Source organism: Cellulosimicrobium composti, assembly GCF_010287905.1.
Taxonomy (GTDB): domain Bacteria; phylum Actinomycetota; class Actinomycetes; order Actinomycetales; family Cellulomonadaceae; genus Cellulosimicrobium; species Cellulosimicrobium composti.
In genome coordinates this window covers 115,040-162,322 of the sequence record NZ_JAAFAN010000001.1, presented here as the reverse complement: position 1 = coordinate 162,322, position 47,283 = coordinate 115,040, and the positions used below count along the sequence as shown (strand labels likewise).

Sequence of the window (47,283 nt, the reverse complement as noted above, 5' to 3'; positions counted from 1 at the left end):
GCGCACCGCGGCCCGCGGAACCGCCCGCTGCGCCGGAGCCACCGCGGCCTGCGCCCGCGCCGCGGGGCCCGCCGCGACGCGCGTCGCCCGACCCGTCCCGCGGGGCGCGCCCGCGCCCCCCGTCACCAGGCTGGCGTCCGTCTCTCGAGCTCATGCGTGTCCTTCGTCCGTCGGTCCGTGCGTGACGCCGGGCGCCACGTCGTGCAGCAGCGGGGCCGGCGCCGGTGCGCCGCCCTCGTCGTCGGCCGCGTCCTGGGAGGTGCCCGTCGGGGGCGCGGCGGGGCCGTCCCGGCGCACGGGTGCGCGCAGGTCGGCGAGCCCGTCCAGGCCCTCGAGGTCGTCCATGTCCGGCAGGTGCGGCGCGAGCGGGGGCAGCTCGTCGAGCGACGTGAAGCCCATGCGCTCGAGGAAGTAGCCCGTGGTGCCGAACAGGCCGGCGCCGGTGTGCGGGTCCTGACCGACCTCGGCCACGAGCCCGCGCGCCACGAGAGTGCGCACCACGCCGTCCACGTTGACCCCTCGCACCGCCGACACCTGGCCGCGGCTGACCGGTTGACGGTACGCGATGACGGCCAGAGTCTCCAACGCCGCCTGCGTGAGCCGCGCCGTCTGGCCGCCCTGGACGAACCGCCCGACGAGCTCGGCGTGCGCGGGCGCGGAGTACACGCGCCACCCGCCGCCCGCCTCGCGCAGCTCGAACCCGCGGGGACGGCCGCCGTCGTCGCCCCGGTACTCCGCGGCGAGGTCGTGCAGCGCGTCGAGCACCGCGTCGACCGGGACGGCGAGGGCCGCGGCGAGCTCGACCGCCGGGACGGGCTCGTCCGCGACCATGAGCACGGCCTCGAGCGCGGACGGCAGTCCGCCCGGCAGGTCGTGCACGTCGGGCACGGCGGCCTCGGGGCTCGCACCGGGCTCGGCACCGCCCGGCCCGGCGAGGGTCGGGGCGCCGGTCGGGGCGTCGGGCTGCGTCACGCGGGGACCTCCTGGTCGGTGGGCTCGAGGGCGCCCGGCGCGACGTCGTCGCCCTCGTCGAACTCGGTGCCGACGTCCGCGAGCGCCGGCTCGGGCGCGTCGTCGTCGCCCGACCACCGCACCGTGAGCTCGCCGAGCGGCGTCACCTGGTCGAACGCGACGAGCGCCTGGCGGAACAGCTCGAGCAGCGCGAGGAAGCGCGCGACGACCACCGCGGTCTCCCCCGCGTCCGCGACGAGGGCGCGGAACGTCGTCGTGCCGTGGCTGCGCACGCGGTCGACGACGATGCCCGCCTGCTCGCGCACGCTCACCGCGGGCGCGTGCAGGTGGTCGAGCGAGACGCCGGGCGGGGGCGCCTTCGGGGCGAGCGCGCGTGCGGCGAGCGCCGCGAGCTGGTCGGGACCCATGGTCCACACGAGCTCGGGCAGCAGCGCGGCGAGGTGCGGCTCGAGCTGCACGACGCGCGGGAAGCGGCGCCCCGCGCTCTCGAACCGCTCCGCGAGGACGCCCGAGACGTCCTTGTACGCGCGGTACTGGAGCAGCCGGGCGAACAGCAGGTCGCGCGCCTCCAGCAGCGCGAGGTCCTCGTCGTCCTCGACGCTGCCCGTGGGCAGCAGGCGCGCGGCCTTGAGGTCGAGGAGCGTCGCGGCGACGACGAGGAACTCGCTCGCCGTCCCGAGGTCCCACCCGGGGTGGTCCTCCCCCGCGGCCCTCGCCGCGGCCGCGGCGCGCTCCGCCTCGCGGATGTACGCGATGAAGTCGTCCGTCACGCGCGCGAGCGCGACCTCGGTGATGTCGAGCTTGTGCTTGGTGATGAGCGACAGCAGCAGGTCGAACGGGCCGCTGAAGTTGTCGAGCCGGACCTCGAACCCGGTCCGCGCGGGCGGCTCCGTGGGTGGCGGCGGCTCAGGCGGCGTCGCCACGGGCGACCAGCTCCCGCGCGAGCTGCCGGTACGCGACGGCGCCGGGGTGGGTCGGCGCGTAGACGGTGATGGGCTCGGCCGCGACGGACGCGTCCGGGAACTTCACGGTGCGCCCGATCACGGTCTGCAGCAGCTTGTCGCCGAACGCCTCGTGCACGCGCGCCACGACCTCGCGCGAGTGGAGCGTGCGCGAGTCGAACATCGTCGCGAGGATGCCGTCGACGTCGAGGCGCGGGTTGAGCCGGTCGCGCACCTTCTCGATCGTCTCGACGAGCAGCGCGACGCCGCGCAGAGCGAAGAACTCGCACTCGAGCGGGATGAGCACGCCGTGCGCGGCGGTCAGGGCGTTGACCGTGAGCAGGCCGAGCGACGGCTGGCAGTCGACGAGGATCACGTCGTAGTCGTCGACGACGGGACGCAGCACGCGCGACAGCACGGACTCGCGCGCGACCTCGCCGACGAGCTGGACCTCCGCGGCCGACAGGTCGATGTTGGCCGGCAGCAGGTCGAGGTTCTCCACGTCCGTGGGGACGAGGACGTCGTGGATGTCCGCCCCGCGCTCCATGAGCAGGTTGTAGACCGTGCGGTCGAGCTCGTGCGGGTTGACGCCGAGGCCGACGGACGCCGCCCCCTGCGGGTCGAAGTCGACGAGCAGCACCTTGCGGCCGTACTCGGCGAGCGCGGCGCCGAGGTTGATCGTCGTCGTCGTCTTGCCGACGCCGCCCTTCTGGTTGCACATCGCGATGATGCGGCCCGGGCCGTGCACCGCGAGCGGCGCGGGCTCGGGGAACTCGGGCAGCGGGCGGCCGACGACGTCCACGCGAGCCGGCGCGGCCTCGTGGCTCGCGCCGTTCGACGCGCTCCCGGGGGTCGCGCCGTCGCCCGGTCGGGGCGTCTCGGGGACGAGGGGACGGACGGCGTCGCCGTGCGAGCTGGGCGCGCCGCGCATCTCGGGCTGGGTCTCGGCCTGGCTGCTCACGTCCGCCACGGTATCGCAGGACCTCGTCGCCGCTCGTGCGCACGCGCCCGCGCGCCGCGTTCCCGCCCGGAGCCCTCCGGGTCGCCGTCAGGTCGCCGTCGGGCATGCGGCCGAGCTCCGTCGTCGCCCGCGACGGCGGCTCGCGACGGCTGCGGCCCGCGACGGCTGCGGCCGACCGCCGTCGTCAGCCCAGCGCGCGGGGGTGCGCGGCCGCGTAGACCTCGCGCAGGGTGTCCGGCGTGACGAGCGTGTAGATCTGGGTCGTCGTGACCGAGGCGTGGCCCAGCAGCTCCTGGACCACGCGCACGTCCGCCCCGCCCGCGAGCAGGTGCGTCGCGAACGAGTGCCGCAGCGTGTGCGGTGAGATCCGCTCCGGGTGCTCGATCCCCGCGCGCTCCGCCGCGGTGCGCAGCACCGCCCACGCGCTCTGCCGGGACAGCCGGGCCCCGCGCGTGTTGAGGAACACGGCGGGCGTGCCGCGGCCCTGCGCCGCGAGCCCGGGACGCCCGCGCACGAGGTAGGCGTCGAGCGCGCGGCGCGCGAACGACCCGACCGGCACGACGCGCTCCTTGCTGCCCTTGCCGAGCAGACGGACGGCACCGCCCTCGAGGTCGAGGTCGTCGACGTCGAGGCTCACGGCCTCGCTGATGCGCGCGCCGGTCGAGTACACGAGCTCGAGGAGCGCGCGGTCGCGCAGGGGCGCGGGACCGTCGCCGAGCCCGGCGGCGTCGAGGATGCGCGCGACCTCGTCCGTGGAGATCGCCTTCGGCAGGCGCCGGCCCTGGGCCGGGGGGCGCACGTCGGCCGAGACGTCGCCGTCGGCGAGGCCCTCGGCCGCGCAGAAGCGGTGCCAGCCGCGCACGGCGGCGACCGAGCGCGCGGTGGACGACGGCGACAGGCTCGCCCCGCCGTCGGCGCCCGTGCGCAGCGCGGCGACGTAGTCGGCGACGTCGTCCGGCTCGACGTCGCGCACGGCGTGGTTCCCGCGCGACGCGAGGAACGCGACGTAGCGCGCGAGGTCGCGACGGTAGGCCGCGACCGTGTTGGCGGACAGCCCGCGCTCGACCGCGAGGTGCGCGAGGTACTCGCGCGCGGCGCGGTCCAGCGCCTCGGGCACGTGCGCCTCGCCGCCGCTCATCGCCTCACTGCCCTCCCGGCACCACGGGGCTCACAGGGGCAGGAAGACGTCGACCGCCACGGCGACGAACAGCAGCGTGAGGTACGTGATCGACGCGTGGAAGACCTTCATCTCCCCCACCTTGCCGCCGTTGCCGTCCGCCTTGACGCGCGCGCGGCGCAGCATCGTCAGGCACGACGCGAGGAACCACGCGCCCAGCGCCGTCGCGACGACGCCGTACACCCACGTCATCTGGGCGAGCGGCCACAGCGCGAGCGACGACGCGATCATCGCGACGCTGTACACGACCATCTCGACCGCCACCCGGCGGTCGTCGGCGACGACGGGCAGCATCGGCACGCCCGCGTTGGCGTAGTCGCGCTTGAACTTCATCGACAGCGGCCAGTAGTGCGGCGGCGTCCAGAAGAAGATGACGAGGAACAGGGCGAGCGCCGCCCAGCTCAGGGAGCCCGTGACCGCCGACCAGCCGATGAGCACCGGCATGCAGCCCGCGATGCCGCCCCACACGATGTTCTGCGGCGTGCGGCGCTTGAGGATCATCGTGTAGCCGACGACGTAGATCGCGATCGCGGCGAACGTCAGCCACGCCGACACGACGTTGACGAGCAGCGCGAACCACACGAGGGACACGACGCCGAGGACGGTCGCGAACACGAGCGCGGCCCGCGGCGACACCTCGCCCGTGACGAGCGGGCGCCGCTTGGTGCGGTTCATGACCTGGTCGATGTCGCGGTCGAGGTAGCAGTTGTAGACGTTGGCCGACGCGGCGGCGAGCGTCCCGCCCACGAGCGTCGCGAGGATGAGCCCGAGGCCCGGCAGCCCGCCCTGCGCCAGGATCATCGTCGGCACCGTCGTGACGAGCAGGAGCTCGATGATGCGCGGCTTGGTCAGGGCGACGTAGGCACCCACCCGCTCGCGCAGGGCGACGGTCGCGCGCGCGGCCTCACGCGCGGGCGCGGCGCCGGTCGCGGGGGCGTCCTGGGGGGTCGGCACGGCGCTCGACGGGCTTCCGGTCCCGTCGATCGGTGCCTGGCTCGTGGTGTGCACGCGCTTCGGTGTTCCGTTCTGAGGTGGGGGCGAGCTGGGACGGACCGCCGGTCGTCCTCGCTCATCGTACGTCCCCACCTGCGCCGGGGCCGACCCGACCGGCCGGGCGATTGTGTGACATCCGACCGAAATCCAGCACGTGGGCACCCCCGGGCGAGAACGGCGACCCCGTATACGCTGGGTGTGCAGCCGTCCCTGCGTCGTTCCGCCCGTCGTGCCGTTGGGCGCCGGGCGACGCGACCGGCCCCGGCCCGACGCCGCTGCGGCGCGAGCCCGGGAATAGTTCAACGGTTGCTTCGAGTTGTCGCGAGGATCCGGGGCGCGCGCTCCGGACGGGAATGAGGTTCGGTGAACGCGTTGTCCCCTGCTCACACGCCCCTGGACTGGACGGACCTGGACGACCGGGCCGTCAAGACGATCAAGGCGCTCGCCGCCGACGCCGTGGAGAAGGTGGGCAACGGCCACCCGGGCACCGCGATCTCGCTGGCGCCGGCCGCCTACCTGCTGTTCCAGAAGGTCATGCGCCACGACCCGTCGGACGACCAGTGGGTCGGCCGCGACCGGTTCGTGCTCTCCGCGGGTCACTCGTCGCTGACGATCTACCTCCAGCTCTTCCTGGCCGGGTACGGCCTGGAGATGGAGGACATCGCGGCGCTGCGCACCTGGGGCTCCAAGACCCCGGGCCACCCCGAGTACAAGCACACCCGCGGCGTCGAGATCACGACCGGCCCGCTCGGCCAGGGCCTCGCGTCCGCGGTCGGCATGGCCTTCGCGGCCCGCCGCGAGCGCGGCCTGCTCGACCCGTCGACCGCCCCGGGCGAGTCGCCGTTCGACCACCACGTCTTCGTCATCGCGTCCGACGGCGACCTGCAGGAGGGCGTGACGAGCGAGGCGTCCTCGCTCGCCGGCCACCAGCAGCTCGGCAACCTCGTCGTCATCTGGGACGACAACAAGATCTCCATCGAGGACGACACGGACATCGCGTTCACCGAGGACGTCCTCGCGCGCTACGCGGCGTACGGCTGGCACACCCAGCGGGTCGACTGGACGAACGGCGGCACCGGGTACGCCGAGGACGTCGACGCGCTGCACGCCGCCGTCGAGGCCGCCAAGGCCGAGACCGGCAAGCCGTCGATCATCGCCCTGCGCACGATCATCGGCTACCCGTCGCCCACCAAGCAGAACACGGGCGGCATCCACGGCTCCGCGATGGGCGCCGAGGAGATCCGCGGCCTGAAGATCGAGCTCGGTCTCGACCCCGACGCGACCTTCGCGATCGACGACGACGTGCTCGCGTACACGCGCGCCGTCGGCGAGCGCCAGGGCGTGGCCCGCGCCGCGTGGGACACCGCGTTCGAGGCGTGGAGGACCGCCAACCCGTCCGGCGCCGAGCTCCTCTCGCGCCTCGAGAAGCGCGAGCTCCCCGCGGGCTGGGAGGACGCCCTCCCCACGTTCGAGCCGGGCAAGGCCGTCGCGACCCGCTCCGCGTCCGGCAAGGTGCTCACGGCCCTCAAGGACGTGCTGCCCGAGCTCTGGGGCGGCTCCGCCGACCTCGCGGGCTCCAACAACACGACGATGGACGGCGAGCCGTCGTTCGTGCCCGTCGAGCACGCCACGAAGAAGTTCCCCGGCCACGAGTACGGCCGCACGCTGCACTTCGGCATCCGCGAGCACGCGATGGGCGCGATCCTCAACGGGATCGTGCTGCACGGCGGCACGCGCGCCTACGGCGGCACGTTCCTGCAGTTCAGCGACTACATGCGCCCCGCGGTGCGCCTCGCGGCCCTCATGGAGATCCCGACGACGTTCGTGTGGACGCACGACTCGATCGGCCTCGGCGAGGACGGCCCGACCCACCAGCCGGTCGAGCACCTCGCGGCGCTGCGCGCCATCCCGGGTCTCGACGTCGTCCGACCGGCCGACGCCAACGAGACCGCGTGGGCCTGGCGCACGGTGCTCGAGAACACCGAGCGCCCCGCCGGCATCGTCCTCACGCGCCAGAACGTCCCGACGTTCCCGCGCGGGACCGACGGCTACGCCGACGCGTCCGGCACCGCGCGCGGCGGGTACGTGCTCCTCGACACGGAGGGCACGCCCGACGTCATCCTCATCGGCACGGGCTCCGAGGTGCAGCTCGCCGTCGAGGCGCGCGAGATCCTCGCCGCCGAGGGCGTGCAGGCGCGCGTCGTGTCCCTGCCGAGCCGCGAGTGGTTCGACGGGCAGGACGACGCCTACCGCGAGTCCGTCCTGCCGTCCGGCGTCCGTGCGCGCGTGTCCGTCGAGGCGGGCGTCGCGCAGGGCTGGCGCGAGCTCGTCGGCGACGCCGGCCGCACGGTGAGCCTCGAGCACTACGGTGCGTCGGCCGACTACCAGGTGCTGTACCGCGAGTTCGGCATCACGTCCGAGGCCGTCGCGGCGGCGGCGCGCGAGTCGATCGCGGCCGCCCGTGGCGGCGACGCCCCGGGCGCCGCGGCCTCCCCGTCGGAGGGCGGCACTGGCGACCAGCTCTGACCCTTCGTAGATTCCGAGGTGGGGCCGCGTGCGGCCCCACCTCGGGACGGTCCGGGTCGGGTCGCACGGCCCGGGCAGCACGTCCGCAGCGAGAGCACCACCGAGAGGAAGTCCGATGACGCAGTCCACCGCGGTCCCCGGCCCCATCGAGCAGCTCACGGGAGCGGGCGTGTCGATCTGGCTCGACGACCTCTCCCGAGAACGGCTGCGCTCGGGCAACCTCGCCGAGCTCGTCGCGACGCGCGGCGTCGTCGGCGTCACGACGAACCCCACGATCTTCGCCGCGGCCGTCGCGAAGGGCGACGCGTACGACGCGCAGCTCGCCGACCTCGCGGCCGCGGGCACCGACGACGCGGCCGTCGAGGCCGCCGTCGAGAGCATCACGACGGACGACGTGCGGGCCGCCGCCGACCTCCTGCGCCCCGTGTACGACGCCACGGACGGCGTCGACGGGCGCGTGTCGATCGAGGTGGACCCGCGCCTCGCGCACGACGCGGACGCGACCGTGGAGACCGCCGAGCGCCTGTGGCGCACGATCGACCGGCCCAACGTCTTCATCAAGATCCCCGCGACCGTCGAGGGCCTCGACGCGATCACGCGCACCCTCGCGCAGGGCATCAGCGTCAACGTCACGCTCATCTTCTCGCTCGCGCGCTACCGCGCGGTCATGGACGCCTTCGCCGCCGGCCTGGAGCAGGCCCGCGCGGCCGGGACCGACCTCGCGCCGATCGGATCCGTCGCGTCGTTCTTCGTCTCGCGCGTCGACACCGCGGTGGACGCGGCGCTGGAGAAGGTCGGCACGCCGGAGGCGCTCGACCTGCGCGGCCAGGCCGCGGTCGCCAACGCCCGGCTCGCGTTCGAGGCGTACGAGGAGTTCCGCCAGACCGACCGGTGGCGCTCGCTCGCCGCCGCCGGCGCGCACCCGCAGCGGCCTTTGTGGGCGTCCACGGGCGTGAAGAACCCGGAGTACCGCGACACCCTCTACGTCGACGAGCTCGTCACGGACGGCGTCGTGAACACCATGCCCGAGTCGACGCTCCAGGCGTTCGCGGACCACGGCGTCGTGACGGGCGACACCGTCACGGGCACCGCCGCCGCGTCCCGCCGCACGATCGAGACCGTCGAGTCGTTCGGCGTGTCGCTCGTCGAGGTCACCGACCGCCTCGAGGCCGAGGGCGTGCGCAAGTTCGAGGACAGCTGGACCGAGCTCCTCGACACGACGCGCGACAACCTGCGCCGGCTCGCCTCCTCCTGACCGACGGCGCGCGGCCGCCGACGCGGCCGCGCGTCCGACCTGCGGGAACGGCGGCGGACGCCCCGGCGGCGCCCCTATGATCCGCAGACGCCCCTGACCCTCTGCAGTCCTCCGACCCCTCCCCGAACGGAACGGTGCCCCCAGGTGAGACCGGCCAAGATCACGCCAGAGCACAACCCTCTGCGCGACCCCCTCGACCTGCGCCTGCCCCGGATCGCGGGCCCCTGCGGGCTCGTCATCTTCGGCGTCACGGGCGACCTCGCCCGCAAGAAGCTCATGCCCGCGGTGTACGACCTCGCCAACCGCGGTCTGCTCCCCCCGGGCTTCGCGCTGACGGGCTTCGCGCGCCGTGACTGGGAGGACCAGGACTTCGCCCAGGTCGTGCACGACGCGGTGAAGGAGCACGCGCGCACGCCGTTCCGCGAGGCGACGTGGCGCCAGCTCGCCGAGGGCATCCGCTTCGTCCAGGGCTCCTTCGACGACGACGAGGCGTTCGAGCGCCTGCGCGAGACGGTCGAGACCCTGGACGCCGAGCGCGGCACGGGCGGCAACCACGCGTTCTACCTGTCGGTCCCGCCGAGCGCGTTCCCCGTCGTGTGCCGCCAGCTCGCCGAGTCGGGGCTGTCCCGCTCGGCGGAGGACGCGTGGCGCCGCGTGGTCATCGAGAAGCCGTTCGGCCACGACCTCGCGAGCGCGCGGGAGCTCGACGCCGTCGTGTCGGAGGTCTTCCCGCCCGACTCGGTCTTCCGCATCGACCACTACCTCGGCAAGGAGACGGTCCAGAACCTCCTCGCCCTGCGCTTCGCGAACCAGATGTTCGAGCCCATCTGGAACGCGAACTACGTCGACCACGTGCAGATCACGATGGCCGAGGACATCGGCATCGGGGGCCGCGCCGGCTACTACGACGGCATCGGCGCCGCGCGCGACGTCATCCAGAACCACCTGCTCCAGCTCCTCGCGCTCGTCGCGATGGAGGAGCCCGTGTCGTTCGACGCGCCGTCGCTGCGCGCCGAGAAGATCAAGGCGCTCTCCGCCGTCCGGCTCCCCCGGGAGCTGTCGCGGCACACCGCGCGCGGGCAGTACGCCGCGGGCTGGCAGGGCGGCGAGGAGGTCATCGGCTTCCTCGACGAGGACGGCATCCCCGCGGACTCGAGGACCGAGACGTACGCGGCGATCCGCGTGGACATCGACAACCGCCGCTGGGCGGGCGTGCCGTTCTACCTGCGCACGGGCAAGCGCCTCGGGCGTCGCGTCACCGAGGTCGCGGTCGTGTTCAAGAAGGCTCCGCACCTGCCGTTCGAGACGTCGCAGGCGTCCGACCTCGGCAACAACGCGCTCGTCATCCGCGTCCAGCCCGACGAGGGCGTGACGATGCGCTTCGGCGCCAAGGTCCCGGGCACCGCGATGGAGGTCCGCGACGTCACGATGGACTTCGGGTACGGGCACGCGTTCACGGAGTCCTCCCCGGAGGCGTACGAGCGGCTCATCCTCGACGTGCTCCTCGGCGACCCGCCGCTGTTCCCCACCCGCGAGGAGGTCGAGCTCTCCTGGAAGATCCTCGACCCCATCACGGCGCACTGGGAGGCGAAGGGCGCGCCCGAGCCGTACCGCTCCGGCACGTGGGGACCGGAGTCCGCCGACGCGATGCTCGCGCGCGACGGCCGCTCGTGGCGGCGCCCGTGACCGCTCTCGGGGCGCCGCCCTCGCGGAGCGCGGCGCTCCTGCCCGACACCCCCCGACCCCGTCGTGCGCGCCGGCGCGGCACGACCCTCCGACCGGCGAGGACCCCGCGATGATCATCGACATGCCCGACACGACGACGAACGCGGTGAACAAGCGCCTCGTGCGCCTGCGGGACGAGGGCGGCGCGATCGCGCTCGGCCGCGTCCTGACGCTCGTCGTCATCGCCCGCGAGTCCGACGTCGAGACCTCGATCGAGGCGGCGAACGACGCGAGCCGCGAGCACCCGTGCCGCGTCATCGTCGTCGCGCCGTCCGGGCGGAGCACGACCCCGCACCTCGACGCCCAGATCCGCGTCGGCGGCGACGCCGGCGCGTCCGAGGTCGTCGTGCTGCGCACGGCGGGCCCGCTGCTCGAGCACGCCGACACGCTCGTCATGCCCCTGCTGCTGCCCGACGCCCCGATCGTCGTGTGGTGGCCGGGGCAGCCGCCCGCCTCGCCCGACGACGACCCGGTCGGCGCGATGGCGCAGCGGCGCATCACGGACTCCATCACCGCCAAGGACCCCGAGGCGACGCTCGCGCAGCTCGCGACGACGTACGGCCCGGGCGACTCGGACCTCGCGTGGGCGCGCGTCACGCTGTGGCGCGGCCTCATCGCCGCCGCGCTCGACCAGCCGCCGTACGAGCCGGTGACGAGCGTCGTCGTCGAGGGCCAGGCGAAGCACACGTCGCTCGACCTGCTCGCCGCGTGGCTCGGGTCGCGCCTGCGGTGCCCGGCGCAGGTCGTGCGACGGCGTGGCGCCGAGGCGATCACGCGCGTCACGCTCGAGCGCAAGAGCGGCCCGATCGTCCTCGACCGCCCCGACGGCCGCATCGTGACCATCAGCCAGCCCGGCAAGCCCGACCGCCGCGTCGCCCTCCCGATCCGCACCCTGAGCGAGGCCCTCATCGAGGAGCTGCGCCGCCTCGACCCGGACGAGATCTACGGCGAGGTGCTCACCAAGGGCCTGCAGAAGGTGGGCGCATGAGCGCCACGCAGCCCAAGGCCCACGCCGCCCACGCGCGCCTCGTCGTCGTGCACCCCGACGCGGGGGTCCTCGCCGAGGCGGTCGCGTCGCGCCTCGTGACGCGGCTCCTCGACGTGCAGTCGGTGCGCCGCCCGGTGCACGTCGTGCTCACGGGCGGCACCGTCGGCATCGCGAGCCTCGCCGCGCTGGCCCGCCACCCCGCGCGCGACGCGGTCGACTGGACCGGCGTGCACCTGTGGTGGGGCGACGAGCGGTTCCTCGCGTCGGGCGACGGCGAGCGCAACGAGACCCAGGCGCGGGACGCGCTGCTCGACCACCTGCCGCAGCTCCCGGCCGAGAACGTGCACCCGATGCCGTCGGCCGACGCCGCGGCCACGCCCGAGGAGTCCGCCGCGGCGTACGCCGCGACGCTCGCCGAGCACGCGCCCGCCGGCGCGGCCGTGCCCGAGTTCGACGTCCTCCTGCTCGGCATGGGGCCGGACGGCCACGTCGCGTCGCTCTTCCCCGGGCACCCCGGCCTCGACGTGCAGGGCGTGCCGACCGCGGGCGTCCACGGCTCCCCCAAGCCGCCGCCCGAGCGCGTGACGCTGACGTTCGAGGCGATCGCCCGGGCACGGCAGGTCTGGGTCGTCGCGGCCGGCGCCGAGAAGGCGCCCGCCGTCGCCGCCGCGCTCGGCGGGGCACCGGCCCGCGAGACGCCCGCCGCGGCGGTCGCCGGCACCGAGCGCACCCTGTGGCTCGTCGACGTGGCGGCCGCGGGCGACCGCGCGGAGGCTGATCCCGCATGACGACCGGCGCGCCCGACGACCTCGCCGGCCCGACCGACCCCGCAGCGACGTGGGACGCGGTCGACGCCTACTTCGGCCCGCTCGTGGGCGAGGACGACGTGCTCGCCGCCGCGTCGGAGCGCGCACGGGCGGCCGGTCTCCCCGAGATCCAGGTCTCGGCCGCGCAGGGCCGTCTCCTGCAGCTCCTCGCGCTCGCCACGGGCGCGCGACGCGTCCTGGAGGTCGGCACGCTCGGCGGGTACTCGACGATCTGGCTCGCCCGCGCGCTCCCGCCGGACGGCGGCACCCTCGTCACGTGCGAGATCGACCCGGCGCACGCGGCCGTGGCACGCGAGTCGCTCGCCGCGGCCGGGCTCTCCGCGGTCGTGGACGTCGTCGTGGGTCCCGCGGCGGACACGCTGCGCCGGCTCGTCGACGAGGGCACGGAGCCGTTCGACCTCGTGTTCGTGGACGCGGACAAGCCGTCGAACCCCGTGTACCTCGACCTCGCGGTCCGGCTCTCGCGGCCCGGCACGCTCGTCGTCGTGGACAACACCGTCCGCGGCGGGGCGGTCGCGGACCCGCGGAGCACCGACCCCAACGTCCTCGGGGTCCGGGAGATGGTCGCGCGCATCGTCGACCACCCGCGCCTCGACGCCACGGCCGTGCAGACCGTCGGCTCCAAGGGCTACGACGGGTTCGTCCTCGCGCGCGTGCGCGGCTGAGCCGCGACGGAACAGCGCGAGTCACGCCTTCCGGGTGCGGCGCGCCCCGGGACTGCCCTCGTCGGTGAGCGGCGGCCCCGTCGTCGGTGAGGGGCGGTCAGACGCCGCGACGGGCGCGCAGCGCGGCGAGCGCCTCGTCGAGGATGGCCACGCCGTCCTCGTCGCTGCGGCGCTCCTTCACGTACGCGAGGTGCGTCTTGTACGGCTCGTTGCGCAGCGGCGTCGGCGGGTTCTCGCGGTCCTGGCCGGCCGGGAAGCCGCACCGCGGGCAGTCCCAGGTCTCCGGAGCCTCGATGTCCGCCTCCGAGGAGAAGCTCGGCCGCGTCTCGTGACCGTTCGCGCACCAGTAGGACACCCAGAAGCGCGGCGCGATCTCGCCGCGCTCGGACTCCCCGAGCGGTCCCGCCCCGACGCGCGACCCGCGGATCGCGTTACCACCTGCCACGTGCTCTCCCCCGTCCGTGCCGTCGTCGGCACTCGCTCTGCCCGTACCGCGCTGGGTCGCGCGGCTGCCCCCCTGCGACTTCCTCGAGCCCTCCCGACGCCCCGTCAGGGCGTGCGGGTCAGCTCACCTTCTGGAGAAGACCCAGGAGCACGATGACGACCGCCCAGACGAGGGCGAAGGCCACGGTGATCCGGTTGAGGTTGCGCTCGGCGACGCCGGAGCTGCCCACCGAGCTCGAGATCCCGCCGCCGAACATGTCGGACAGACCGCCGCCCTTCCCCTTGTGCATGAGCACGAGCAGGGTGAGGAAGGCGCTGGTCAGCACCAGCAGGATCTGGAGGATGATGCGCAGCACGTCCACGAGTACGTCCTTGAGGCTCAGGGCCGGCCCGACCGTTGTCGAGCGCGACCGCACGGTTGTGGTGAGCGGGCGTGACCCGCTGCACAGGGGACAAGAGTAGGCGACGCGAGGCCGCCGCGGCCAACCCCGGCCGCCGGCGTCTCACGTCCGGCCCCGACGGCCCCGGGATCTGCTCCCCGGAGCCGTCGGGCGACGCGTCCGCGGAGGTCAGGCCCCGGTCGCGTGCGACTGGTAGCGCGCGATGCGGGCGAACTCCTCCGGGTCGAGGCTCGCGCCGCCGACGAGCGCGCCGTCGACGTCGGGCTGCGCCATGATCGCGGCGACGTTCGAGGACTTCACCGAGCCGCCGTAGAGGATGCGGGTCGCGTTCGCGAGGTCCGCGTCGTAGAGGTCGCCCAGGGCGCCGCGGATCGCGCCGCAGACCTCCTGCGCGTCCTCGGGCGTCGCGACCTCGCCCGTGCCGATGGCCCACACGGGCTCGTAGGCGATGACGAGCGTCGCGAGCTGCGCGGCGGGGAGACCCGCGAGCGCGCCCTCGACCTGCGCGAGCGTGTAGGGGATCTGCTCGCCCGCCTTGCGGACGTCCAGACCCTCGCCCACGCAGACGATCGGGGCGATGCCCTGACCCACGGCGGCGACGATCTTCTCGTTGACCAGCGCGTCCGTCTCGCCGTGGTACTGGCGGCGCTCGGAGTGGCCGATCGCGACGTAGCTCACGCCGAGCTTGGCGAGCATCGTCGCCGAGATCTCGCCGGTGTACGCGCCCTCGGCGTGCGCCGAGACGTCCTGCGCGCCGTACTTCAGCTCGAGCTTGTCCGCGTCCACGAGGGTCTGCACGGAGCGCAGGTCGGTGAACGGGGGCAGCACGGCCACCTCGACGGCCGCGTAGTCGTGCTTCGCGTCCTTGAGGGTCCACGCGAGCTTCTGCACGGTGTGGGTCGCCTGGTGGTGGTCCAGGTTCATCTTCCAGTTGCCCGCCATGAGCGGGGTGCGGGTGTTCGCCACGGTCCTTCTTCTCTCTGTGGGGCCCGCCCCGCCCCGCAGGAGCGGGGCGGAGCGGGAGGGGTACGGGAGGGGCGTCAGCCCTCGAGGACGGAGATCCCGGGCAGGTCCTTGCCCTCCAGGAACTCGAGGCTCGCGCCGCCGCCGGTCGAGATGTGGCTGAACCCGGCCTCGTCGAAGCCGAGGATGCGCACGGCCGCGGCCGAGTCGCCGCCGCCGACGATGGTGAACGCGCCGTTCGCCGTCGCGTCCACGAGGGCCTGCGCGACGGCGCGCGTGCCGCCCGAGAACGCGTCGAACTCGAACACGCCCGCCGGGCCGTTCCAGACGACGGTCTTCGCGTCCGCGATCTTGCTCGCGAAGAGCTGGGCCGACTCGGGGCCGATGTCGAGGCCGATCTTGTCCGCCGGGATGGCGTCCGCGGCGACGACCTCGTGCGGGGAGTCCGCGGCGAACGAGTCGGCGGCCACGACGTCCGTCGGCAGCACGATCTCGACGCCGTTCTTCTCGGCGTCGGCGAGGTAGCCCTTGACGGTGTCGATCTGGTCCTCCTCGAGGAGGGACTTGCCGACGCCGTAGCCCTTGGCCGCGAGGAACGTGAAGACCATGCCGCCGCCGATGAGCAGGCGGTCCGCCTTGGTGAGCAGGTTCGCGATGACGCCGAGCTTGTCGGACACCTTCGAGCCGCCGAGCACGACGACGTACGGGCGCTCCGGGTCCTCGGTCGCCTTGCGCAGCGAGTCGACCTCCTTGAGGACGAGCTCGCCGACCGCGGCGGGCAGCACCTGCGCGACGTCGTAGACCGACGCCTGCTTGCGGTGCACGACGCCGAAGCCGTCGGAGACGAACACGTCGGCGAGCTCCGCGAGGTCGTGCGCGAGCGCCTGACGCTCGGCGTCGTCCTTGGAGGTCTCGCGCGCGTCGAAGCGGATGTTCTCCAGCAGCGCGACCTCGCCCTCGCCGAGCGCGGCGACGGTCTCGCGCGCGGACTCGCCCACGACGTCCTGCGCGAGGTGCACGGGGACGCCGAGCAGCTCCCCGAGGCGCGCGGCGACGGGCGCGAGCGAGTACTTCGCGTCCGGCTCGCCCTTGGGGCGACCGAGGTGCGCGGTGACGACGACCTTCGCACCGGCGTCGGTGAGCTTCTTCAGCGTGGGCAGCGCGGCGCGGATGCGCCCGTCGTCCGTGATGGTCGTCCCGTCGAGCGGGACGTTGAAGTCGGAGCGGACCAGGACGCGCTTGCCGCGCAGGTCGCCCAGGGAGTCGATGGTCTTCATGCGGTCTCCTACGGTTCGGTCGCCGTCGTGCGGGCCCGTGCCGGGGGCCGGCCGTGCCCGCACATGAGGACGTCCGCGTGCGCGTCACCGGGCGGTGCCGGGACGCGCACGCGGACGCATGGTGCTACGCAGGGTCGGGCTGCGTCAGCGGGTGTCTCAGAGCTTGTCGCCGACGAGCTGCGTGAGCGCGACGAGGCTGTTCGAGTAGCCCCACTCGTTGTCGTACCAGGAGACGACCTTGACCTGGTCGCCGATCACCTTGGTGAGCTTCGAGTCGAAGATGCTCTGGTGCGGGTTCGTGACGATGTCGCTCGAGACGATCTCGTCGTCGACGTACTCGAGGATGCCCTTGAGCGGGCCCTCGGCGGCGGCCTTGAGCGCGGCGTTGACCTCCTCGACCGTGACCTCGCGCGAGGCGGTGAAGGTGAGGTCCGTCGCCGAGCCCGTGATGACCGGCACGCGGAGCGCGTAGCCGTCGAGCTTGCCCTTGAGCTCCGGGAGCACGAGCGACACGGCCTTGGCGGCACCCGTCGACGTCGGGACGATGTTCTGCGCGGCGGCGCGGGCGCGACGCAGGTCGCGGTGCGGGCCGTCCTGCAGGTTCTGGTCGCCCGTGTAGGCGTGGATCGTGGTCATGAGACCACGCTCGATGCCGATCGAGTCGTTGAGCGCCTTCGCCAGCGGCGCGAGGCAGTTCGTGGTGCACGACGCGTTCGAGATGATGTGGTGCGCGGCCGGGTCGTACTGGTCCGAGTTCACGCCCATGACGAACGTGGCGTCCTCGTTCTTGGCCGGGGCCGAGATGATGACCTTCTTGGCACCGGCGTCGATGTGCGCCTTGGCCTTGGTCGCGTCGGTGAAGAAGCCGGTCGACTCGATGACGATGTCGGCGCCCAGCTCGCCCCAGGGGAGGTTCGCGGGGTCGCGCTCGGCGAGGGCACGGATCTTGACGCCGTCGACGATGATGTTCTCGTCGTCGAAGTCCACGCTCTTGGGGAAGCGGCCCAGCACCGTGTCGTACTTGAGCAGGTGCGCGAGCGTCTTGTTGTCCGTGAGGTCGTTGACGCCCACGATCTCGATGTCGGCGCCCGACTCGACGATGGCGCGGTAGAAGTTCCGTCCGATACGACCGAAGCCGTTGATACCGACGCGGATGGTCACAATGCCCTCCTCAGGGCGCGCCGGTTGTCCCGACGCACACGGTTGATGCCGAACGATCACGTACGCCGTCGTACGCAGGTGGTGATGGCGTTCGTGCCCCGCTGCCCGGATCCCGGCACAGCACCCTCCGTGCCCGCGGGATCGTCACGGCGACAGCCGGGACCACCCACGCCCACGAGGGGTGTCAGCGAAGGAGCACGTCGTTGTCACCTGACGCATCCGAGCCTATACCAACACCACGCCAGCATGTGACCTGGATCCCACGCCTCGGGACCATCGTCCCGCCGGTGCGTGACGTCCAGGCATCGGAGCGGCACGGGGACGCGCCGGAACGGGTCGAGCGTGGCGCGTGCCGCTCGGGCGGGTGCGGGCGCGGGCCCCGACCGTCACAGGTCGAGCAGCTCGGGGCTCAGGCCCGCCTCCGTGTCGGGGATCCCGAGCTCGGCGGCGCGCTTGTCCGCCGTCGAGAGCAGTCGCCGGATGCGGCCGGCGACGGCGTCCTTGGTCAGCGGCGGGTCGGCGAGCTGGCCCAGCTCCTCGAGCGACGCCTGCTTGTGGGCGAGCCGCAGCTCGCCCGCCTGGCGGAGGTGGTCGGGCAGGTCGGGGCCGAGGATCTCGAACGCCCGCTCGACCCGCGCGCCCGCGGCGACCGCGGCGCGCGCCGAGCGGCGCAGGTTCGCGTCGTCGAAGTTGGCGAGCCGGTTCGCGGTCCCGCGGACCTCGCGCCGCGCGCGACGCTCCTCCCACACGAGCACCGCCTCGTGCGCGCCGAGCCGCGTGAGGAGCGCGCTGATCGCGTCCCCGTCGCGGATGACGACGCGGTCGACGCCGCGCACCTCGCGGGACTTCGCCGAGACGCCCAGGCGGCGCGCCGCGCCCACGAGCGCGAGCGCCGCCTCGGGGCCCGGGCACGTGATCTCGAGCGCGGACGAGCGTCCCGGCTCGGTGAGCGAGCCGTGCGCGAGGAACGCGCCGCGCCAGGCGGCCTCGGCCTCCTCGACGCCGCCCGAGACGACCTGCGGCGGCAGCCCGCGGACGGGCCGGCCACGCTGGTCGAGCAGACCCGTCTGGCGGGCGAGGGACTCGCCGTCGCGCACGACGCGCACGACGTACCGGCTGCTCTTGCGCAGCCCGCCGGCGGACACCACGATGAGCTCGCTCGTGTGCCCGTAGACGTCCGCGATGGTCTCGCGCAGGCGGCGCGCGGCGATCGCGGTGTCGAGCTCCGCCTCGATGACGACGCGGCCCGAGATGAGGTGCAACCCGCCCGAGAAGCGGAGCATCGCGGAGACCTCCGCCTTGCGGCACGACGTCTTGTCCACCCGCAGCCGAGCCAGCTCGTCCTTCACCTGTGCCGTGAGCGCCATGCGGGACATCCTGCCACCGATGACGGCGCACCGCGGCGGCGGACCGACCACCGCCGCGGGCCCCGTCGTGCCCTGTCGGACGGCTCAGCGCGCGCGCGAGCCGACGTCGCCGAGGAAGTCGTCGAACACGTCGCGGTACGCCGCGGCGAGCCGCAGCGCGTCGTGCCGCGGGGTGCCGTCGCCGCGCCGGACCTGGCGCAGGAGCAGGCGCGCGCCCATGCGCGCCGCGGCGTCGGCGAGCTGCTCGGTGTCCTCCACCGCCGACGGGTCCGCGACGACGGCGTCGATCCGCAGTCCCGGCGCGTGCTTGTGCAGCGCCTCGAGGTGGTCCGTCGCGGACAGCCCGTACGTCTCCCCCGTCTCGCTCGACAGGTTGAGCGTGACGCAGCGCCGCGCCGGCGTCTCGTGCAGGGCGCGCGCGAGCTCGGGCACGAGCAGGTGCGGCATGACGGACGAGAACCAGGAGCCCGGGCCGAGCACGACCCAGTCCGCGTCCTCGACGGCCTGCACGGCCTCGGGGCACGCGGGCGGGTCGGCGGGCACGAGGCGCAGCTGCTCGATCCGCCCGTGGGTGACCGCGACGCGGCTCTGCCCGACGACCGTCTCCAGGGCGTCGCCCGTGCGCACGTCGGCCTCGATGCGCAGCGGCACGGACGCCATCGGGAGCACGCGCCCCCGCGCGCCCAGGAGCTTGCCGACCCAGTCGAGCCCGGCGACCGGGTCGTCGAGCAGCTCCCACAGCGCGACGATGAGCAGGTTCCCCACGGCGTGGTTGTCGAGGTCGCCCTCGGACGTGAACCGGTGCTGGAGCAGCGAGCTCCAGGTGCGGCCCCACTCCGAGTCGTCGCACAAGGCCGCGAGCGCCATGCGCAGGTCGCCGGGCGGCAGGACGCCGAGCTCGGCGCGCAGCCGCCCCGACGAGCCGCCGTCGTCGGCGACCGTGACGACCGCGGTGAGACGGTCGGACATGAGGCGCAGCGCCGAGAGGCTCGCCGACAGCCCGTGCCCGCCGCCGAGGGCGACGACCGCGGGGTTGCGCTTGGCGACCACGTCGCTCACTCCTTGCCGAGGTCCCGTGCCGTGACGATGACGCGCTGGCCCTGCGCGCGCAGGCGGGCGGCGATGGCCTCGCTGATCGCGACGGAGCGGTGCTTGCCGCCCGTGCAGCCCACGGCGATGGTCACGTAGCGCTTCTCCTCCCCCAGGTAGCCGGCCAGCACCGGCTCGAGCGCGCTGACGTACCGGTCGACGAACTCGAGGGCCCCGGGCCGGCCGAGCACGTAGTCGCGCACCGGGGCGTCGCGACCGGTGAGGTGGCGCAGCTCGGTGATCCAGTACGGGTTGGCGAGGAACCGGACGTCGACGACGTGGTCCGCGTCGAGCGGGAGCCCGTACTTGAACCCGAACGAGACGACGTTGATCCGCAGCGTCTCGGGCGTGCCGTCGGCGACCGCGGCGCGCACCTCGCGCGCGAGGTCGTGCACGGTGAGCTCCGAGGTGTCGATGACGACGTCGGAGCGCTCCTCGAGGCTCGCGAGGAGGCGGCGCTCCTCCCCGAGCCCGTCGAGGATCCGCCCCTCCCCCTGGAGCGGGTGCGGGCGCCGCACCTGCTCGTACCGGCGCACGAGCACCTCGTCGGACGCGTCGAGGAACAGGATCCGGTAGAAGACGCCGATCTGGCGCAGGTGGTCGAGCACCTCGACGAGGTCGGTGAAGAACTCGCGCCCGCGCACGTCGACGACGGCCGCGATCCGCTCGAGCGCCGACCCGGAGCGCGTCATGAGGTCGACGAGCGGGACGATCATGCGCGGCGGCAGGTTGTCGACGACGTACCAGTCGAGGTCCTCGAGCACCGCCGCCGCGCGCGTGCGCCCGGCGCCGGACATGCCCGTGATGATGAGCACCTCCGGGTCGCGGGACTCGGGCGCGGGCGTCGCGGCCTCGATGGCGGGGATGCCGCTGGGGACGGTGATCGGGGAGGGCTCCGGCACGCGGGCAGAGGACGCCTGCGGGCTGAGGTCCGGGGTCGGCTCCGAGGTCATGGCACCAGCATGCCAGCCGCTCACGCGCGGGCCGTGGCCCCGTCGCCCGCCGGAGTGTCCTGGGCGGCACCGGACGCGTCGGGCGCGGCCTGCTCGGCCGCGCCGCCCAGCGCGGCGACCACGGCCTGCGCCGTGCGCTCGCCCATGCCCCGCACGCTCGCGATCTCGTCGACGCTCGCGGCGCGCAGCCGCTTGAGCGACCCGAAGTGCTTGAGCAGCGCCGTCCTGCGCGCCGGGCCGAGCCCGGGGACGTCGTCGAGCGCCGACGCCGTCATGCCCTTGCTGCGCTGCCTGCGGTGCTGCGCGATCGCGAACCGGTGCGCCTCGTCGCGCACGCGCTGGAGCAGGTACAGCCCCTCGGACGAGCGGCGCAGGATGACCGGGTACTCCTCCCCGGGCACCCAGACCTCCTCGAGGCGCTTGGCGAGACCGCACAGCGCGACGTCGTCGATCCCGAGGTCCTCGAGCGCGCGGGCGGCGGCGGCCACCTGGGGCGGGCCGCCGTCCACGACGACGAGGTTCGGCGGGTACGCGAACCGCGCACGCCGGTCGGTGGGCGCGTCGGCGTCGACCTCGCCGCTGCGCGGGACGTAGCCCGCGGCCTCGGCGGCGCGCTCGGCCCGGCGCCCCGCGGCGTCGGAGGCGTCGGCGACGTCGTCCGCCTCGAGGTCGAGCTCGACCTCGCCCGAGCGCGACCGGTCGGCCAGGTAGCGCTTGAACCGGCGCGTGATGACCTCGTACATCGCCGCGGTGTCGTCCGCCGCGCCGTCGCCGTCCGGGCCGCGCACCGTGAAGTGCCGGTACTCGCTCTTGCGCGCGAGGCCGTCCTCGAAGACCACCATCGACGCGACCTGGTACGTGCCCTGGTTGTGCGAGACGTCGTAGCACTCGATCCGCAGCGGCGCCGACTCGAGGTCGAGGGCCTCCTGGATCTCGCGCAGCGCCTGGCTGCGGGTCGTGAGGTCGCCCGCGCGGCGCGTGCGGTGCAGCGCGAGCGCGTGCTCCGCGTTGGCGCGGACCGTCGCGGCGAGCTCCTTCTTGTCGCCCCGCTGGGGCACGCGCACGTCGACGCGCGCGCCGCGCAGGCCCGAGAGCCACGTGGTCACCTGGTCGGTGTCGGGCGGCAGGACCGGGACGAGCACCTCGCGCGGCACGGCGTCGCGCGCGCCCGCACGGCCGGAGCGCGCGCCGGCGTCCGCCGCGATCGCCTCCTCGGCCGCGCCGTACACCTGCTGGAGCAGGTGCTCGACGAGCTCCGCGTCCGTGACGTCCTCGACCTTCTCGACGATCCAGCCGCGCTGACCGCGGATGCGCCCGCCGCGCACGTGGAACACCTGCACGGCGGCCTCCAGCTCGTCGCCGACGAGCGCGAACACGTCCGCGTCCGTGCCGTCCGCGAGGACGACCGCGTTCTTCTCGGTCGCGCGCTGGAGCGCCGCGATGTCGTCGCGCAGGCGCGCCGCGGCCTCGTACTCCATCGCCGCGGCCGCCTCGTTCATCTTGCGCTCGAGCCGGCGCACGAAGCGCTGGGTGTCCCCCGCCATGAAGTCGCAGAAGTCCTCCGCGAGCGCCCGGTGGTCCTCGGGCGTGATCCGCCCGACGCACGGCGCGGAGCACTTGTCGATGTAGCCGAGCAGGCAGGGCCGGCCCGTCTGGTGCGCGCGCTTGAACACGCCGGCCGAGCACGTGCGCACGGGGAAGACGCGCAGCAGCAGGTCGAGCGTCTCGCGGATCGCCCACGCGTGGCCGTACGGGCCGAAGTACCGGGTGCCGGGGCGCTTCGCCCCGCGCATCACCTGGGCGCGCGGGAACTCCTCCCCCATCGTCACGGCGAGGTACGGGTAGGACTTGTCGTCGCGGTACTTGACGTTGAACCGCGGGTCGAACTCCTTGATCCACGTGTACTCGAGGGCCAGCGCCTCGACCTCGGTCCCGACGACCGTCCACTCGACCGAGGCCGCGGTCGTCACCATGGTCTGCGTGCGGTGGTGCAGGTTCGCGACGTCCTGGAAGTAGCTCGACAGGCGCGCCCGCAGGTTCTTGGCCTTGCCGACGTAGATCACGCGACCGTGCGCGTCACGGAACCGGTAGACGCCCGGCGAGGTGGGGATCTCCCCCGGCGCAGGGCGGTACGTCGCGGGGTCAGCCATGGTCTCCAGCCTAGGTCAGGCCACCGACGTCGCGGCGGCGGGTCGAGCCCCGGAACCGGGTCCGCGGGCACGGGCGAATTTCGGTGTGACGGGCGTCACCGCCCGTTAGGGTGACGGCCATGAGCGCACAGCACGGGTACACCGCCACCGTCCGCTGGACCGGCGCGGGCGACAAGGGCACGGCCGCCTACACGTCGTACAGCCGCGACCACGACGTCCTCCTGCCGGGTCGGCCCCCGCTGCCCGGGTCGTCCGACCCCGCGTTCCGGGGCGACCCGGAGCGCTTCAGCCCCGAGGAGCTGTTCGTCGTCAGCCTCTCCCAGTGCCACATGCTCTGGTTCCTCCACCTCGCGGCGGCCGCGGGCGTCGTCGTGCGCGAGTACGTCGACGACGCCACCGGCACGATGCGCGTCGAGTCGGGCGGCGAGGGGCAGTTCACCGACGTCACGCTCCACCCGCGCGTCGTGGTCGACGACGGCCCCGGGACGGACGAGGAGTCGCTCGCCACGCTGCACCAGCGCGCGCACGACCACTGCTTCATCGCACGCTCGGTGAACTTCCGCGTGCTCGTGGAGCCGGCGCCCGCGCGACGCGCCGCCGCCTGACGCGCTCCGGCGGCCCCGGACGCCAGCTCGACGGCGGCCGGGGACGCTACGCCGCCGAGGCCTTGCGCCGCGCGCCGGCCTTCGGCTTCTCGTCCGTCGCCCGGCGTGCCGCCGCGGAGCGGCCCTTGCCCTTCGCGCCCTTCGCCGCGGGAGCCGGCGCGGACGCCGCCGGGGCGGTCCCGACCGGCACGGGGTCGTGCTGGTCGAGGATCTCCGCGAGGAAGCGCCCCGTGTGGCTGGCCTCGACGCGCGCGACCTGCTCGGGCGTGCCCTCCGCGACGACCGTGCCACCGCCAGAGCCTCCCTCGGGGCCCATGTCCACGACCCAGTCCGCGCTCTTGATGACGTCGAGGTTGTGCTCGATCACGAGGACGCTGTTGCCCTTGTCGACGAGCGACTGGAGCACGCCGAGCAGCTTGCGGATGTCCTCGAAGTGCAGGCCCGTCGTCGGCTCGTCGAGCACGTAGATCGTGCGGCCCGTCGAGCGCTTCTGCAGCTCGCTCGCGAGCTTGACGCGCTGCGCCTCGCCGCCCGAGAGCGTCGGCGCCGGCTGACCGAGGCGGACGTACCCGAGACCGACCTCGACGAGCGTCTTGAGGTGCCGCGAGATCGCCGGCACCGCGGCGAAGAACTCCGCGGCCTCCTCGATCGGCATGTCGAGCACGTCGGCGACGGTCTTGCCCTTGAAGTGCACCTCGAGCGTCTCGCGGTTGTAGCGCGCGCCGTGGCACACCTCGCACGGGACGTAGACGTCGGGCAGGAAGTTCATCTCGATCTTCAGCGTGCCGTCGCCCGAGCACGCCTCGCAGCGGCCGCCCTTGACGTTGAACGAGAAGCGGCCCGGCGTGTACCCGCGGACCTTGGCCTCGGTCGTCTCCGCGAAGAGCTTGCGCACGTGGTCCCACACGCCCGTGTACGTCGCGGGGTTCGACCGCGGCGTGCGTCCGATCGGCCCCTGGTCGACGTGCACGACCTTGTCGAGGTGCTCGAGCCCCGTGACGCGCGTGTGCCGGCCGGCCACCTGGCGCGCGCCGTTGAGCTCGTTGGCGAGCACGGTGTAGAGGATCGAGTTCACGAGCGTGGACTTGCCGGAGCCGGACACTCCCGTGACGGCGGTGAACGTGCCGAGCGGGAAGCTCACGTCGATGCCCGTGAGGTTGTGCTCGCGCGCGCCGACGACCTTCACCTGGCGCGCCGGGTCGACGGGGCGGCGCTGCGCCGGCAGCGGGATGCTGCGCCGGCCCGAGAGGTACGCGCCCGTCACCGACTCGGGGGCCTCCAGGAGGCCCGCGTAGTCGCCCGAGTGCACGACGCGGCCGCCGTGCTCGCCCGCGCCCGGGCCGATGTCCACGACCCAGTCCGCCGTGCGGATGGTGTCCTCGTCGTGCTCGACGACGATGAGCGTGTTCCCCAGGTCTCGCAGGCGCGTGAGCGTCTCGATGAGACGGCGGTTGTCGCGCTGGTGGAGCCCGATGCTCGGCTCGTCGAGCACGTAGAGCACGCCGACGAGGCCGGAGCCGATCTGCGTCGCGAGCCGGATGCGCTGCGCCTCGCCGCCGGACAGCGTCGCCGCGGGACGCTCGAGCGACAGGTAGTCGAGCCCGACGTCGAGGAGGAAGCCCAGCCGCGCGTGGATCTCCTTGAGCACCTCGGTCGCGATCGCGCGCTCGCGCGCCCCGAGCTCGAGCGAACCGAGGAACGCCGCGGCCTCGCGCAGCGGCAGGCGGCACACGTCCCAGATGGACTTGCCGCCGACCTTGACCGCGAGCACCTCGGGCTTGAGGCGCGCACCCTGGCACACGGGGCACGGGACCTCGCGCATGAAGGCCTCGTACTTCTCCTTCGACCACTCGGACTCGGTCTCCGTGTGGCGGCGCTCGAGGAACGTGATGACGCCCTCGAAACCCGTCGAGTACTGCCGCTCGCGGCCCCAGCGGTTCTTGTACCGCACGTGCACCTGGTGGTTCTGCCCGTGCAGCACGGCCTTCTTGGCCCGCTCGGGCAGCGCACGCCACGGCGTGTCCATCGAGAACCCGAGGTCGTCCGCGAGCGCCGTGAGCACGCGCTCGAAGTACTCCGAGGAGATCTGCGCCCACGGCGCGACCGCGCCCTCGCGCAGCGACTTCTCCTCGTCGGGGATCACGAGGTCCGGGTCGACCTCGAGGCGGAAGCCGATGCCCGTGCACTCGGGGCACGCCCCGTAGGGAGCGTTGAACGAGAACGTGCGCGGCTCGATCTCGTCGAGCGCGAGCTCGTGGTCGTTGGGGCACGCGCGCTTCTCGGAGAAGCGGCGCTCGCGCGCCGGGTCGTCCGGGTCGGCGTCGACGAGCTCGACGACGACCAGACCGCCGGCGAGGCCGAGCGCGGTCTCGACCGAGTCGGTCAGGCGGCGCTGCACGCCCTCGCGCGCGACGAGGCGGTCGACGACGACCTCGATGTCGTGCTTGAGCTTCTTCTCGAGCGCGGGCACGTCCGTGAGCGTGCGCACCTCGCCGTCGACGCGGGCGCGCGCGAAGCCCTTGGTCTGCAGCTCCTTGAAGAGCTCGGAGTACTCGCCCTTGCGCCCGCGCACGACCGGCGCGAGCACCTGGTAGCGCGTGCCCTCGGGCAGCTCGAGCAGGCGGTCGACGATCTGCTGCGGCGTCTGCGCGGTGACGCGCTCGCCGCACACCGGGCAGTGCTGCGTGCCCGCGCGCGAGAACAGCAGGCGCAGGTAGTCGTACACCTCGGTGATGGTGCCGACGGTCGACCGCGGGTTGCGGTTCGTCGACTTCTGGTCGATCGACACCGCGGGCGACAGGCCCTCGATGAAGTCCACGTCGGGCTTGTCCATCTGGCCGAGGAACTGGCGCGCGTACGCGGACAGCGACTCGACGTAGCGGCGCTGGCCCTCCGCGAAGATGGTGTCGAACGCGAGCGACGACTTGCCCGAGCCGGAGAGCCCCGTGAAGACGATGAGCCGGTCCCGCGGGAGGTCGAGGTCGACGTTGCGCAGGTTGTGCTCGCGGGCACCGGAGATGACGAGGCGATTGCTCACCGAAGCATCGTACGACCGACCACCGACATTCGCACAGGTGTTCGACGTCACCTTCGCCGCTCCCCCGGCGAACGCTCACCGCAGGCGCACGTCGGGTCCTCGGGCCGTCGCCGGACGCGGCACACTGACGCCATGACGTACACCGGACGAGTCGTCGTGGGCGGCCCGAGCGACCTGCGGCGCCTCGACGCCGTCGAGATCCGCAAGCTCGCGGTCGGGCCGCTCGCGAACGACGTCTACCTCCTCACGTGCCGCCGCACGGGCGCCCAGGTCCTCGTCGACGCCGCGGACTCGCCCGACGACGTGCTCGCGCTCGTGCGCGAGGGCTCGCCGTCGGCGCGCCTCGACCTCGTCGTCACGACGCACCGCCACGCCGACCACTCCCGGGCGCTCGCCGCGGTCGCCGCCGGCACGGGTGCGGCGGTCGCGGTCGGCGACCCCGACGCCGACGCCGTGGCGGCCGCGACCGGCGTGCACGTCGCGCGCCGGGTCGGGCACGGCGACGTCCTGCAGGTCGGCGACCTCACGCTCGAGGTGGTCGCCCTGCGCGGCCACACGCCGGGTTCCGTCGCGCTCGCCTACCGCGAGCCGGGCGCGGTGCGCGAGCCGGAGGCCGTCGCGGGGCGCGTGCACCTCTTCACCGGCGACTCGCTGTTCCCCGGAGGCGTCGGCAACACCGACCGCGACCCGGCGCGCTTCGACCGTCTGCTCACCGACGTGACCGAGCGCGTCTTCGACCGGTTCGACGACGCGACGTGGGTCTACCCGGGCCACGGCGACGACACGACCCTCGGCGCCGAGCGGCCCCACCTCGGCGCGTGGCGCGAGCGAGGCTGGTAGCCGCAGCACCGAGGGTGGGCCGTCCGGACGACCGAGGCGCGGACCCGGCGACCGCGGGCCGGGCCGGGCTGGTTCACTGACCCTCATGCCGATCCACGCCGTCACCTACGTCTACGCCGACCGCGCCGCCGACCTCGACGCGCTGCGCCCCGAGCACCGCGCGTTCCTGCGTGGCCTGCACGAGCGGGGCACGCTGCTCGCGTCCGGCCCGCTGCCCGCCCACGAGGGCGCGCCCGCGGGGGCGCTGCTCGTGCTGGACGGCGAGACGCCCGCCGCGGTCGCCGCGGTGCTCGACGAGGACCCGTTCGCGCGCGCCGGGCTCGTGGCCGAGCGCGCGGTCCGGCCGTGGTCGCCGGTCATCGGCGACTGGGCCGACCGCGCCTGACGCGTCGCCGGCGCCCGCCGTCGGCACGCCCGCCGTCAGCCCGCCGCGGTCCGCGCGGTCCGTCGTCAGCGCGCCCCGTCGTCCTGCGGACGCGAGCCCCAGGTCGGCGTCACCTCGCCGGTGCCCGGGTCGTCGTGCGGCACCTCGACCGGCTCGTCGTCCGACGCGTCGCCCGAGCCGTCCGCGGCGTCCGCCGCGGACGACGCGACGGGAGCGTCCGCCGGATGGTCCTGCTCGTCCCGCGCGTGCGCCGCGCGCGTGCGCAGGAGGCTCGCGACCGTGGTCACCGCGAGCGCCCCGACGATGACGACGAGCGACAGCCAGATCGGCACCGTCGGCACGGCGTCGAGGTGCTCGCCACCGTTGAGGAACGGCAGCGTGTTCTCGTGCAGCGCCTCGAGGATGAGCTTCACCCCGATGAACCCGAGGATCACCGCCAGGCCGATCGGGAGGTAGACGAGCCGCTCGAGCAGCCCGCCCAGCAGGAAGTAGAGCTGGCGCAGGCCCATGAGCGCGAACACGTTCGTCGTGAACACGATGAAGGGGTCCTGCGTGAGACCGAAGATCGCCGGGATCGAGTCGAACGCGAACAGCAGGTCCGTGCTCCCGATCGCGAGGAACACCACCACGAGCGGCGTGAACACGCGCTTGCCGTCCTCGACCGTGCGCAGCCGGCCGCCGTCGTACTGCGTCCCGAGCGGCAGGACGCGCCGCAGGGCGCGCACCGCGCCGTTCTCGCGGTACTCCTCGGGCTCGTCCCCGCCCGCGACGAGCTTGACCGCGGTGTAGATGAGGAACGCGCCGAACAGGTAGAACACCCAGACGAACTGCGCGATGATCGCCGCGCCCGCGAGGATGAACCCGCCGCGCAGGACGAGCGCGACGATGATGCCGACCATGAGCACGCGCTGCTGCTGGTCCCGCGGCACCGCGAACCTCGCCATGATGATGACGAACACGAAGAGGTTGTCCACGGACAGGCTGTACTCGGTCAGCCACCCGGCGTAGAACTCGCCCGCCGGTGCCGCTCCCCCGACCGCACCCACGATCGCCCCGAACACCAGCGCGAGCGCGACGTAGAAGCCGACCCACAGCGCGCTCTCGCGCATCGAGGGGACGTGCGGACGACGCCCCACGACGAGCAGGTCGACGAGGAGCAGGACGGCGAGCGCGGACAGCGCCGCCCACTCGAACCAGAGCGGGAGCTCGTGAACCATCAGTGCGAGCCCTCCGAGCTCTCGACGGAGCGCCGGCGGTCGGCGCGGTCCTTGGCCAGGCTCGCGACCGTGGTGATCGCGAGCACGACGACGATGAACCCGAGCGACAGCGCGGTCGGGATCTCCGGGACGACGGTGATGTGCTCACCGCCGTTGACGAACGGCACCTCGTTGGTGTGCAGCGCGTGGATCACGAGCTTGACGCCGATGAACCCGAGGATCGCGGCGAGGCCGTACGCGAGGTACACCAGACGGTCGAGGAGTCCGTCGATGAGGAAGTAGAGCTGGCGCAGGCCCAGGAGCGAGAAGGCGTTCGCCGCGAAGACGAGGTAGGTCTCCTGCGTGAGGCCGAAGATCGCGGGGATCGAGTCGACCGCGAACAGCAGGTCGGCGCTGCCGATCGCGATCATCACGATGAGCATCGGGGTGATGTACCGCTTGCCGTCGACCTTCGTCGTCATCCGGTCCTCGACGTACGACTCGGTCGTCGGGAACAGGCGGCGCGTCAGCCGCAGCGCGGCGTTCTCGTGGAACTCCTCGTCGTGCCCGGAGCCGGCCTTGACCTGGGTCCACGCCGTGTAGAGCAGGAACGCGCCGAAGACGTAGAAGACCCAGCTGAAGTTCTCGATGAGCGCGGCGCCGAGGAAGATGAAGATCGTCCGCAGCACCAGCGCGATCGTGATGCCGATGAGCAGCACCTTCTGCTGGTACAGCCGCGGGACGCGGAAGCTCGTCATGATGAGGACGAAGACGAAGAGGTTGTCGACCGACAGGCTCTTCTCGGTGATGTAGCCGGCGAAGTACTCGCCGCCGTACGTCGACCCCCACACGGCCCAGACGACCGCGCCGAAGAGCACCGCGACGGCGACGTAACCCGCGGACCACCACGTGGCCTCGCGCAGGCTCGGGGCGTGCGGTGTGCGCACGTGCCCCACGTAGTCCACGGCGAGCATCGCGAGGATGACGCAGACGGTGACGAGCCAGACCCAGACGGGTACGTCCATGAAGATTCCTCCGGTACGTGGGGAGCACGATGTACCGAAGGTCTCTTCCGCCACGCACCGCCACCCGCACCCGCACGGGACGCGGGCTGATGGTTGTGGGACCGGTGACACCGGGCCGACGACTGCGCCGGCCGTGATGACGACATCACCGCACGAGGAATACTCCCCTTCACACGAGGAGCCAGCATAGGCCATGGTCCTCGCGCTCGACACCGCGCGGCGCGCTCGGACACCACGACGCCCCGCCGCGTCCCCGCCCGGGGACCCCGTGCGCCGCCCTCAGGGGCGGGCGGGCCTCAGGCCGTGGCCGCCTGCATCTGGCGCAGTTCCTTCTTGAGCCCGGAGATCTCGTCGCGCAGCCGCGCCGCGAGCTCGAACTGGAGTTCGCCCGCGGCGGCGTGCATCTGGTCGCTGAGCTCCTGGATGAGCTCTGCGAGGTCGCTCGCCGCCGCGCCCGCGAGGCGGTTGCCCGACGACGCGCCCTCCTTGGGCGAGCCCGGTACCGGGGCCTTGCCCTTCGCCGCCTTGCCCGGCTGGCGGTACCCGCCCGCGAGGAGCTCGGCCGTGTCGACGTCCTCGCGCGCGAGCATGTCCGTCACGTCGGAGATGCGCTTGCGCAGCGGCGTCGGGTCGATCCCGTGCTCGGTGTTGTACGCGATCTGCTTCTCGCGGCGACGCTCGGTCTCCTCGATCGCCGCGGCCATCGCGGGCGTGATCTTGTCCGCGTACATGTGCACCTCGCCGGACACGTTGCGGGCCGCGCGGCCGATCGTCTGGATGAGCGACTTGGGCGAGCGCAGGAAGCCCTCCTTGTCCGCGTCGAGGATCGCGACGAGCGAGACCTCGGGCAGGTCGAGACCCTCGCGCAGGAGGTTGATGCCGACGAGCACGTCGTACTCGCCGAGGCGCAGCTCGCGCAGGAGCTCGACGCGGCGCAGCGTGTCGACCTCCGAGTGCAGGTACCGGACCCGCACGTCCTTCTCGAGCAGGTAGTCCGTGAGGTCCTCGGCCATCTTCTTGGTCAGGGTCGTGACGAGCACGCGCTCGTCGCGCTCGACGCGCTCGCGGATCTCGTGCAGAAGGTCGTCGATCTGCCCGGTGGTCGGCTTGACGATGACCTCCGGGTCGACGAGGCCCGTCGGGCGGATGATCTGCTCGACGACGCCGTCCGCCATCGAGAGCTCGTAGTCGCCGGGGGTCGCCGACAGGTAGACCGTCTGGCCGATCCGCTCGACGAACTCCTCCCAGCGCAGCGGACGGTTGTCCATCGCGCTCGGGAGCCGGAAGCCGTGGTCGACGAGGCTGCGCTTGCGCGACATGTCGCCCTCGAACATCGCGCCGATCTGCGGCACGGTGACGTGCGACTCGTCGATCACGAGGAGGAAGTCCTCGGGGAAGTAGTCGAGCAGGGTGTTCGGCGGCGAGCCCGACTCGCGGCCGTCGATGTGCCGCGAGTAGTTCTCGATGCCCGAGCACGTGCCGATCTGGCGCATCATCTCGATGTCGTAGGTGGTGCGCATGCGCAGGCGCTGCGCCTCGAGGAGCTTGTTCTGGCGCTCGAGCTCGTCGAGCCGCTCCGCGAGCTCGGCCTCGATCGACGAGATCGCGCGCTCCATGCGCTCGGGCCCGGCGACGTAGTGCGTCGCGGGGAACACGTGGATGCTCGGCTCGGAGCGGATGACCTCACCCGTCAGCGGGTGCAGCGTCTGGATGCTCTCGATCTCGTCGCCGAAGAACTCGATGCGGACCGCGAGCTCCTCGTACACGGGGATGATCTCGACCGTGTCACCCCGCACGCGGAACGTGCCGCGCGTGAACGCCATGTCGTTGCGCGTGTACTGCATCGTGACGAACTGGCGCAGCAGGTCGTCACGCTCGACCTGCATGCCGACGTCGAGCCGCACCATGCGGTCCACGTACTCCTGCGGTGTGCCGAGGCCGTAGATGCACGACACGGACGCGACCACGACGACGTCGCGCCGCGTGAGCAGGGAGCTCGTCGCCGAGTGCCGCAGGCGCTCGACCTCGTCGTTGATCGACGAGTCTTTCTCGATGTAGGTGTCCGTCTGCGCGATGTACGCCTCGGGCTGGTAGTAGTCGTAGTACGAGACGAAGTACTCGACCGCGTTGTTCGGCAGCAGCTCGCGGAACTCGGTGGCGAGCTGCGCTGCGAGGGTCTTGTTGGGTGCCATGACGAGCGTCGGGCGCTGGAGCTCCTCGATCAGCCATGCGGTCGTCGCGGACTTGCCGGTACCGGTGGCGCCGAGCAGGACGACGTCCTTCTCCCCCGCCCGGACGCGGCGGGCGAGGTCCGCGATCGCCGTGGGCTGGTCGCCCGACGGCTCGTACTCGGAGATGACCTCGAACGGGGCGGTGGCGCGCTGGAGATCGGTCACGGGACGCATGTCTCAACGGTACGTCGCGGCGCCCACACGAACGTCGTGGGCCGGTCGGTGCCCGCGCGACCGACGGACGACGCCCGCCGTCACCAGGGACCAGGAGGCGATTTGGAAGGCGTGGTGCCGAACCTCTAGGTTGGCCTCGACTAGCCGTGCTCCTCGACGTCCGCGGAGCACGGCACGACGACCGCGGCGCAGGCGACGACGCCTGCGGCGAGTTAGTCAGCACCGCTAGCGAACCGACGAAGCACTCGACCTGGAGCCCACACCATGCGCCTGCACCCCGCGCGCCCCCGCGGAACCGCCCTGCTCGCCGCCGTCGCTCTGACGACGGTCGGGCTCGCCGCCCCCGCGAGCGCCACGACCACCGTCGGCGCGGACGACGTCTGCGCCACCGACCCCACCACGCGTCCCGTCGGCGTGTACGAGCTCACCGCCGTGGAGGACAACGGCGTCGGGATCTGGGCGGGCGGCGGCCTCACGGTCACGACGGCGACGGAGCTCGAGGGTCGCGTCGTGGTCGGCGGCGACGCGGACCTCTCGGGCGCAGGCACGCTCAACGTCGGGACCGCCGGCGGCGGGGGCTCCGCGATCACGCCCGCGGGCGGGACCGACATGCTCGTCGTCGGCGGCGACCTCGCGACGGCGGCGAGCACCCAGGTGGGCCTCCACGCGTCGCGCGGGGGCAACGTCGTGGTCGGCGGGGCGGTCACGGGTCCGGCGCCGAGCACCGAGAGCGTGCACGGCCCGAGCGGGACCGTGACGCAGGGCGTGGGCCGCGCGACGGCGCTCGCCCCGTACGCGGACCTCCCCGCGCTCGCCGCCGGGATCGCGGCGGACGCGGCGGACGGCGCGGTCGCGGCGACGCCGACGGGCGGTGCGCTGACCGTCGAGGCCGGGGAGCGCTACGTGCTCACCGCGGACGCCGCCGCCACCCTGCGCGAGCTGCACGTCACCGGCACCGGCCCGGTGCTGCTCACGGTGACCGGCGAGGACGTGAGCGTCCCCGGCCTGACGTACGTCGCGTACGACGGCGTGCGGGTCTACCAGGCGACGCAGCACCTCGCGGCGCACTTCCTGTGGAGCTTCCCCGACGCGACGCACGTGCGGCTCGGCACGAACGACCAGTTCCCCGGGACCGTCGTGGTGCCGCGCGAGGACTCGACGCTCACGGTCGCGACGTCGACGAACGGCCGCGTCCTCGCGAACGGCGCCGTCGCCTACACCGGCGGTGCGGGCATCGAGCACCACAACTACCCGTTCGCCGGGCCGTGCGAGGCCACCCCGCTCGTCGAGGAGCCGAAGCCCGAGCCGTCCCCGGAGGGGCCGAACCCGGGCGAGGGCGTGACCGTGCCGCCGACGACGACCGCGGAGAACCCGCCCGCCGAGGAGCCCGGTGCGCCCACGGCGGAGGCGACGCCCGCCGCCGCGACCGGCGCGACGCCCACCGCGGCCGCGACGCCGACGGCGGTGCCCACCGGCGTGGCGTCGGACGGCGGCCTCGCGACGACCGGCGCGTCGGTCGCCGTGCTCGCGGTGGTGGCGGCCCTGCTGCTCGCGGCGGGCGCCACGATCCTCGTGGTCGCACGCCGACGCGCGGCGGCCTGACGACGGGCGCACGCGCGGGGGCCCGGCGGGCCGTACCTGCCAGGCCCCGTCGGGCCGTACCCTGCTGGACCCGCCGCGCGGGCCTCAGCTCTCGGTGCCCGCCGCGAGGACGGGCTCGGCGGCGCCCCGGAGCGCCTGGCGCACGACGGCCGCGACCGCCGCGACCTGGTCCTCGACCGGCACGGCGCCGGCGTCGGGGACGTGCACGAACCCGGCGCGCCGCCCGGGCGCGGCGCCCCAGCCGTGCTGGAGCGCGTAGAAGACGTCGTTGCAGACGTAGGTGCCAGCGGTGCTCGACACCTCAACGGGCACGCCCGCCTCGCGGACCGCGGCGAGCGACGCCTTGAGCGGGAGCGTCGAGAAGTAGCCGACCGGGCCGCCCGGCACGACCGGGACGTCGACGGGCTGCGCGCCCGCGTTGTCGGGGATCCGCGCGTCGCGCACGTTGACCGCCACGCGCTCGAGTCGCACGCGCGCGGACCCGCCCGCGAGCCCGAGCGCGACGACGACGTCGGGGTCGTGCTCGCGGATCGCGCCCTCGAGCGCCGGCCACGCGCCGTCGAACGTCACCGGAGCCGGACGGCGACGACGCGCTCGCCGACGAGCTCCTCGCCACGCTCCGCGAGCCGGGCCGCGGTCTCCCACGAGGGGTTCGTCGCCGCCCCGTCGAAGGGCTCGAACCCGCTCACGACGACCGTCACGCCTCGTGCTCCTCGATCTCCGCGCGGACCTCGGCGTCGACCTCCGCGCGCACGCGCTCCCAGAGCGCGTCGACCTGCGCCCGGAGGGACTCCGGCGTCCCGGACCCGTCGAGGGTGACGTCGGCCGCCGCGAGGCGCGCGTCGTCGTCGGCCTGCGCCGCGAGGCGCGCACGGGCCTCGCCCTCGTCCAGGCCGCGACCCTCGACGAGGCGCCGCACGCGCACGTCCGCGGGCGTGTGCACGACCACGACGCAGTGGAAGCGCGCCGGGTCGCCGGTCTCGACGAGGAGCGGGATGTCGTGCACCACGACGGCCCGGGGTTCGGCCGCGCCCGCCGCGGCCTCGCGCTCGGCCGCGAGCCGGCGCACCTCCGGGTGGACGATCGCGTTGAGGCGCTCGCGCGCGGCGTCGTCGCCGAAGACGAGACGGCCGAGCGCCGCGCGGTCGAGGGTGCCGTCCGGCCCGAGCACGCCGGGCCCGAAGGCCTCGACGACCTCGTCCAGACCGACCGTGCCGGGCGCGACGGCGTCGCGCGCGAGCGTGTCGTAGTCGATGACGACGGCGCCGAGCTCGGCGAAGCGCGCCAGCGCGACGGACTTGCCCGCCGCGATCCCTCCGGTCAGGCCGATGCGAAACATGCGCTCCATCCTGCCAGCCGGCGGACGACCTCGCGCCGGGGTGCCCGGCTCGACCCGCTGCACCTCGGTCCCGCTCGGAGCACCCTCCTCGGCACGAGCGCGTCGAGCGGGCGGGCAGCCCTGCCTCACGCGCGCCCGGCGAGCGGCCCAGCCTCGCGCCCGTCGGGCTGCTCAGCCGCGCGCGTCGGCCGCAGCCGCACCCTTCTCGCCCTCCGGGCGGCCGCCCGGCGGCGCGCCCGGTCCGGCGCCGCGGTCGCCGTCGGCACCCTCACCCGCGACGACGCGCAGGAGGCGCAGGAGCTCTGCGCGTTCGGCGGCGTCGAGACGTGCGAGAAGGGTGCCCGCGCTGGACGAGCGCTCGGCCCCCACCTGCTCGACCACGTCGCGACCCTGCGGGGTCAGCTCGACGAGCGTGGCGCGACGGTCGTGCGGGTCGGGGGTGCGGCGGACGAGGCCGGCGCGCTCCGCGTCGTCGACCTTGGACGTCACCGAGCGCGGGGCGACGTCGAGCGCCGACGCGACCGCGCCGAGCCGGCACGGGCCGTCGCACCGGGCGAGGAAGCGCAGCATGCGGAACTGCCCGGGCGTGGTCCCGGCGGGCTCGAGCCGCTCGCTCGCCTCGCGCCGCACGCTGCGCAGCGCCGCGTGCAGGAGCGTGAGGAACTCCCCCGCCTCGTCGGACGGGGCCGTCTCGTCCGCCGTGCGCGCCCGGGTCGTGGCACGCTGGCTCGCATCGCTCGTCACGAGGCGAGCGTACCGGGGAATCCGGGACTTGTGGTATCGGCTCATTGTGAGGTAGACTCACTATCGTAGTCGCGCGAGCGGTCCACGAGACCGCGCCCGCCGGCAGGCTCACGCCGCCGCGGACGACGCGCCCCTCCCCCACTCAGGAGGCCCCATGTCTTTCACCTCATCCTTCCCCGGCTCCGGCGGCGGGCGCGGCATGCGCTCGTTCCGCCAGGACTCCACCGTCACCTCGCGACGCCTTCACCGCGGCACGATCCGCCGCGTCCTCGCGTTCGCCCGTCCCTACCGCCGCGCGCTCGCGGCGTTCCTCGTGCTCATCTCGATCGACGCGGCCGCCGGCGCCGTGACGCCGCTGCTGTTCCAGCGGATCATCGACGACGGCATCGCGGCCGGCGACGTCGGCGTCGTCGTCGCGCTCTCGCTCGTCGCCGCGGGCCTCGCCGTCCTCTCGGGCGGCCTCGGTGTCGCGCAGCGCTGGTTCTCCTCGCGCATCGGCGAGGGCCTCATCGTCGACCTGCGCACCGCCGTGTTCGACCACGTGCAGCGCATGCCCCTCGCGTTCTTCAGCCGCACCCGCACCGGCGCGCTCGTGCAGCGCCTCAACGGCGACGTGCTCGGCGCGCAGCAGGCCTTCACGTCGACCCTGTCGAACGTCTTCTCCAACCTGCTCACGGTCGTGTTCGTGCTCGCGGCGATGCTGTCCATGTCGTGGCAGCTCACGCTGCTCGCGCTCACCCTCCTGCCCGCGTTCGTCCTCCCCGCCCGGTGGGTGGGCAAGCGCCTCGCCGCGATCACGCGCGAGAGCTACGAGCTCAACGCCGAGGCGGCGCAGACCATGAACGAGCGGTTCAACGTCGCCGGCGCCCACCTCGTCAAGGTCTTCGGCGACCCGGGTCGCGAGTCGTCCCGCTTCGCCGCGCAGGCCCGCCGCGTGCGGGACATCGGCGTCAAGCAGGCGATGTACGGCACGGTGTTCCGCGTCGGCCTCACCGTCGTCGCGTCCGTCGCGGTCGCGATCGTCTACGGCCTCGGCGGCGTCATGGCCATCTCCGGCACCCTCACCGTCGGCACCGTCGTCGCGCTCACCGCCTACCTCGGGCGCCTCTACGGGCCCCTCACCGCGATGTCCAACGTGCAGGTCGACGTCATGACCGCACTCGTGAGCTTCGAGCGCGTGCTCGAGGTGCTCGACCTCGAGCCGACCGTCACCGACGCGCCCGACGCGACCGACCTCGCCGACGACATCGAGCGGCGGGGCGCGAGCCTCGAGCTCGACGGCGTGACGTTCCGCTACCCGAGCGCGTCGGAGGTGTCGCTCGCGTCGCTCGAGTCCGTCGCGGTCGAGGGCACCGACCCGACCACGGACACCCTGCGCGACGTGTCGTTCTCCGTGCCCGCCGGCGCGATGGTCGCGCTCGTCGGGTCGTCCGGCGCGGGCAAGACCACCGTGTCCCAGCTCGTCACGCGCATGTACGACCCCACGGCGGGCCACGTGCGCATCGCCGGCCGGGACCTGCGCGAGGTCACGCAGGAGAGCCTGCACGACGCCGTCGGCGTCGTCACGCAGGAGGCCCACCTCTTCCACGACTCGATCGCCGAGAACCTCCGGTACGCCAAGCCCGACGCGAGCGACGCCGAGCTCGAGGCAGCGCTGCGGCGCGCGCACGTGTGGGACGTCGTCGCGGCCCTCCCGTCCGGGATGGACACCGTCGTCGGCGACCGCGGCTACCGGATGTCCGGCGGCGAGCGTCAGCGCCTCGCCATCGCCCGCGTGTTCCTCAAGGCGCCGCAGCTCGTCGTGCTCGACGAGGCGACGGCGCACCTCGACTCCGGCTCCGAGGCGGCCGTCCAGGCCGCGCTCGCGGAGGCGCTGCGCGGTCGCACGTCGCTCGTCATCGCGCACCGGCTCTCGACGGTCCGCGAGGCCGACCTCATCGTCGTGCTCGACGCGGGCGAGGTCGTCGAGACGGGCACGCACACCGAGCTGCTCGCCCGCGGCGGCCGCTACGCCGACCTCTACCGGACCCAGTTCGCCGAGTCCCCCGTGCCCGTCGCCTGACGCGAGCATGCGGTTACCGCCCGCGCGCAATTGGTTGCCTCCAGTCACGGGCGCGTGGCGGGACGGAAACACAAGCTCGGCGGAGCGGGGGGGAGGCATGACCCGGCGAAGGCCCGCCACCCCGAGGGGTGGCGGGCCTTCGTGCGACCTGCGACGGTTCCGCCAGGCGGCGGAGCGTCAGGAGATCAGTTGCCGGTGAGCTTCTCGCGGAGCGCGGCGAGCGCCTCGTCCGACGCGAGCGTGCCCGTGGCCTCGGCGGCCGGGGCCGACGAGTAGGACGTGCTCGAGGACGCCGAGCTCGAGGAGCCCGAGTCGCCCGACGCGGCGTCGAAGTCGGCCTTGACGGCCTCGGCGACCTGCTTGCGGTGCGCCTCCCAGCGCTCGTGGGCCTTGGCGTACTCCGCCTCCCACGCCTCGCGCTGCGCCTCGAAGCCCTCGAGCCACTCGTTGGTCTCCGGGTCGAAGCCCTCGGGGTACTTGTAGTTCCCCTGCTCGTCGTACTCGGCGGCCATGCCGTACAGCGCGGGGTCGAAGTCGTCCGACTCCGGGTCCACGCCCTCGTTGGCCTGCTTGAGCGAGAGCGAGATGCGACGGCGCTCGAGGTCGATGTCGATGACCTTGACGAACACCTCGTCACCGACGTTGACGACCTGCTCCGGCAGCTCGACGTGGCGGACGGCGAGCTCGGAGATGTGCACGAGACCCTCGATGCCGTCCTCGACGCGCACGAACGCACCGAACGGGACGAGCTTGGTGACCTTGCCCGGCACGACCTGACCGATCGCGTGGGTCCGGGCGAACGTCTGCCACGGGTCCTCCTGCGTCGCCTTGAGCGACAGCGAGACGCGCTCGCGGTCGAAGTCGACGTCCAGGACCTCGACCGTGACCTCCTGGCCGACCTCGACGACCTCGGACGGGTGGTCGATGTGCTTCCAGGACAGCTCGGAGACGTGCACGAGACCGTCGACGCCGCCGAGGTCCACGAACGCACCGAAGTTGACGATCGAGGAGACGACACCGGGGCGCACCTGGCCCTTCTGCAGCGTCTGCAGGAAGGTGGAGCGGACCTCGGACTGCGTCTGCTCGAGCCACGCACGGCGCGAGAGGACGACGTTGTTGCGGTTCTTGTCGAGCTCGATGATCTTCGCCTCGATCTCCTTGCCGACGTACGGCTGGAGGTCGCGGACGCGACGCATCTCCACCAGGGAGGCCGGGAGGAAGCCACGGAGGCCGATGTCGAGGATGAGACCACCCTTGACGACCTCGATGACGGTGCCGGTGACGACGCCGTCCTCCTCCTTGATCTTCTCGATCGTGCCCCAGGCGCGCTCGTACTGGGCGCGCTTCTTGGACAGGATCAGACGGCCTTCCTTGTCCTCCTTCTGGAGGACGAGGGCCTCGACCGCGTCGCCGACGTTGACGACCTCACCGGGGTCCACGTCGTGCTTGATGGACAGCTCGCGGGAGGGGATGACGCCCTCGGTCTTGTAGCCGATGTCGAGGAGGACCTCGTCGCGGTCCACCTTGACGATCGTGCCTTCGACGATGTCGCCGTCGTTGAAGTACTTGATGGTCGCGTCAACGGCGGCGAGGAAGTCCTCCTCGGTGCCGATGTCGTTGACGGCAACCTGGGGTGCGGACTTCGCGGGGGTAGAGATGGTCATTGAGTTCGATGCTCCGATGCGGACAGGTGTAGTCGAGCGGGTAGGGTTCTCGGCGCACCGCCCCCCGACGCCCCGGTGCGGCGACGTCCTGGTGGTCGTCGTGGTCCGGGATGAAGGCAGGCGCAATGCACCGGCGTCCACCTTATCCGCGTGTCACCCCGCGGGTCAACGCGGCCGCGTGCGCCGCGGCCGGCGCACGCGGCAGGGCGTCAGGCGAGCACGCGCGCGACGCGCAGCAGCTCCTCCGGGACCCGCTTGGGGCGGCCCGCGACCTCCGCGAGAGGGACGAGCTCGACGCGCTCCCCGCGCAGCGCCGTCATGACCCCCGACGTCCCCGCGCTCACGGCGTCGACGGCCGCCACCCCGAACCGGCTCCCGAGGATGCGGTCGGTGGGCGTCGGCTCGCCGCCGCGCTGCACGTGGCCGAGCACGGTGAGGCGCGTGTCGAACCCGGTGCGCTCCGCGATCTCGGCGCTCACGCGCTCGCCGACCGACCCGGCGACGATCTCCCCGAACCGCCCGAGCTGCTGCGTGAACTCCATCGACCCCTCGCGCGGCACGGCGCCCTCCGCGACCACGACGATCGAGAAGTTCGCGTGCGCGCGGTGGCGGTGGCGCAGGAACTTGACGACCTGGTCGATGTCGAACGGCTCCTCCGGCGCGAGCACGACCTCGGCGCCGCCGGCGATGCCCGCGTTGACGGCGATCCAGCCCGCGTGGCGGCCCATGACCTCGACGACCATGACGCGGTTGTGGCTCTCCGCCGTCGTGTGCACGCGGTCGAGCGCCTCGGTCGCGATGTTCACGGCCGTGTGGAACCCGATGGACAGGTCCGTGCCCTCGACGTCGTTGTCGATGGTCTTGGGGATCGCGACGATCTTCACGCCCGCCTCCGCGACGCGGCTCGCGGCGTGGAGCGTGCCGTCCCCGCCGATGCAGATGAGCGCGTCGAGACGCTCCGCCTCGACCGTCGCGAGGACGGCGTCCATACTGCCGTCCTCCTGTCGCGGGTGGAACCGCGCCGTCCCGAGGAGCGTGCCGCCGACCGGCAGGACGTTGCGGATGTCCTGGCGACCGAGCGGGTGCACGTCGCCGTCGACGACGCCGCGCCACCCGTTGCGGAAGCCGATGATCGTGTGCCCGTACTCCCCCGTCCCCTGCTTGACCACGGCCCGGATCGCCGCGTTCAGCCCGGGGCAGTCGCCTCCGCCGGTGAGAAGTCCGATGCGCACCGATGTTCCTCCGTCTCGTCGTCGTCGCGCGTCCTCGCGCACGCGCCCGGCGTCGACGGAGGCACCGACCTCCGCGGCGCCGCGTCAGCGTCAACCCTAGTCATCGCCGCGACGCAGGTCATCGTCCGTCCCGGTCCTCGGGCAGGCCGACGACCAAGGTCCCGGTCCTGGGGGCCGTGCGGCGCGCACGGGACCTGCCGCGCCCGCGCGACCGGGACAATGGCCGCATGAGCGCACCCTCCTCGCCAGCACCGCACGAGCCGGCCGCGCCCGGTGCGGCAGGGCACGAGCCCGGACCCCACGCGACCGCGCCGGGGCCGACGGCGGACGCGGGCTACCGGGACGTCCCGGCCACCGAGGGTGGGCGCGCGGGCCGCGCGTGGTGGGACGCCAACGCCCACGAGTACCTCGACGAGCACGGGGCGTTCCTCGGCGCCGCCGACTTCTGCTGGTGCCCGGAGGGCCTGCGCGAGCGCGACGCGCGCCTGCTCGGCGACGTCGCCGGGCGTCGCGTGCTCGAGGTCGGGGCGGGCGCGGCCCAGTGCTCGCGGTGGCTCGCGACGCAGGGAGCCCGCGTGGTGGCCACGGACGTGTCCGGCGGGATGCTCGCGGCCGGGGCGGCGCTCGACCGGGCGACCGGCGTCCGGGTGCCGATGGTGCAGGCCGACGCCCGGAGGCTCCCCTTCGCGGACGCGACGTTCGACGTCGCGTTCACGTCGTTCGGCGCGATCCCGTTCGTGCCCGACGCCGACGCCGTCCACCGCGAGGTCGCGCGCGTGCTGCGCCCGGGCGGCACGTGGACGTTCTCGGTGACGCACCCGACCCGGTGGGCGTTCCCCGACGACCCGAGCGAGCACGGGCTCACCGCGAACCGCTCGTACTACGACAGGCGCCCGTACGTCGAGACCGACGCCGCGGGACGTGTCGTGTACGCCGAGTACCACCGCACGCTGGGCGACCACGTGCGCGAGGTCGTCGCCGCGGGCCTGGAGCTGCACGACGTCGTCGAGCCGGAGTGGCCTGCGGGCAACACCGAGGTGTGGGGCGGGTGGGGCCCCGTGCGCGGCGCCTACCTGCCCGGCACGGCGATCTTCCGCACGCGCCTGCCGGGCTGACCCCCGGGCGTCAGTGGCCGGCGTCGTGCCACGTGGCGCCGACGCCCACCGACACGTCGAGCGGCACGTCGAGGTCCGCGGCGGCGCCCATCTGCGTGCGCAGCACCTCCTCGACCGCGTCGCGCTCGCCCGGCGCGACCTCGACCACGAGCTCGTCGTGCACCTGCAGCAGGAGCCGCGACCGCAGCCCGCGCTCGTCGACCGCGCGCTGCACGTTGAGCATCGCGACCTTGATGATGTCCGCCGCGCTGCCCTGGATGGGGGCGTTGAGCGCCATGCGCTCGGCCATCTGGCGTCGCTGGCGGTTGTCGCTCGTGAGGTCGGGCAGGTAGCGCCGGCGGCCGAGGATCGTCGCGGTGTACCCGGTCGCGCGCGCCTCGTCGACGACACCGGTGAGGTAGTCCCGCACGCCGCCGAAGCGCTCGAAGTAGTCGTCCATGAGCTTCTGCGCCTCGCCCACCTCGATGGTGAGCTGCTGCGAGAGCCCGAACGCCGACAGCCCGTACGCGAGTCCGTAGGACATCGCCTTGATCTTCGAGCGCATCGCGGGCGTGACCTCGGCCGCGGGGACCTCGAAGACGCGCGAGCCGACGTAGGAGTGCAGGTCCTCGCCCGAGCGGAACGCCTCGATGAGGCCCTCGTCGCCGGAGAGGTGCGCCATGATGCGCATCTCGATCTGGCTGTAGTCCGCCGTCATGAGCGTCTCGTAGCCCTCGCCCACGACGAACGCGCGCCGGATCCGGCGCCCCGCCTCCGTGCGGATCGGGATGTTCTGCAGGTTGGGGTCCGTCGAGCTGAGGCGGCCCGTCGCCGCGATCGTCTGCTGGAAGGTCGTGTGGATCCGGCCGTCGTCGGCGACCGACTTGAGCAGGCCCTCGACCGTCTGGCGCAGGCGCGACGCGTCACGGTGCGCGAGCAGGTGCTCGAGGAACGGGTGCTGCGTCTTGGCGAACAGGTCCGCGAGCGCCGCGGCGTCCGTCGTGTACCCCGTCTTGATCTTCTTCGTCTTCGGCATGCCGAGCTGGTCGAACAGGACCTCCTGGAGCTGCTTCGGCGAACCCAGGTTCACCTCCCGCCCGATCACGGCGTACGCCTCGCCCGCCGCCGTGGCGACGAGGTCCCCGAAGTGCTGCTCGAGCTCGCGCAGGTACTCGACGTCGGCCGCGATGCCGCGCTGCTCCATGCGCGCGAGCACCCCGGACAGCGGGAGCTCGAGGTCGGTGAGGAGCGTCGTGGCGCCGCGGTCCTCGAGCTCGCCCGCGAGGACGTCCCCGAGCTGCGCGACCGCGAGCGCGCGCACGGCGTCGCGCTCCTGCTCGCCGCCCCCGTCGAGCGAGAGGTCGAGCGCGCCCTGCGCGTCGCTGCCCGACTCGGTGTCCGGGCGCAGCTCGCGGTGCAGGTGCCGCACGACGAGGTCGCCGAGGTCGTAGCCGCGCTGGTCCGGGTGGCACAGGTACGCCGCGAGCTCGGTGTCGAACGTGACGCCCGCGAGGTCGTACCCGCGCGCGGCGAGCTCGTGCCACGCCGCCTTCGCGCCGTGCACGACCTTGGGCCGCGCGGGATCCGCGAGCCACGCGGCGAGCGCCTCGTCGTCGGCGCCCGCGACGTCCGCGAGCTCGAGGGCGACCGCCGCACCCGCGTCGTCGGACAGCGCGAGGCCCCACGCGTCGCCGCCGCCGGGGACGGCCTTGCCGGCGACCTCGACGCCCAGGCGCCGGTCGCCGTGCTCGGCGAGCCACGCGCCGAGACCGCCCGGCAGGACGTCGGCGACGTCGACGTCGAACCCGGCCTCCGCCTCGACCTCGCCCTCGGGCGCGATCGCGAAGAGGCGGTCGCGCAGGACGCGGAACTCGAGCGCGTCGAGGACCCGGTGGACGGCCTCGCGGTCCCACGGGCGCGCGGCGAGGTCGTCGGGCGCGACGGGGAGCTCGAGGTCGCGCAGGAGCGCGTTGAGCTGCCGGTTGAGACGCACCTGCTCGAGGTGCGCGCGCAGGTTCTCCCCCGCCTTGCCCTTGATCTCGTCGGCGTGGTCGAGCAGGCCGTCGAGGTCGCCGTAGGCGTTGATCCACTTGGCCGCCGTCTTGGGGCCGACCCCCGGGATGCCCGGCAGGTTGTCCGACGTCTCGCCCACGAGCGCGGCGAGGTCGGGGTAGCGCTCGGGCGGCACCCCGTACTTCTCGACGACGGCCGCGGCGTCCATGCGCGCGAGCTCCGACACGCCCTTCTTGGGGTAGAGCACCGTCACGTCCGGGCCCACGAGCTGGAACGAGTCGCGGTCGCCCGAGCAGACGAGCACCTCCATCCCCGCGGCCGCGCCCTGCGTGGCGAGCGTCGCGAAGATGTCGTCGGCCTCGTAGCCCTCGCGCTCGAGCGTGGGGATGTTCAGCGTCTCGAGGATCTCCTTGATGAGCGGCACCTGGCCGCGGAACGGCTCGGGAGTGGACTCGCGCGTGCCCTTGTAGCTCGGGAGGATCTCGGTGCGGAAGGACTGGCGCCCGGCGTCGAACGCGACCGCGACGTGCGTCGGCTCCTCGTCGCGCAGCAGGTTGATGAGCATCGACGTGAAGCCGTAGACCGCGTTGGTGTGCTGCCCCGTCGTCGTCGAGAAGTTCTCCGCCGGGAGCGCGAAGAACGCGCGGTAGGCCATGGAGTGTCCGTCGATGAGCAGGAGGCGGGGTCGCGCGGAGGTCGTCACGGGTGCCAACCTATCGCCCATGACCGACACGCACGGCCTCGACCCCGAGGCCCGGCCCGCCGGGCCCGCCGCCGACGCCCCGCCCAGCCCCGACGTCCCCCGCCACGCCTACGAGGCCATGGGCCTGCGCACCGAGGGCACCCTCATCGAGCGCATGGGGATCGAGCTGGAGGAGGTGGGCGCGGAGCGCGTCACGGCGCGGATGCCCGTCGCGGGCAACACGCAGCCGGCGGGACTGCTGCACGGCGGCGCGTCGGTCGTGCTCGCGGAGACGCTCGGCTCGATCGCCGCGCAGCTGCACGGCGGACCCGGCCGCGCCGCGGTGGGCATCGAGGTCAACGCGACGCACCACCGGGGCGTGCGCGACGGGTGGGTGCACGGGGAGGCGGTCGCGGTCCACCGCGGGCGCACCACCGCGAGCTACGAGATCGTCGTGTCCGACGACGCGGGCCGGCGCGTGTGCACGGCGCGCCTCACGTGCATGATCCTCGCCACGGGCTGACCGGAGGGCGCCGGCCGGCGGGCGGGCCTGCTCAGCCGGGCAGCGTCTCGCGCGTCTCGGCCGGCGTCACCACGCCCGCGCGACGGCTGTACTCGGCCTGGAAGTCGCGCAGGTCGACCGGCCCGGACATGGTCTCGGTCCGGGCGCGGCGGCGGCGGGCGATGAGGTCCTCGAGCGAGCGCGCACCGCGGCGCGCGGGCGCGAGGTCGGCCGCGAGGCGGCGCTGCAGCACCGCGGTCGAGACGACGCGGTGCCCGGCCACGGGGCCGAAGCCGAGCCGCGCGAGGAAGCGCTGCACCCCACGCGACCCGGGGATCGGGACGGAGTAGACGTGCGTCGCCCCGGAGGAGGCGGCGAGGTCGGCCGTCGCGCTGAGCAGCGCGTGGCCCACGCCGCGCCGGCGCGCGTCCTCGCCCACGTAGACGGCCTCGACGTAGAGGCTGGGCTCGTCGGCGAACAGGTGCGGCTCGAGCACGCGCGCGAGGACGAAGCCGACGGGACGGCCGTCGTGCAGGGCGACGAGCACGTTGCCCCCGGGGAGCGTGAGCAGGACCGACAGGTGCCGGACGAGGCGGTCCTCGTCGGGCGCGCAGATCTGCGCCCCGGACGCCGACTCGCGCCGTGCCTCCGAGCACAGCACGGCGATACCCGGCAGGTCGTCACCGACCGCTGGCCTGACCTCCACTGCTGGGCGCACTGCGCTCCTCCTCGTTCGCACCGTGGGACCGGCGGCACCGAGGGACGTGGGGCGTGATGTGGTCCACGTCGCTCGGACAGCGCCGTCGGCCGTCGACTGAGCACTACGTGGCGACCGTGTTCACCGCCCCGGAACGACTGGACGCCAGTCCAAGACGATAGCCCGCCCGGAGCGGCGTGACAAAGGTCCTGCTCAGGACCTCGCGCGACGCACCGGGCGCGCCGGGGCGGCTCAGGCGCCGCCGACCTGCTCGATGACGGCGTCCGCGACCTCGCGCATGGTGAGGCGGCGGTCCATCGACGTCTTCTGGATCCAGCGGAACGACTCCGGCTCCGACAGGCCCATCTTCGTCATGAGCAGACCCTTCGCGCGGTCGACCCGCTTGCGCGTCTCGAAGCGCTCCGCGAGGTCCGCGACCTCGGACTCGAGCGCCGTGATCTGCGAGTAGCGCGAGATCGCGATCTCGACCGCGGGCAGCAGGTCCGCCGGCGTGAACGGCTTGACCACGTAGGCCATCGCCCCCGCGTCGCGCGCCCGCTCGACGAGCTCGGCCTGCGAGAACGCGGTGAGCAGGACGACCGGCGCGGCGTGCGCCTTGCCGATCTGCTCGGCCGCGGAGATGCCGTCGAGCTCGGGCATCTTCACGTCCATGACGACGACGTCCGGCTTGAGCTCGAGCGCCAGCTTCACCGCCGTCGCGCCGTCGCCGGCCTCGCCGACGACCTCGAAGCCCGCGTCCCGCAGCGTCTCGACGACGTCGAGACGGATCAGGGCCTCGTCCTCCGCGACGACGGCGCGGCGCGCGGGACGGCCCGACGGTGCGGGGGTCGCTGCGGGCTCGGGCTCGATCATCGGGGGCAGGTCGAGCGGCTGCTTGTCCTCGGGCTGCGCTGTCTGGTCACTCACGGGACTCATCGTAGTGCGCCGCACCGGGCGCCGCCCCGCGTTTCGCCCTCCGAGGAGTGTGATTCTCGTGAAGGCGCGGGCGTGTGGTTCGATGGTGCACGCGCGACGGACCCGTCGGACGACGTCCTCGCGCGCGGCCCCGGTAGCCCAACCGGCAGAGGCGTTCGGCTCAAACCCGATCCAGTGTGGGTTCGAATCCCACCCGGGGCACCCCTCGTCACCCGGCCGTCGGTCGCGCGGCTCGCGCACGGCCGCCGTCGAGCACCGCCCGGACCGTCACGCACCCGGAAGCGGGCGGAAACACGGACGACACACCCCGCGCCTAGCGTCCCGAGCAGGGGCGCGCCCGGACGCCCGCCGGGAGGTGACGGTGCTCGAGGACGTGGACCCGTTCGTC

Annotated in this window: 40 protein-coding genes, 1 tRNA gene and 1 pseudogene (1 of these 42 running past the window's edge); 15 read left to right on the top strand and 27 right to left on the bottom strand. The window is 73.6% G+C overall.

The features are described 5' to 3' along the window. Positions 1 to 321: 321 nt before the first annotated feature. The 5 genes and pseudogenes from scpB to GYH36_RS00655 form a co-directional block, all read right to left on the bottom strand. Positions 322 to 888, bottom strand: a pseudogene (scpB, locus tag GYH36_RS00675) (SMC-Scp complex subunit ScpB); the annotation flags it as partial. 80 nt (positions 889 to 968) lie between these two features. Beyond that, positions 969 to 1,895 carry a segregation and condensation protein A gene (locus GYH36_RS00670; protein WP_162288808.1) on the bottom strand — a complete coding sequence of 309 codons (927 nt, stop codon included), beginning with the start codon at positions 1,893 to 1,895 and terminating at the stop codon, positions 969 to 971. Continuing rightward, positions 1,879 to 2,874 (bottom strand): ParA family protein, encoded by a 996-nt coding sequence (locus GYH36_RS00665; RefSeq protein ID WP_231492822.1) that lies wholly within the window; start codon positions 2,872 to 2,874, stop codon positions 1,879 to 1,881. The genes GYH36_RS00670 and GYH36_RS00665 overlap by 17 nt, the downstream gene beginning before the upstream one ends. A gap of 184 nt (positions 2,875 to 3,058) precedes the next feature. Further along, complete coding sequence (gene xerD / locus GYH36_RS00660; protein ID WP_155099407.1) at positions 3,059 to 4,012, bottom strand: site-specific tyrosine recombinase XerD; 954 nt, start codon at positions 4,010 to 4,012, stop codon at positions 3,059 to 3,061. A gap of 30 nt (positions 4,013 to 4,042) precedes the next feature. Next, the gene (locus GYH36_RS00655; protein ID WP_312028442.1) at positions 4,043 to 5,059 is read right to left on the bottom strand and encodes a heme o synthase; all 1,017 of its coding nucleotides are present in this window, start codon (positions 5,057 to 5,059) and stop codon (positions 4,043 to 4,045) included. 348 nt (positions 5,060 to 5,407) lie between these two features. Between GYH36_RS00655 and tkt the strand changes: the two genes are divergently transcribed. From tkt to GYH36_RS00625, 6 genes are all read left to right on the top strand, one after another. Further along, entirely contained in the window at positions 5,408 to 7,570 is a 2,163-nt protein-coding gene (gene tkt, locus GYH36_RS00650; protein WP_162288807.1) for a transketolase, read from the top strand. Between the two features lie 115 nt (positions 7,571 to 7,685). Beyond that, on the top strand, positions 7,686 to 8,825 hold the full coding sequence (gene tal / locus GYH36_RS00645; protein WP_162288806.1) for a transaldolase: 1,140 nt from the start codon (positions 7,686 to 7,688) through the stop codon (positions 8,823 to 8,825). 144 nt (positions 8,826 to 8,969) lie between these two features. Further along, a complete protein-coding gene (gene zwf, locus GYH36_RS00640; protein WP_115942612.1) occupies positions 8,970 to 10,511 on the top strand; it encodes a glucose-6-phosphate dehydrogenase in 1,542 nt (513 codons plus the stop codon). Between the two features lie 109 nt (positions 10,512 to 10,620). Next, entirely contained in the window at positions 10,621 to 11,538 is a 918-nt protein-coding gene (gene opcA, locus GYH36_RS00635; protein WP_024840237.1) for a glucose-6-phosphate dehydrogenase assembly protein OpcA, read from the top strand. Continuing rightward, complete coding sequence (pgl, locus tag GYH36_RS00630; protein WP_162288805.1) at positions 11,535 to 12,326, top strand: 6-phosphogluconolactonase; 792 nt, start codon at positions 11,535 to 11,537, stop codon at positions 12,324 to 12,326. Before opcA ends, pgl begins: the two co-directional genes overlap by 4 nt. Then, positions 12,323 to 13,030: an O-methyltransferase gene (locus GYH36_RS00625; RefSeq protein ID WP_162288804.1), complete on the top strand. Its 708-nt coding sequence runs from the start codon at positions 12,323 to 12,325 to the stop codon at positions 13,028 to 13,030. Before pgl ends, GYH36_RS00625 begins: the two co-directional genes overlap by 4 nt. 97 nt (positions 13,031 to 13,127) lie before the next feature. Here the strand turns inward: GYH36_RS00625 and GYH36_RS00620 are convergent, their stop codons facing one another. The 9 genes from GYH36_RS00620 to uvrC form a co-directional block, all read right to left on the bottom strand. Beyond that, the gene (locus GYH36_RS00620; RefSeq protein WP_024840234.1) at positions 13,128 to 13,475 is read right to left on the bottom strand and encodes an RNA polymerase-binding protein RbpA; all 348 of its coding nucleotides are present in this window, start codon (positions 13,473 to 13,475) and stop codon (positions 13,128 to 13,130) included. A gap of 118 nt (positions 13,476 to 13,593) precedes the next feature. After that, complete coding sequence (gene secG / locus GYH36_RS00615) at positions 13,594 to 13,836, bottom strand: preprotein translocase subunit SecG (RefSeq protein WP_024840233.1); 243 nt, start codon at positions 13,834 to 13,836, stop codon at positions 13,594 to 13,596. 207 nt (positions 13,837 to 14,043) lie between these two features. Further along, the gene (gene tpiA / locus GYH36_RS00610) at positions 14,044 to 14,841 is read right to left on the bottom strand and encodes a triose-phosphate isomerase (RefSeq protein WP_024840232.1); all 798 of its coding nucleotides are present in this window, start codon (positions 14,839 to 14,841) and stop codon (positions 14,044 to 14,046) included. 74 nt (positions 14,842 to 14,915) lie between these two features. Next, on the bottom strand, positions 14,916 to 16,115 hold the full coding sequence (locus GYH36_RS00605; protein WP_024840231.1) for a phosphoglycerate kinase: 1,200 nt from the start codon (positions 16,113 to 16,115) through the stop codon (positions 14,916 to 14,918). 156 nt (positions 16,116 to 16,271) lie between these two features. Next, complete coding sequence (gap, locus tag GYH36_RS00600) at positions 16,272 to 17,276, bottom strand: type I glyceraldehyde-3-phosphate dehydrogenase (RefSeq protein ID WP_024840230.1); 1,005 nt, start codon at positions 17,274 to 17,276, stop codon at positions 16,272 to 16,274. Between the two features lie 386 nt (positions 17,277 to 17,662). Next, complete coding sequence (whiA, locus tag GYH36_RS00595; RefSeq protein WP_024840229.1) at positions 17,663 to 18,643, bottom strand: DNA-binding protein WhiA; 981 nt, start codon at positions 18,641 to 18,643, stop codon at positions 17,663 to 17,665. 84 nt (positions 18,644 to 18,727) lie between these two features. Further along, positions 18,728 to 19,702 (bottom strand): gluconeogenesis factor YvcK family protein, encoded by a 975-nt coding sequence (locus GYH36_RS00590; protein ID WP_024840228.1) that lies wholly within the window; start codon positions 19,700 to 19,702, stop codon positions 18,728 to 18,730. Next, positions 19,699 to 20,685, bottom strand: coding sequence for an RNase adapter RapZ (rapZ, locus tag GYH36_RS00585; protein WP_051471551.1), 987 nt, complete (start codon positions 20,683 to 20,685; stop codon positions 19,699 to 19,701). The genes GYH36_RS00590 and rapZ overlap by 4 nt, the downstream gene beginning before the upstream one ends. A 20-nt stretch (positions 20,686 to 20,705) precedes the next feature. Next, the gene (uvrC, locus tag GYH36_RS00580) at positions 20,706 to 22,835 is read right to left on the bottom strand and encodes an excinuclease ABC subunit UvrC (protein WP_115942615.1); all 2,130 of its coding nucleotides are present in this window, start codon (positions 22,833 to 22,835) and stop codon (positions 20,706 to 20,708) included. Positions 22,836 to 22,954: 119 nt separating this feature from the next. Here uvrC and GYH36_RS00575 point away from each other — a divergent pair, with 119 nt between their 5' ends. Next, positions 22,955 to 23,440 carry an OsmC family protein gene (locus tag GYH36_RS00575; RefSeq protein WP_024840225.1) on the top strand — a complete coding sequence of 162 codons (486 nt, stop codon included), beginning with the start codon at positions 22,955 to 22,957 and terminating at the stop codon, positions 23,438 to 23,440. Positions 23,441 to 23,486: 46 nt separating this feature from the next. Here the strand turns inward: GYH36_RS00575 and uvrA are convergent, their stop codons facing one another. Next, complete coding sequence (gene uvrA / locus GYH36_RS00570; RefSeq protein WP_024840224.1) at positions 23,487 to 26,477, bottom strand: excinuclease ABC subunit UvrA; 2,991 nt, start codon at positions 26,475 to 26,477, stop codon at positions 23,487 to 23,489. 132 nt (positions 26,478 to 26,609) lie between these two features. Here uvrA and GYH36_RS00565 point away from each other — a divergent pair, with 132 nt between their 5' ends. Next, a complete protein-coding gene (locus tag GYH36_RS00565) occupies positions 26,610 to 27,317 on the top strand; it encodes an MBL fold metallo-hydrolase (protein ID WP_162288803.1) in 708 nt (235 codons plus the stop codon). An 85-nt stretch (positions 27,318 to 27,402) separates the two neighbouring features. Further along, positions 27,403 to 27,702 carry a YciI family protein gene (locus GYH36_RS00560; RefSeq protein ID WP_024840222.1) on the top strand — a complete coding sequence of 100 codons (300 nt, stop codon included), beginning with the start codon at positions 27,403 to 27,405 and terminating at the stop codon, positions 27,700 to 27,702. Between the two features lie 65 nt (positions 27,703 to 27,767). Here GYH36_RS00560 and GYH36_RS00555 read toward each other — a convergent pair whose 3' ends face one another. The 3 genes from GYH36_RS00555 to uvrB all read right to left on the bottom strand — a co-directional run bounded on the left by GYH36_RS00555 (position 27,768) and on the right by uvrB (position 32,328). Further along, entirely contained in the window at positions 27,768 to 28,919 is a 1,152-nt protein-coding gene (locus tag GYH36_RS00555) for a TerC family protein (RefSeq protein WP_162288802.1), read from the bottom strand. Beyond that, positions 28,919 to 29,923, bottom strand: a complete 1,005-nt coding sequence (locus tag GYH36_RS00550; RefSeq protein ID WP_162288801.1) for a TerC family protein — start codon at positions 29,921 to 29,923, stop codon at positions 28,919 to 28,921. The genes GYH36_RS00555 and GYH36_RS00550 overlap by 1 nt, the downstream gene beginning before the upstream one ends. Positions 29,924 to 30,219: 296 nt before the next feature. After that, a complete protein-coding gene (gene uvrB, locus GYH36_RS00545; RefSeq protein WP_024840219.1) occupies positions 30,220 to 32,328 on the bottom strand; it encodes an excinuclease ABC subunit UvrB in 2,109 nt (702 codons plus the stop codon). Between the two features lie 264 nt (positions 32,329 to 32,592). Here uvrB and GYH36_RS00540 point away from each other — a divergent pair, with 264 nt between their 5' ends. After that, positions 32,593 to 33,930, top strand: a complete 1,338-nt coding sequence (locus GYH36_RS00540) for a choice-of-anchor A family protein (RefSeq protein WP_024840218.1) — start codon at positions 32,593 to 32,595, stop codon at positions 33,928 to 33,930. 84 nt (positions 33,931 to 34,014) lie between these two features. Here GYH36_RS00540 and GYH36_RS19460 read toward each other — a convergent pair whose 3' ends face one another. The 4 genes from GYH36_RS19460 to GYH36_RS19970 form a co-directional block, all read right to left on the bottom strand. Continuing rightward, positions 34,015 to 34,500, bottom strand: coding sequence for a pyroglutamyl-peptidase I (locus GYH36_RS19460; protein WP_312028441.1), 486 nt, complete (start codon positions 34,498 to 34,500; stop codon positions 34,015 to 34,017). Beyond that, the gene (locus GYH36_RS19975; RefSeq protein WP_281351425.1) at positions 34,497 to 34,631 is read right to left on the bottom strand and encodes a pyroglutamyl-peptidase I family protein; all 135 of its coding nucleotides are present in this window, start codon (positions 34,629 to 34,631) and stop codon (positions 34,497 to 34,499) included. The genes GYH36_RS19460 and GYH36_RS19975 overlap by 4 nt, the downstream gene beginning before the upstream one ends. Further along, positions 34,628 to 35,269, bottom strand: coding sequence for a dephospho-CoA kinase (gene coaE / locus GYH36_RS00530; protein WP_115943667.1), 642 nt, complete (start codon positions 35,267 to 35,269; stop codon positions 34,628 to 34,630). The genes GYH36_RS19975 and coaE overlap by 4 nt, the downstream gene beginning before the upstream one ends. 171 nt (positions 35,270 to 35,440) lie before the next feature. Beyond that, a complete protein-coding gene (locus GYH36_RS19970; protein WP_312028440.1) occupies positions 35,441 to 36,013 on the bottom strand; it encodes a MarR family winged helix-turn-helix transcriptional regulator in 573 nt (190 codons plus the stop codon). 154 nt (positions 36,014 to 36,167) lie between these two features. Between GYH36_RS19970 and GYH36_RS00520 the strand changes: the two genes are divergently transcribed. Further along, entirely contained in the window at positions 36,168 to 38,075 is a 1,908-nt protein-coding gene (locus tag GYH36_RS00520) for an ABC transporter ATP-binding protein (RefSeq protein ID WP_162288799.1), read from the top strand. Positions 38,076 to 38,260: 185 nt separating this feature from the next. Here the strand turns inward: GYH36_RS00520 and rpsA are convergent, their stop codons facing one another. Continuing rightward, the gene (gene rpsA, locus GYH36_RS00515; protein ID WP_024840213.1) at positions 38,261 to 39,739 is read right to left on the bottom strand and encodes a 30S ribosomal protein S1; all 1,479 of its coding nucleotides are present in this window, start codon (positions 39,737 to 39,739) and stop codon (positions 38,261 to 38,263) included. A gap of 209 nt (positions 39,740 to 39,948) precedes the next feature. After that, on the bottom strand, positions 39,949 to 40,971 hold the full coding sequence (locus tag GYH36_RS00510; RefSeq protein ID WP_024840212.1) for a 6-phosphofructokinase: 1,023 nt from the start codon (positions 40,969 to 40,971) through the stop codon (positions 39,949 to 39,951). A gap of 227 nt (positions 40,972 to 41,198) precedes the next feature. On the opposite strand from GYH36_RS00510, the gene GYH36_RS00505 reads away from it, so the two are divergent. Then, entirely contained in the window at positions 41,199 to 42,086 is an 888-nt protein-coding gene (locus tag GYH36_RS00505; protein WP_024840211.1) for a class I SAM-dependent methyltransferase, read from the top strand. 10 nt (positions 42,087 to 42,096) lie between these two features. On the opposite strand, the gene polA is transcribed toward GYH36_RS00505, so the two are convergent. Beyond that, a complete protein-coding gene (polA, locus tag GYH36_RS00500; protein WP_162288798.1) occupies positions 42,097 to 44,802 on the bottom strand; it encodes a DNA polymerase I in 2,706 nt (901 codons plus the stop codon). A 97-nt stretch (positions 44,803 to 44,899) separates the two neighbouring features. Here polA and GYH36_RS00495 point away from each other — a divergent pair, with 97 nt between their 5' ends. Then, on the top strand, positions 44,900 to 45,283 hold the full coding sequence (locus tag GYH36_RS00495; protein ID WP_034604059.1) for a hotdog fold thioesterase: 384 nt from the start codon (positions 44,900 to 44,902) through the stop codon (positions 45,281 to 45,283). A 31-nt stretch (positions 45,284 to 45,314) separates the two neighbouring features. Here GYH36_RS00495 and GYH36_RS00490 read toward each other — a convergent pair whose 3' ends face one another. Together GYH36_RS00490 and GYH36_RS00485 are read right to left on the bottom strand one after the other, a co-directional pair. Next, a complete protein-coding gene (locus GYH36_RS00490) occupies positions 45,315 to 45,980 on the bottom strand; it encodes a GNAT family N-acetyltransferase (RefSeq protein ID WP_155099395.1) in 666 nt (221 codons plus the stop codon). Between the two features lie 231 nt (positions 45,981 to 46,211). Then, positions 46,212 to 46,832 carry an ANTAR domain-containing response regulator gene (locus tag GYH36_RS00485; protein WP_051471549.1) on the bottom strand — a complete coding sequence of 207 codons (621 nt, stop codon included), beginning with the start codon at positions 46,830 to 46,832 and terminating at the stop codon, positions 46,212 to 46,214. A 190-nt stretch (positions 46,833 to 47,022) separates the two neighbouring features. Between GYH36_RS00485 and GYH36_RS00480 the strand changes: the two genes are divergently transcribed. Both GYH36_RS00480 and GYH36_RS00475 read left to right on the top strand, forming a co-directional pair. Further along, positions 47,023 to 47,096, top strand: a tRNA-Leu gene (locus tag GYH36_RS00480). Positions 47,097 to 47,256: 160 nt separating this feature from the next. Further along, positions 47,257 to 47,283, top strand: partial view of a glycoside hydrolase domain-containing protein gene (locus GYH36_RS00475; protein WP_115943669.1) — the beginning only. The gene runs 2,217 nt beyond the window's last position; only the first 27 of its 2,244 coding nucleotides appear in the window; its start codon is at positions 47,257 to 47,259; its stop codon lies off the right edge, out of view.

Bases quoted from the DNA above. Each gene is read 5' to 3' on its own strand.
- pgl (WP_162288805.1), top strand. From the start codon at position 11,535: ATGAGCGCCACGCAGCCCAAGGCCCACGCCGCCCACGCGCGCCTCGTC.
- opcA (WP_024840237.1), top strand. From the start codon at position 10,621: ATGATCATCGACATGCCCGACACGACGACGAACGCGGTGAACAAGCGC.
- GYH36_RS00575 (WP_024840225.1), top strand. From the start codon at position 22,955: ATGAGCGCACAGCACGGGTACACCGCCACCGTCCGCTGGACCGGCGCG.
- rapZ (WP_051471551.1), bottom strand. From the start codon at position 20,685: ATGACCTCGGAGCCGACCCCGGACCTCAGCCCGCAGGCGTCCTCTGCC.
- GYH36_RS00555 (WP_162288802.1), bottom strand. From the start codon at position 28,919: ATGGTTCACGAGCTCCCGCTCTGGTTCGAGTGGGCGGCGCTGTCCGCG.
- GYH36_RS00550 (WP_162288801.1), bottom strand. From the start codon at position 29,923: ATGGACGTACCCGTCTGGGTCTGGCTCGTCACCGTCTGCGTCATCCTC.
- whiA (WP_024840229.1), bottom strand. From the start codon at position 18,643: ATGGCGCTCACGGCACAGGTGAAGGACGAGCTGGCTCGGCTGCGGGTG.
- GYH36_RS00520 (WP_162288799.1), top strand. From the start codon at position 36,168: ATGTCTTTCACCTCATCCTTCCCCGGCTCCGGCGGCGGGCGCGGCATG.
- GYH36_RS00485 (WP_051471549.1), bottom strand. From the start codon at position 46,832: ATGATCGAGCCCGAGCCCGCAGCGACCCCCGCACCGTCGGGCCGTCCC.
- GYH36_RS00625 (WP_162288804.1), top strand. From the start codon at position 12,323: ATGACGACCGGCGCGCCCGACGACCTCGCCGGCCCGACCGACCCCGCA.
- tal (WP_162288806.1), top strand. From the start codon at position 7,686: ATGACGCAGTCCACCGCGGTCCCCGGCCCCATCGAGCAGCTCACGGGA.
- GYH36_RS00565 (WP_162288803.1), top strand. From the start codon at position 26,610: ATGACGTACACCGGACGAGTCGTCGTGGGCGGCCCGAGCGACCTGCGG.
- rpsA (WP_024840213.1), bottom strand. From the start codon at position 39,739: ATGACCATCTCTACCCCCGCGAAGTCCGCACCCCAGGTTGCCGTCAAC.
- xerD (WP_155099407.1), bottom strand. From the start codon at position 4,012: ATGAGCGGCGGCGAGGCGCACGTGCCCGAGGCGCTGGACCGCGCCGCG.
- GYH36_RS00505 (WP_024840211.1), top strand. From the start codon at position 41,199: ATGAGCGCACCCTCCTCGCCAGCACCGCACGAGCCGGCCGCGCCCGGT.
- GYH36_RS00540 (WP_024840218.1), top strand. From the start codon at position 32,593: ATGCGCCTGCACCCCGCGCGCCCCCGCGGAACCGCCCTGCTCGCCGCC.
- polA (WP_162288798.1), bottom strand. From the start codon at position 44,802: ATGGGCGATAGGTTGGCACCCGTGACGACCTCCGCGCGACCCCGCCTC.
- GYH36_RS00605 (WP_024840231.1), bottom strand. From the start codon at position 16,115: ATGAAGACCATCGACTCCCTGGGCGACCTGCGCGGCAAGCGCGTCCTG.
- coaE (WP_115943667.1), bottom strand. From the start codon at position 35,269: ATGTTTCGCATCGGCCTGACCGGAGGGATCGCGGCGGGCAAGTCCGTC.
- GYH36_RS00495 (WP_034604059.1), top strand. From the start codon at position 44,900: ATGGGCCTGCGCACCGAGGGCACCCTCATCGAGCGCATGGGGATCGAG.
- uvrB (WP_024840219.1), bottom strand. From the start codon at position 32,328: ATGCGTCCCGTGACCGATCTCCAGCGCGCCACCGCCCCGTTCGAGGTC.
- GYH36_RS00560 (WP_024840222.1), top strand. From the start codon at position 27,403: ATGCCGATCCACGCCGTCACCTACGTCTACGCCGACCGCGCCGCCGAC.
- uvrC (WP_115942615.1), bottom strand. From the start codon at position 22,835: ATGGCTGACCCCGCGACGTACCGCCCTGCGCCGGGGGAGATCCCCACC.